Origin of the sequence: Benzoatithermus flavus (assembly GCF_037908215.1) — a bacterium.
Lineage (GTDB): Bacteria > Pseudomonadota > Alphaproteobacteria > Geminicoccales > Geminicoccaceae > Benzoatithermus > Benzoatithermus flavus.
Window position 1 is genome coordinate 1 of the sequence record NZ_JBBLZC010000035.1, and the last position, 46,668, is coordinate 46,668.

Sequence of the window (46,668 nt, forward strand, 5' to 3'; positions counted from 1 at the left end):
TGAACTTGCTCCGTCGCATCGTCCGTCTCCTCCGCAAAGGAAACAGACTAACCTCTTAGCGAGGTCTCCTCAGGGGGCAGGGTCAGCCAGGCTGCCCTCGGCGATCTTTTGAATAAGCCGCGGGCCTCCTCCGGTGCTATGACAGCGATCTCCGGGATCAGGCAGAAATCGGCGTCCTTCTTTGCGTAACAGACCGTCGCTTTCGGAAAGGCGGGGCAGCCGTCGGCGTCGGGGAGTTCCGCCACGTGATAGCCATGCAGGTGCGTCAGCAGAACCGCGTCCACCTGCTCGGGCGAGCAGCTTCTGCACGTCCTGCGGCGGCGTGTTCTTGGCGTCGAGCTCGATTTGGCCGTCGTCCAGCGCGGTGATCGCGGAGCCGACCACCATGTGGCGGTAGTAGCCGGGCACTTGCGTGTTCAGCTGCGGGGCTTCGGCGCTGGCCATCTGCACGAAGCCGGCGGGGCCAGCGCCAGCACACCGGCATCCACCAGTTCGACATGCGGACATCGCGTTTTCTTCTGTCAGCGCGCGACGCTGCGCCTTAGAAAGTCGCGCATCTCTGCCGCGATCTCCCGGCCGTGCGTTTCGATGGCGAAGTGCCCGGTGTCGAGGAAGCGCACCTCCGCGTTTGGATTGTCGCGCTCGAACGCTCGAGCGCCGGCTGGGGTAAAAAATGGATCGCGGCAGCCCCAGATCACCAGCGTGGGCGGCCGGTAGCGGCGGAAGTACTCATGGAGCTGCGCGTACTGCTCGATGTTGCTGCCATAGTCGCACAGCAAGTCCAACTGAGCTTCGACGCCGTGGCGATCGATGGCCGCCGACGTCAGCTGATAGGTCTCGGGCGCAATCAGTGACGTGTCTTCTACGCCCTCGGTGTATTGCCACTTGATCATTTCCGGCGTGCTGAAGCGGCGCAGAGCCTCGCGATTTACAGCAGTCGCTCGTTCCATGCTTTGCGTATGTCGGACCAACCCGGACTAAGAGTCCGTTTGAGAATGTCAGGGATGGCTGATTCGTCGGACGAGCAGGCTGCCCATGGCCAGGAAGATCATGGCCTCGGACATGTCGAGGCGGCGTTCATAATCGCGGACGAGGCGTCGGTATCGGGTCAACCAGCCGATGCTGCGCTCGACCACCCAGCGGCGCGGGATAACCTTGACGCCCGGATCGGCGTCGGAACGGCGCACAACCTCGACCACGAAAGCGAGAAAGACGGCCTTGTCGAGCAACTTGCGACGGTCGTAAGCCCCGTCGGCGAAGAAGTGCTTCACCCACGGCCAGCGTTTGCGGATGGCGTCGAGGATCGGCATAGCTCCGGCGCTGTCGGAAATGTCCGCCGTGGTCAGGTTCACGGCCAGCAGCCGCCCATCGGTATCCACCGCGATGTGGCGCTTGCGCCCAACGATCTTCGTCCCAGCGTCGTAACCGCGCTTGTCGGCCATCGGAGCCTTGATGGTTTGGCTGTCGATGGCACCCGCCGTGGGGCTGGCCTCCCGCCCGGCGCGTTCGCGGTCAATCATCAGCGCCACATCATGGATAGTGCGGAACAGCAGGGAGCGCACGAAGCGGCGGAACCACCAATAGACCGTCTGCCAGGGCGGGAAATGCACCGGCAGCATCCGCCATTCGCAGCCCGACCGCACCATGTAGCGCAAGGCGTTCACCACCTCGCGCAAGTCGGTCGTGCGTTTGCGCCCGCGCCCCGAAGGCTGCGGCAGCAAAGGCTCCAGCGCGGCCCATTCCTCGTCGGTCAGGTCGCTCGGATACCGTTTCGTCTTCTTTTCAATGGCCGCCATACGGCCGCGTGTCGATGCGTTCCACATCAACAGCTTGAATCACGCCAGCCTCAGCGGCTCGAGCCTTTTTCAAACAGCCTCTAAGCATACTCTTCTTGGTCTGTCGATCGCCGCCAGGCAGGCCGCCGTCCTGAGCCATTACTCGCCGACCTCGAATTCCGCGCTCGTTAACTTCAGCACGTTGCAGTTCTCCTTCCCGTCACTGTGGCCATTATTCCGGCGTCGACTTGCATCTTCTATCTCCTTCCACCCCGGTACATGCGCGCTCATCAGCGCCTTGAACATGCGGCCATGGCTGGCATAGCGCAGGTGCAGCAGCTCGTGGACGATGACGTAGTCTTGGAAGCGTTCATCCTGCCCGACCAGATCAGCGGCCAGGGTGACGGTCCCGGCCGAGGAACAGGAGCCCCACTTCCTGCGCATTTCCTGAACACGAACGACACGCGGGTTGACGCGCAGCTTCACAGCCCAGGCAAGCGCGCGTCGTCGCAGTTCCTGCGCAGGATAGAGGGACGACTTCACGCCTCGACCTCCGCGAGCAGTAGTCGGATGATCAGGTCGACCACGCGGGCGCGCTCGTCCTGTCCGAGCGCCAGCACGGGTTTGTACATGGCCGCGCGAAGGCGGCGATGCTCATCGGCGTTCACTGCCGCATTCGGGAAACGCGACAGCAGCGCTTCGGCATCCTTGGCGAGCGCCTTAGCGTCGACCGAGGCCGCCTTGACGGCGGCATCCTCGCGCAACACCCAATAGACGGCAAAGGCGCGGGGCGAAAGGCCGCTGTCGCGCGCCGCTTTCATCGCCGCCTCCTTCTCGGCCGCCAGGACTGCAAGCTGGTCCATGGCGGCCAGACCTGTCGTCTTACGGTCTTCGAGGTCTTTAAGGATGCGCTCAGCGCGGTCTTTCAGCGGTTGCAACACCGGAGCCGCGGCGGGATCTTCGTCGATCTCCCGCTGCAGCCCACGCACGAGGTTGAACACCTTGCCCTCGTCGGAGCCCCTCTCGCCCCGCAGCGCGTTGAGCGTGCCCACGTCGAAGGTCACGCTCTTGGTTAGCCGACCCAGGCCATGCTGCTCGGCGTGCTCCTCGATGAGCCGGCGCGTCTTGTAGGCGAGGTCGGCCACGAAGCCGACCTTCTCGGCGTAGGCGCTGCGCACGGCCGCGTACAGCTGGGAGAGCTGCTTGTAGGTCGCGATGTGATCACGAAGGCGAGCGTCCGGGGAGAGGATCTCCCACAGCGCCTCGATCTCCTTGTAGCTTTCGAAGAAGGTTTTCCGCGCCTCGGGCGTCAAGAAGCGGCCGAACACCAGGCGCTCCAGCCGCTCGTCGGCTGTGCCGCCGGGGTCTGATTCCAGGTAATCCTGCTTGGCCTGCTCGATGCGTTGCAGAAAGTCCTGGAGCAGCACGTCGAGGTCCTCGATCACGCCGCTGACGTCCGATGAATCGAACTGCAGCGCCTTCTTCAGCTCGCGCAGCACGCCCACGAAGTCCACCACCAGCCCGACGCGCTTCTGCACGCCGTTGGCATCCACGTACGGCCGGTTCACCCGTGCAATCGACTGCAGCAGCACGTGGTCGCGCATCGGCTTGTCGAGGTACAGGCAGTACAGCGGCGGGGCGTCAAAGCCAGTGAGCAACTTGTCGGTGACGATGAGGATCTTGGGGTTCTCGGCGGGCTTCTTGAACAGCAGGCGCACCTGCTCCTCTTGCTCCTCCGAGAGCTGCAACTGGGCGACCAGCGGCCGATCGATCGCGTCCCCCGCGTTCTGGGTGTAGACCGGTGCCGTCCACTCGGGTGGCAGCAGCTCATCCAGCGCCTTCTTGTACTTGGCGCAGGCCTCGCGGTTCACGGCTACCACGAAGGCCTTGTAGCCCAGAGGCAGCACGTTCTCTTTGAAGTGCTCGGCGATGAAGGCGGATACCTTTTCGATCCGGTCGTCGGCCGATAGGAACGTGCGCAGCCCCACCGCGCGGTCGAGCACCTTGTTCAGTTCCTCGACGTCGGTCACGCCTTCGCTCTCGGCCAGCGCGAAGAACTCCTTGTCCAACTGTTCGGCGGGCACCGTCATTTCGCTGGGTGCCATCACGTGTTTGATCGGCAGGGTCGTCTCGTCCTCGATGGACTCCCTGATCGAGTACTTGTCCAGATAGCCCTGTTCGTCCTCCTGGCCGAAGATCTTGAACGTGCCTTCGCCTTGCGACGTACGCGCAATGGGCGTTCCGGTGAAACCGATGATCGTGGCCTTGGGCACGGCCGCCATCAGATAGGTACCGAGGTCCTTGGCCACCGAACGGTGCGCCTCGTCGATGAACACGTAGACGTTGTCGCGCAAGACACTGTCTTTGCGGATCGCCTCGAACTTGTGGATCATCGAGATGATCAACCCGCGGAAATCAGCGTCCAGCAGCGATTGCAGCTCGGCCTTGTTGTTGGCGCGCTTGACGGCGATGTCCTGCTGTTGCATCTCGCCCAGTAGGCGCTCCACCCAGCCTTTCAGCTGACCTTCCAGTTCGGTGCGGTCCACCACCAGGATCACCGTCGCGTTGGCAAAGCGCGCCTTGTCCTCCAGGATCAAGCGCGCGGCGGTCAGCAGCGTGAAGGTCTTGCCCGAGCCCTGGGTGTGCCAGATCAGGCCGCGCGTCTTGGCCGGGTCGGCGCAGCGGTGCAAGATGGCGTCGATGGCACGCCGCTGGTGCTGACGCAGCACCGACTTGCGCGTCTCGCCGTCTTGCACGTAGAACAAAATCCAGTGCTGTAGGGTGCGCAGGAAGTCGGCCGGCTCGAAAAACGACTGCACCGCAAAGCGGTACGTCTCTTCCGGCGCTTGCTTCCAGCGCGCCATGTCGCGGCGGTTGGCGTTCCAGGTCACGCCGTACCAGTAATCGAGCAAGTGCGTCACGTTGAAAAGCTGTGGCGCGGCCAGCAGCTCCGACGTTTCCAGTTCGTAGCGGCGCAGTTGCTTGATCGCGCGCTCGATGGCGTCGCCGTCGTTCGGGTTCTTGTGCTCGACAATCACCACCGGCACGCCGTTGACGAGGAACACCACATCCGCCCGGTTGCCTTTCCGCGCGGGCGGTTTGATCTTCCACTCCCAGGTGACGTGAAAGGCGTTGTCCGTCACGCGCTCGAAGTCGATGAGCCGCACCGGCCGGTGGCGCTTCTCGGCCTCGTCGTACCACTGGCGTTCGCCGCGCAGCCAGGCCAGCAGCTCGCGGTTGCCCTCGATGGTGGCGGGCAGCGCGTCCAGGGTTTCGACCACCGAACGCACCGCATCGGCCGAAAGCCAAGGGTTGAACGCGGCGAGCTTGGCCTGCAGCACGTCGCGGAAGAACGTACCCGCGTCGCCGCCGCGCTGGGTGCGTGCATCCTCCGGCGTGATCGGCGTCCAGCCGATCTCGGCGGCGTGCTTCACCATCGGGAACTGCACCGTACCTGCCTCGGAGATCTTGAGGGTGCTCATGCAGCACCCTCCGCGGCACCGTCACCCTCGGGCTTCTTCACCGGCCGCGGGCAGACCGTGCGCAAGCCGTCGATGTGCTCGTACAGATCGGGGCGGATCGTGGCCCACATCGGGTCTAGGATGAAGTCGATGCCCTCGCGACGCGCGAGCTTGGCGGCCGGCACGAAGTCCGCATCGCCCGAGATCAGCACGATTTGGTTGACCTGCTGCTTGTAGGCCAGGGAAGCGATATCCAGGCCCAGGCGCATGTCCACACCCTTCTGGCGAAGGTCCAACCGGAAATCGTCGTCGGTGAGGTCCTCCCAACGCCGCTTGCCGTTGGTGAGCTCCTTTAGCACTTCGGCCTTGAGCTGCCAGCGCACTTGGCCGGTCGGGATTTCGCCCATACGCAGCGCTACCTTGCGCAGGCCGCGCAGCGCCTCGTGAAACTCGTGCCGCCACTGCGCCGTCGGCGACTGGGCCAGGTCTAGCGACTTCTTGCCCAGCGGCGTATGCCCCTTCCAGGCCGCTGGCGGCGCGTCGTAGACGAAGATTCGGTACAGGCGGGCCGTGCGCCGGCCTTTGGCATCGTTGAGATGGTCCAGCGCTAGCTTGTGAAGCTTCTCGGCTGCCTCACGAGGCGAAGTGCGGCTGCCGGAAAAAAAATTGCCCCGGGGTTCGGCGCTTCCCGGATGAGCGAGGGAAGGCGTACTGCCGGGGGCGGATGACGGCTTGATCATAGCCGAAGTCTCCTTTTCTATCAAGCCGCCTGGTGGGGCGCGTGATGGGACTCGACGGCCGAGAGGTCGAGGTCTGCCACGCGGATCTCGCCGGTCATCAGCTTGTGCAGCAGGGCCTTGAAGAGTTCTTCCAGTACCGCCCGCTTCTGGCGATGCAGTGCGATCTTGCGGTCGATGGCATCCAGGATGGTGACGATTTCGCGTTGGTCCTCGACGCTTGGAATCGGCACCTTCAGCTCATAGAGTTGACTGCTGTTGATGGACGGCAAAGGTCCCGCATTGGCTATAGAAGACAGATTAATAGTCTGAAACCAGCCAAACAGATACTTGGGGAGGCAATATTCGCGATCAAGAACAGTCACTCCCATGATGTTGTTGTCTACAAGAGACTCGACAGTTAGCAGACGTTTTTTGTTTGTATGAAGCGCTCCCCCAACCTTCGGAAAAATGATTGTCTCGGGCGGAAATGGCTTGGCTCGCAGGTCATCTAGTTCTGTTCGGTCAATCCAATTTGTGGCTGCGTGCATCTCTACTTCGTTATCTGCCAGGTTCATGTCGCTGACCTTGTAGAACGGCAGGTCACCGTGATTTTTTCCTTGCAGAGCAGGCGGAAAACTTGTTCCGGCACGTACCGATGCAACAGAATCCAGACGAGCAATTTCCCAACTCTCCGGCACCGGCCCGATCTCGGTGTCTTTCTGCGGCTCGCCGCGCAAGCCCCGGGTGAACAGCTCGCGCATGGCGGCGCGTTTGAGGTTCGCCAACTCTTTCAGCAACTCGCTTTGCTTATGGATGCTTCGATCCAACAATGAGAGGACGCCAGCGATACTTTCCTGCTCCGCCCGTGGCGGCAGCGGAACTGAAATGTCATAGAAGGCTTTGGGCTCAACACGTTCTCGGCTCGGAGTCGAACCAGATACCAGCCCCTTTGCGATGGGCATGACCCATTCAGATCGAAGTAGGTAATATCCGAAGTCTTGGTCAAGTTTCTCGACGGGAACGATGGGCATCCATTCGGTAGATGCAAGCCTCCTCAGAGGGGCTTTGCTCTTGACGTTCCAGACCTTTTCGACTCTGGGGTTCAACTTTCCGAAAAGCAGGCAGGAATGCGGGATCAGCAGTTTCTGACTTTGAATGTCACGGCCACTGACGACCAATGGCTTCGCTGCTTCTTGATATGCTGGAATGCTGTAGTACTCGAAGCGTTCTTCTGGAAAGTTTCTCGGGTCGAGCGAGCCGACGCCTCCTGCGTGGAGTTCACGCAGAGAGACTTGTTGCCATTCAACAGGGAAATTAGTGGCTGCGCTCATACGAACTTACGGAGTGCATTGATCAGCACGTCCACGCTTTGAGTAAGCGCAGCCTCTTCGGCGGAGATTCTTTCGAAGTCTTCGATAATGTGGGCGAGGCGTCGACGCTCGGCGTCATCTGATCCGTTCACCCACCGACTCGGGCTCAGGTTGTAATCCGCCTCCCGCGCCTGGTCGGTGGTGATGACCGCGAGTTCCCCTTCGACCGGCTCGCCCTTGAGGTACATCGCCGCGAGCGGCCGGATGTCCTCCTCCGGCAGGTAGTTCTTGGGCCGACCCTTCTTGAAGCGGCGGCTGGCGTTGAGCAGCACGATCTTGCCCTTGCGCGCCGCGGGCTTGCGCTTGGAGAGCACCACGATCACGCCGGCGGCGGTGGTGTTGTAGAAGAGGTTTTCGGGCAGCAGGATCACGCCGTCGATCAGGTCTTGATCGACGAACCACTTGCGGATGTTGCGTTCCTTGTCCTCGTTCTTGCTGCCGGAGCCGCGCGTCACCGCGCCGGTGTCGAGCACCACGGCGGCGCGGCCGTGGTCGTTCATGCAGGCCAGCGTGTGCTGCAGCCAGGCCCAATCGCCTTTACCGCTGGTGATGCCGCCGGCGGTGCGGAAGCGGTCGAAGGGGTCGTTGGCGAACAAGTCCGGCGCAAACGGCTGGTTCCACATCGGATTGGCGACGACGATGTCGTGCTGCCTGATGGAGCCGTCCGCATTGCGGAACTTGGGGTTGATCATGGTGTCGCCGCGCGCGAGCTCCACCTCCATGTCGTGGATGATCGCGTTCATCTGCGCGACGGCGTAGCTCTCGGCCTGCAGCTCCTGGCCGGAGAGCTTGAGCGGCACGCGGCTGGTGGGGTCCAGCTCGCGGGCAACGAGCTGCAGCTTGATCAAGAGCCCCGCCGAGCCGCAGGCGTAGTCGTGGCAGGTCTCGCCGGGCTTGGGGCGCAGGAGGTGCGCCATCAGAAAGCCCACTTCGGTCGGCGTGAAAAACTCGCCCGCGCTCTGGCCGGAGCCTTCGGCGAACTTGCGCAGCAGGTATTCGTAGGCGCGGCCGAGGAAATCGGGCTGCACGTCGGCAAGGCCCAGCCGATAGCGCGGGTCGGAGAAGGTCTCGACCACGCCGCGCAGCTTGGCCGGGTTGATGTCGCGCTCGCCGTTCCGTTCGGCGGCGAAATCCACCACGTCGATGACGCCCGAGAGTGAGGGGTTCTGCTTGACCACCGCGCGCACGGCCTTGGTCAGGTGCTCGCCGATGTCCCGGGGGGCAGTCGGGCGGCCACGGTCGTCGAGTGGCCAGTCGAACGACTCACGCCCGCTGATCACCGCCCAACGCGCTTCCGGCGGCAGATAAAAGCGCAGCAGGGAGTGGTCGGACTCTGCGATCTCCAGCGCGGTGGCGCGGTCGCCGTATTCCTCGGCCAGGCGTTCGATTTCGTCATCGAAGACGTCGGACAGGCGCTTGAGGAAGAGCAGCGGCAGCAGGTAGTCCTTGAACTTGGCTGCATCCTTCTCGCCCCGGATCGAGCAGGCGGCGTCCCATAGCATCTGCTCCATCGGCTTGGTGGTGGGCGTGGCGGCCGCCCGTCCCCGTCGGCGACGCGCCACTTGCGCGGCGGCCTCGGCAGGCGGGGGACTGTCTGCGCCCTCGATGCCCGCCTCGCGCGCCAGTGCCAGGATGGCCTCCTGCGCGGCGCGCTGTGGCTTGTTGCCGCCACCCTCCCAGCGGTTGACCGTGGCAAAGGAGACGCCCAGGCGCTCGGCGAGCTGCTCCTGGGTGAGGTTGAGCGCGGAGCGGATCGCGCGCAGCAGGGCGGTGAATTCGAGCGGCGGTGTCATATCTGCGATATTTGCTATATCGCAGATATTTGTCAATCCCCTTCAGGTTTACGATGATTCCCTTGCAAGACGCTTTCACGTCGCGCTCGCCCTCATGCTGCGACTTTGGGTCGGGGTCGCCAGACACGATTCTTCGTAGCTTTGGGCTCAATCCCCTCACTGCGCCAGCGTTCGAGGGTGGCCTCGCTGATACCCCAGCGGGCGGCGAGTTGCTTCTGGTTGAGATGCACGACTTCCACCTTGGTCTCCTTCCGAGCGAGTTGGCAGGCATCCATGAACGCGCTGTTCGGTCGGGGCGCCAAGGTTGCGGCTGGCTGCCTGCAAGCAAGTCGAACCGCCTGCGCCAGACTCGAATATTTCGAATGCTTCGCGCATTTCGGTTACGCTCCCTCCCGGAAGATGTCCCAGGATGAGGCTGCGATGTCCGCCCTGTCACCTGCCCGCCCCCTGCCGACGGCTGAGGAGGCCGCCCTCTCCCGTGAAAGCAGCCGAGTCCTGTCTACCTGCCTGCAAACCCGCGCCGAGACGCTGCAGATCGATATCGTCGACGACAAGGGGGCCGCCCGGCGGGTGCGCATCCCCGTATCGGCGCTGTGGCTGCTGGTGGAGGTCCCGACCGAGATCGGCGAGAGCAAGGCAGTCAGCATCATCCCGATCCACGCCGAGCTGACGACCCAAGAGGCGGCGGATGTGCTGAATGTCTCGCGCCCGTTCCTGGTGCAGTTGCTGGAGCGTGGCGAGATTCCGTTCCACAAGGTCGGCACGCATCGGTGCGTGCGCTACCAGGACGTGATCGCCTACAAGGAGCGCATCGACGCCGAGCGCCGCAAGGCCCTCGACGCCCTGGCGGAGCAGGCCCAGGCGCTCAAGATGGGGTACGCCTGAGCCGGGAATGAGCCGGGATTCTGGTCACGCTGATACTCGAACGCTCGAACGGACGCCGGTTCGGTTCCGGTGCTAGGAATCGAACGGGGACTGGGAAGCACGCCGGTTCAGCGTCCCACTTCGGCGACCACGCCCAAGGACACCCCTCAAAGGTCAACGGACTTCAGCCTGTCAAGCCCGAATTTTCACAGCGCTCAACAGCGCTTCGCGACTTGTCGCAGCGCCGGTCTCGCGCATTTCCAATGACGGTTTGACACAGGCTGCTTGCCCACCACCAATTTCACCTTCTTGCCGGCAGGTCTGCCCGATGCTGTCGGCTACCGACCAGGAGGATTCCCGGATACCATGTCCACCGACATCTATCAGAGCCTGACCCAGCTCGGTCGGGCCACGCCGGCACCGACATCGCCCGAGGAAGCCGTGCTCGAGGCCGTGCCCAACCCGCACCCCGGCACGACCTATCTCGTCCGCTTCACCTGCCCCGAGTTCACCTCCCTCTGCCCGGTGACCGGCCAGCCGGACTTCGCGCATCTGGTCATCGACTACGTTCCCGACCGGCTGCTGGTCGAGAGCAAGTCCCTGAAGCTCTATCTCGCCTCGTTCCGCAACCATGCCGGCTTCCACGAGGCCTGCACGGTCGGGATCGGCAAGCGCCTGGTCGAGCGGCTGGAGCCCCAATGGCTCAGGATCGGCGGCTACTGGTATCCGCGCGGCGGCATCCCGATCGACGTGTTCTGGCAGACCGGCCCGGCACCCGAAGGCTTGTGGCTTCCCGATCAGGGTGTCCCGCCCTATCGCGGCCGCGGCTGAGCGGGAAAATCCGCCCCCTTGACCTTCCAGTCGCTGGAAGCTCCATCTGAGGAGGGTGACGCCACCTTCCCGGAGGCCCAGCCCTTGCTGCAGACGATCGAGCGTGAGCCTGCGACGCGGTCCTTGGCCTTGCCGATCAGGGGCATGACCTGCGCCGGCTGCGCCCGCCGGGTCGAGAAGGCGCTGCAGGCGGTGCCCGGCGTGCGGTCGGCAGCCGTCAACCTCATGCTTGAGCGCGCCGAGGTGGTGCTCGACCCGGCAGAAGCTGACGAAGAACGCCTTGTCGAGACGGTCCGCGCCATCGGCTACGAGGTGCCGGTGGTATCCGCCGAGGCCGAAGCGGCCCCGGCCCTCCCCGAGGAGAGCGGGCGAGCCGAGCTCCTTCGCCTCGTCGCCGCCGCGGCGCTCACCCTGCCCCTGCTCCTGCCCATGCTGCTGGGCTGGCTCGGCTGGGGCGGGCATCTGCCGGTGTGGCTGGAGCTCGCCCTCGCGACACCCGTCCAGCTCGTGATCGGCGCCCGCTTCTACCGCGGCGCCTGGCAGGCGCTCCGTGCCCGCAGCGGCAACATGGACGTGCTCGTGGCGCTCGGTACCAGCGCCGCCTACTTCTACAGCCTGTGGCTCGTGCTGCGGCACGGACACGTCGCCACGGGCCATCTCTACTTCGAGGCCGCCGCCGTCGTGATCACGCTGGTGCTGCTCGGCAAGTGGCTGGAGGCGCGGGCGAAGCGCGGCGCCTCGGCGGCCCTGCGCGAGCTGATGGCGCTGCGGCCCGCCACCGCCACCGTGCTGCGCGCCGGCCGGGAAGTCAGCGTGCCCGTCGCCGAAATCCGGCGCGGCGACATCGTCGTCGTCCGTCCGGGCGAGCGCATCGCCGTCGACGGCACCGTAACCGACGGGGTGAGCGAGATCGACGAATCGCTCCTCACCGGCGAGAGCATGCCGATGACGCGGGGGCCCGGCGAGCCCGTCGTCGCCGGCTCGATCAACGGCCCGGGCCGGCTCAAGGTCAGGGCCGAGCGGCTCGGCGCCGACACCACGCTCGCCCGGATCACCGCCCTCGTCGAGCAGGCGCAGATGGGCAAGGCTCCGATCCAGCGCCTCGTCGATCGCGTCAGCGGCATCTTCGTGCCTGTGGTGATCGCGATCGCCACCCTCACCTTCCTGGGCTGGCTCATCGCTGGCGGCAGCTTCGAGCAGGCCATGGTCGCCGCGGTCTCGGTGCTCGTGATCGCCTGCCCCTGCGCACTCGGCCTCGCCACCCCGGCGGCGCTCGTCGCCGGCACTGGCGTCGCGGCCCGCGCCGGCATCCTGATCAAGAGCATCGAGACGCTCGAGCGCGCCCATGCCGTGCGGACGATCGTGTTCGACAAGACCGGCACCCTCACCCGCGGCAAGCCCGAGGTCGGCGCGGTCGTTCCCGTGCCGGGCGGTGCCGCGGCCGAGCTCCTGCGCCTCGCCGCTTCCGCCCAACGCGGCAGCGAGCATCCGCTCGGCCGGGCCGTGGTCCGCCACGCCGAAGCCGAAGGCCTGGTCGTGGGCGAGCCCACTTCGTTCACGGCCCTTCCCGGCCGCGGGCTCGAGGCGGAGGTGGCGGGCCATGCCGTCCTGATCGGCACGGCCGACCTCATGGCCGGGCACGGCATCGCCATCGGCACCCTCGCCGCCGAGGCCGAGGATCTGGCCCGCCGTGGCGACAGCATCGCCTGGGTCGCAGTGGACGGCAGGCTCGCCGGGCTGATCGGCTTGCGCGACGCCGTCCGGCCCGAAGCCGCGGCCGCCGTCCGCGCCCTGGCGCGGCAGGGCATCGCGAGCATCATGCTGAGCGGCGATCATCACGAGGCCGCGCTCCGGGTGGCGAAGGATCTCGGTATCGCGGCGGTGCGCGCGCCCGTCCGGCCGGAGGACAAGGCCGCGGAGGTGATGCGGCTACGGCGGCAGGGGCACGTCGTCGCCATGGTCGGCGACGGGGTCAACGACGCGCCGGCGCTGGCCGCGGCCGATGTCGGCATCGCCATGGGCACCGGTGCGGACGTAGCGCTCGAGACCGCCGGGATCACGCTCATGCGCCCGGACCCGCTGCTCGTGCCGGCGGCGATCGACATTGCCCGGCGCACCTGGGCGAAGATCCGGCAGAACCTGTTCTGGGCCTTCGTCTACAACGTCGTGGCCCTGCCGCTCGCGGCCATGGGCCTCCTGACGCCGGCCCTGGCCGGGGCGGCCATGGCGCTGAGCAGTGTCAGCGTGGTCACGAACGCGCTCACCCTCCGCCGCTGGCGCCCGCCGGCCACAACCATTCAGGGGACGGCACGGCCATGAACATCGGCGAGGCGGCGAAGCGGACCGGACTGCCGGCCAAGACCATCCGCTACTACGAGGACATCGGCCTCGTGGTGCCTTCCGGGCGGCGGGAGAACAACTATCGCGATTACGGCGAGCAGGACGTGCACCTGCTCCAGTTCGTGGCCCGTGCGCGCTCCTTGGGCTTCTCGGTCGAGAACTGCCGCGAGCTCTTGAGCCTCTACCGCGACCAGCACCGGGCGAGTGCCGACGTGAAGGCCCTGGCCGAGGCCAGGATTCGCGATATCGAGCAGAAGATCCGGGAGCTCGAGGCCATGAAGGCCACCTTGCAGGACCTCGTCGCTCGCTGCCACGGCGACGACCGGCCCGACTGCCCCATCCTCAGCGACCTCGCCCACGATACGCTGCAGGAGACCGCCTGCTGCGCCGGGGCCAGCGAAGGGAGACCGCGATGATCCGACCTCTCCTGTCACGCCGCCTCGTGCTCGGCGGTACGGTCCTTCTCGGCGTCGGGCTCGGCGTGCCGCTCGGACGGGCTCGGGCCGCCACCCTGGTCCAGGTCAGAAAGCAGCGCGGCTGCAGCTGCTGCGACGGCTGGGTCGAGCATCTGCGTGCGAACGGCTTCATCTGCGAGGTGAGCACGCTCGACGACCTCACCTCGGTCAAGGCGAACCTCGGCGTGCCGGAAGCGCTCCGGTCCTGCCATACCGCCACGGCCGAGGGCTATGTCGTCGAGGGCCACGTGCCGGCTTCGGCCCTGCGGCGCCTCCTGGCGGAACGCCCGGCGATCCAGGGACTCGCGGTCCCCGGCATGCCGCTCGGCTCGCCCGGAATGCCCGGCGAGCCGGTGGACGAGTATGCGGTGATCGCGTTCGCCAAGGACGGCACGCAGCGCACCTTCATGCGCTTTTCGGGCGAGCGCGAGACGATCTGACGCCACTCGGCCCGTGAGAGCCGGTGCCGCGGCATCGCCGGCGCCCGCAGCCCTCGCAGCCTCGGCCAGGACCCAGGCCCCGAACGGCCGGATCGGTCCGCTCGCCTTGGCCAGAGGGATGAAGCTCTGCGGCGAGATCGGACCCTGCTCGGAATGAGACCGGCACGGAAGCCTCCTGCGCCGACCACCTGCCCCGAGGTGAGACTCACCTGCGGCCGGTCGGGCAAAATCAGGGCGTCGCGCCGCAGCGCCTGGCGCAGCTCCCGCTCCATGGTCCGCTGCGCCCTCAGCGTGCGGCCGAGCTGGGGATCGAACAGGCGCCAGCGTCGGTGCTCGGCTTCGTCGCGCCGCCTCGAGCACCAGCTCCGCGGTGCGGAAGAGATGCTGGAACGAAGCGGCATGATCCGGAAACAGCCCCCGCTGGCGGCGAGCGGGATCTCGCAGACCTCGATGCCGGAGCTCCACCGGAGCGCCACGGCAACGGCGCCGAGCCGCCAGAAGGCGACGAGCATGATCTCGAGCCGCGGCCCATCGATGACGAGGCGCGATACCCCCGGACAGGAACACGGCTGCCGCTCTCAGAACGCCGGCAGCGAGCGGCGCCATCCAGAGACAGCACAAGAGCGAGAGCCTGCCGACGGTAGGAACAGGTCGAGGCGATCCTTTCGGCTCACGGACGCTCCTTCCGCGGTTTCGCCGGAATGGCTGTCGTCCCGATCACCAGGAGGATCATCGCTCGCTGCACATTGGTGCGTTGGAACGAAACGGCTTTCGAGCCGCTGAAAGCGCAAGCTCTCAACCGGGAACCAGCTCGCGGGTAAATACTCGCCGTATCATGGCGCCCTCGTGATGCCATGGTTGTCGCTCGCGGGTAGCGCCCTTTAGGATCGGGCCGTGCTCGGCCGTGGATCGGCCGGGAAAGGGAGGACGAGGGATGAACCGGATCGACCTTGCCGGGCGGCGTGCCGTCGTCACCGGTGCGGCGCAAGGCATCGGGCTCGCCATCGCGAAGCGACTGCTGCAGAGCGGCGCGGCCGTGGCGTTGTGGGACCGCGACCCGCGAGAGCTCGGCCAGGCGGTGAAGGAGCTCGGAGGGCTCGGCACCGTGGCCCCGGTCGAGGTCGACGTGACCCGGCTACCCATGGTCGAGGCGGCCACGGCGACGACACGGGACGCGCTCGGCGGGATCGACATCCTGGTCTGCAACGCCGGGATCGCCGGTCCCTCCATGTGCCTGTGGGAGTATCCGGTCGAGGAATGGCAGCGCGTCATCGACATCGACCTCACCGGCGTGTTCTACTGCCTGCGTACCGTGGTGCCCGTGATGATCGCCCAGAACTACGGCCGGATCTGCTCCACGGCCTCGATCGCCGGCAAGGAGGGCAACCCCAACGCCGGGCCCTACAGCGCCGCCAAGGCGGGCGTGATCGCGCTCACCAAGTCCCTGGGCAAGGAGCTGGCAGCTTACGACATCGCCGTGAACTGCATCACCCCGGCCGCGGCCAGGACGCGGATCCTCGAGCAGATCAGCCAGGAGCACATCGACTACATGCTCTCCAAGATACCGCGCGGGCGCTTCGTGACCGTGGAGGAGATCGCCGCCATGGTGGCCTGGCTGGTCTCGAGCGAGAACTCGTTCACGACCGGCGCCGTGTTCGATCTCAGCGGCGGCCGCGCCACTTACTGAGGCCGGAGCGGGACGTGCGGGAGCGGGTCGGATGAACGAGGCCTGGGTGGATGCCGCGACGGTGGCGTTCGTGACCTTCTTCGTCACGATCGACCCGGTGGGCCTCGTTCCCATCTTCATCGGCCTTGCCCGCCATCTGCCGCCGGCGCGGCGGCACGGCGCCGCCGCGAAGGGGGTCGCGGTAGGCGCTGCCGTGCTCGCCGTGTTCGCCGTGTTCGGCGACGCGGCGCTCACCCGCCTCGGCATCGGTCTTCCCGCCTTCCGTATCGCGGGCGGAATCCTGCTCCTGCTCCTTGCCCTCGAGATGGTGTTCGAGCGCCGTGGCCAGCGCCGCTCGGTCGCGGCCGAGCATCTGCAGGAAGAGCTCGCCGTCGAGGACATCTCGGTCTTCCCGGTCGGCATCCCACTGATCGCCGGCCCGGCCGCGATCACGGCCGTGGTGCTGCAGATGACACGCCACGCCCACGACCGGGGCGAGCAGATCGCCGTCCTGCTCGCCCTAGCCGCGGTCCTCCTCCTGGCCTACGTGCTCCTGCTGTTCTCGGGCTGGATCGGCCGACTGCTCGGCCCGACCCTGGTCGTGGTGCTCTCGCGCCTTCTGGGCCTGCTCCTCGCCGCCCTTGCCGTCCAATACGTGATCGACGGCCTGCGCGAGGCGTTCCTGTCGTAGGCGTCGCCCCTCGACACGGGCGCGCGCGGCACAACATTAGAAGCATGAGCAGCGAGATCACAAAGCGCGACACGAGCGACATCGCATCGTTCCTCGAGGAGATGCGGCGGCTCCCGGCGGCCTCGAAGGCGGGCACGAGGGGGCGTCTTATCTTCGCTCTGGATGCGACCGCCTCGCGCGAGCCGACCTGGGATCTAGCCTCGCACGTGCAGAACGAGATGTTCCTCGAGGCCGGGCACCTGGGCGGGCTCGAGGTGCAGCTCGTGTTCTACCGCGGCTTCGGCGAATGCAAGGCCAGCGCCTGGGTGCGCGACGGGCAGGAGCTGGTCCGTCTGATGCGCGGCGTGCGCTGTGTCGCCGGCAAGACCCAGATCGGGCGCGTCCTGCGCCACGCCGTGAACGAGACCCGCAAGAAGTCGGTGCAGGCTCTGGTGTTCGTGGGCGACTGCATGGAGGAGGACGTCGATGCGCTGGGCGAGCTCGCGGGCGAGCTCGGCCTTCTGGGTGTCCGCGCCTTCATGTTCCACGAGGGCGACGATCCCTCGGCCGCGCGCGCCTTCCGGCACATCGCCACCCTTACCCGCGGGGCCTACTGCCGGTTCGCGAGCGGCTCGGCGCAGGAGCTGAAGGCGCTCCTCGCCGGGGTCGCGGCCTACGCCGCCGGCGGTACGGCCGCGGTCGCGGTACTCGCCCGGCGTTCGGGCGGGGTCGTCAGGCTCCTGGAGCATCAGCTCCGCTGACGCCATGCTGGCCTATGCCGCCCTCGGCCTCGTGACGCTCGGCCTCGTCTACCTCCTGGGGCGCTGGTTCGCGACCATCCCGGCGCGCGATCTGGCGCTGGCGCTCAAGACATTCGTGGCCGTGTTCACGGCGCTCACCAGCACCGGGCTCGTGCTGACCGGCAGACTCGGCCTCGCCCTCGTCACGCTCGCCGCCACCGTGGTGGCCGTCCGCGCCGTGATGCAGAGCAGGCGCGGCGCCGATCCGCTCGGGCCGGCGCCGGGCAGCGGGAGGATATCGGAGGTCGAGACCGACCTCCTGCGCATGCGGCTCGCTCATGCGAGCGGCGAGGTCGAAGGGGAGGTCCGCGCCGGCCCCTTCGCCGGGCGCGAGCTGGGAAGCCTCGGCCTGCGCGACCTTCTGGCCCTGCTCGACGAGGCGCGCCGCGAGGATCCGCGCTCGGTGCCGCTGCTCGAGGCCTATCTGGATCGCCGTGAGCCGGGCTGGCGCGAGGCCGCCGAGGAAGCGGGCCGGGCCGGGGACGACGCCTCGCCCGCCCCCGCTGCGATGGATGAGCGCACCGCGCTCGAGATCCTGGGCCTCGAGCCGGGTGCGAGCGAGGCCGAGATCAGGGCGGCGCATCGGCGGCTCATGGCCCGGCTGCACCCCGATCACGGCGGCAGCTCCTATCTCGCGAGCCAGATCAACCGCGCGCGCGACTATCTGCTGCGACCGCATCGCTGAGCTAACCGAACGTTCATCGTTGCGTGCTAGGAACAGCCTCGTGGATGGATGGGGCCGAGAGGGTGCGCCAAGGGCGTGGTTGATATTGTACGGCAGCAGCCGCTAGAAGCATACCCGCGCGAAAGATGGTGCCCTGCACCCAAAACGCGGGCGCGACCGCTCCGCACCATCGAGCGCGGTGAGGTCGAGCGAGGTCGAATGTAGATGCGACAGGTTCGCAAGGTCGTCTTTCCGGTGGCAGGGCTCGGGACGCGAATGCTGCCCGCGACCAAGGTGCTGCCCAAGGAGATGCTCCCGGTCGTGGACCGGCCGATCATCCAGTACGCGCTGGAGGAGGCGGCTGCCGCCGGCGCCGAACAGTTCATCTTCGTGACCGGCCGCGGCAAGACCATCATGGAGGATCATTTCGACCGCGCCTACGAGCTGTTCGACACGCTCGCGCGCAAGGCCAAGACGAAGGAGCTCGAAGCCCTCGAGCGCAGCGTGCCCGGGGCCGGCGCGGTGGTCTACACGCGCCAGCAGGAGCCGAAGGGCCTTGGTCATGCGGTCTGGTGCGCGCGCCACATCGTGGGCGACGAGCCGTTCGCGGTCGTGCTCGTCGACGACTTGATCCATGCCGAGAAGCCTTGCCTCGTCCAGATGGTCGAGGCGCAGCGGGAGTCCGGCGGCAACGTGCTGGCCGTGATGGAGGTGCCGACGGAGCACACCTCGCGCTACGGCATCATCGCGCCGGGAGAGACGCGGGGCCGGCTCACCGAGGTCAAGGGCATGGTCGAGAAGCCGCAGCCCGAGGCCGCCCCCTCCAGGCTCGCCGTGATCGGTCGCTACGTGCTGATGCCCGAGATCTTCGAGATCCTCGACGGGCAGAAGCCCGGAGCCGGCGGCGAGATCCAGCTCACCGATGCCATGGCGCAGCTCATCGGCCGGCAGCCCTTCCACGGCTATCGGTTCGAGGGCCGGCGTTTCGACTGCGGAGACAAGCTCGGCTATCTCGAGGCGATCGTGGCCCTCGCCTCGGCCCGTGCCGACCTGCAGCCCGGCTTCGGCGAGATGCTGAAGCGCTACATCTGAACGGCGCCCACGAGAGCGAGGGAACGAATCATGCGTATCGCGATGATCGGCACGGGCTATGTGGGCCTGGTGTCCGGAGCCTGTTTTGCCGAGTTCGGGCTCGAGGTGGTGGGCGTCGACAAGGACGAGAGCAAGATCCGCATGCTCGAGGAGGGCCGGATCCCGATCTACGAGCCCGGCCTCGACGCGCTGGTCGACAAGCACAAGGCCGCAGGCCGGCTCTCCTTCACCACCGATCTCGCCGAGGCGATCGACGGGGCGGACGCCATCTTCATCGGCGTAGGCACGCCATCGCGCCGCGGCGACGGCCATGCCGACCTCACCTACGTCTTTGCCGCCGCCGAGGAGATCGCGGCCAAGCTCAAGCACGACACCCTGGTCGTCACCAAGTCCACGGTCCCGGTCGGTACGGGCAGGAGACTGCAGAAGATCTTCAAGACCCAGCGGCCGGACCTCGAGATCGACGTCGCCTCCAACCCCGAGTTCCTGCGCGAGGGCTCGGCGATCGAGGATTTCCTGCGGCCCGACCGTGTGGTGTGCGGTGTCGAGAGCGATCGGGCGCGCGAGATCCTCGCCCAGTGCTATAGACCCTTGAACCTGATCGAGACCCCGATCCTGTTCACCGCGCTCGAAACCGCCGAGCTGATCAAGTACGCCACCAACGCGTTCCTCGCGACCAAGATCACCTTCATCAACGAGCTCGCGGACTTGTGCGAGCGCGTCGGAGCCGACGTGCAGCAGGTGGCCAAGGGCATGGGGCTCGACGGGCGGATCGGCCGGAAATTCCTCCATGCCGGCCCGGGCTACGGCGGCTCGTGCTTCCCCAAGGACACGCTGGCGCTCCTACGTACCGGCGAGCAGTACAACACGCATCTGCGCATCGTCGAGACGGTCGTAAACGTCAACGAGGGCCGGAAGCGGCGGATGGTCCGGAAGATCACCGACGCCTGCGGCGGCTCGGTGGCGGGCAAGACCATCGCGATCCTGGGTGTCACCTTCAAGCCCAACACCGACGACATGCGCGAGAGTCCGTCTCTGGTGATCGTGCCGGCGCTGCAGGCCGAGGGGGCGGTGATCCGCGCCTACGATCCGGAGGGGATGCGCGAAGCGGCGAAGCTCCTGCCGGACGTGGGCTGGTGCCAGGACAGCTATCATGCGCTCGAGGGTGCGGATGCGGCGGTGATCCTGACCGAGTGGAACGAGTTCCGCGGCCTCGACCTCGATCGCGCCCGCTCCCTGATGCGCCAGCCGCTGATCGTCGACCTCAGGAACATTTTCGATCCCGCTCAGGTCGCCAAGGCCGGCTTCGCCTACACCTCCGTCGGCCGGCCCGTGGCCGCGGGACCGACCTGAGCCTTTCTCCTCGCAACCGACAACGTCCAGGTCCGGAACGAGCATGCCAGGTCAGGCGCACACCTTCCACCCCACGCTGCTGCGCGAATACGACATCCGCGGCATCGTCGGCAGCACGCTTTCCGAGGGCGATGCCCGTGCCATCGGTCACGGCTTCGGCACATTGGTGCGAGCGGCCGGCGGCCGGAAGGTGTGCCTCGGCTATGACGGCCGGCTGAGCTCGCCGGCGCTGGCAGCGGCAGCGAGCGCTGGGCTGCAGGCGGCGGGGCTCGAGGTGCTGCTCTTGGGCCTCGGGCCCACGCCCATGATGTACTTCGCCGTGCACCATCTCGGTGCCGACGGCGGGATGCAGATCACGGGCTCGCACAACCCGCCGGACTACAACGGCTTCAAGATGATGCTGGGCACCAGACCGTTCTATGGCGCCCAGATCCAGGAGATCGGCCGGATCGCGGCCGAGGGTGCTTATGCCGAGGGAGCCGGCACCGCGACCCGGGTCGACGTGTTCGCGACCTATGTCGACCGGCTCCTGGCCGACTACCACGGCACGCGGCCGCTCTCGGTGGTCTGGGACGCCGGCAACGGTGCGGCAGGGCCGGTGATGGAAGCCCTGGCCGCACGGCTGCCCGGCCGGCACAAGTGCCTGTTCGCGCAGGTGGACGGCCGCTTCCCCAACCATCATCCCGACCCGACCGAGCCGCACAATCTCGAGGACCTGATCCGCGAGGTGACCTCCGGCGGCTACGAGCTCGGCATCGGCTTCGACGGTGATGGCGACCGGATCGGCGTGGTCGACGGCAAGGGCCGGATCGTGTTCGGCGACCAGATCCTGCAGGTGCTGGCCGAGGACGTGCTGCAGCGCCATCCCGGTGCTACGATCATCGCCGACGTCAAGAGCAGCCAGGCCTTCTTCGACAGGATCGCGGCGCTCGGCGGCCGACCCTTGATGTGGAAGACCGGCCATTCGCTGATCAAGGCCAAGATGGCCGAGACCGGGGCGCCGCTTTCGGGCGAGATGTCGGGCCACATCTTCTACAAGGACGGATTCTATGGCCACGACGACGCACTCTATGTCGCGATCCGGTTGCTCGACATCCTGGCGCGCGGGCAGCGCACCATGACCGAGATCAAGGATGCGATGCCGGTGGCCTTCAACACGCCCGAAGTCCGCTTCGACTGCCCGGAGGAGCGCAAGTTCGCCGCCATCACCGAGGTGAAGGCGAATCTCGCGGCCGAGGGTGCCGAGGTCGACGACACGGACGGAGTGCGGGTGAGAACACCGGACGGCTGGTGGCTGGCACGCGCGTCGAACACGCAGGCGGTCCTGGTCGTACGCGCCGAGGCCCGCTCGCCCGAGGCGCTGGACCAGCTCAAGGCCGAAGTCCGGCGTCAACTGGGCCGGGTCGGCATCGAGGCACCTGCGAGCTTCTGAGCTCGACTTTGGCCATTCGAGGCTGGCTCGGCCGCAGACCGGCGGGCGGCGCGGGTGAGGCGGCGGAGCGGGTCGGCGGTAGACTGGCGCGTCCCCGCCGAGAGACGCCGCCATGCCCCTGCCAGCCCGCTTCGCCGCCGTCATCCCAACCGTCATCCCGGCGTGCCTGCAGCAGCGAACGTGGCGCCGTGCCGAGCTGCTGCTGATCGGCGCCGTTCTCGCCCCCGGCAAGCGCACCGTGGCCAGCCTGCTGCGGATCACCGGCCTCGGCCGGGAACGGCGGTTCACCAACTATCCGCGCGTCCTCGACCGGGCGGTCCGGGATCCCCGCGCGGCGGCCCGCCTGCTGCTCGGCCTGCTGATCGCCGCCTTTGCCCCGAGCGGCCCGATCGTCCTCGGGATCGAGGACACGATCGAGCGCCGGCGCGGCACGCGCATCGCCGCCAGGGGCATCTGCCGCGACCCGACCCGCTCCTCGACGAGCCACCGCGTCAAGGCCAGCGGCCTGCGCTGGCCGAGCCTGATGCTCCTGGCGCCGATCCCCTGGGCCGGGCGCTTGTGGGCGCTGCCGTTCCTGACCGTGCTCGCCCCCTCGGAACGCTACGGCCGCGAGCGCGGCCGGCGGCACAAAAAGCCGACCGACTGGGCACGGCAGATGGCACGGCAGGCACGCCGCTGGCTGCCCGGACGGGAGAGCGTGCTGCTGGGCGATAGCAGCTTCTCTGCCCTGGAATGCCTGGTGACGCTGGCACGGTATGGCCTGACCGGCATCGCCCGTCTGCGGCTGGACGCGGCACTGTATGAACCGGCGCCGCCGCGCCGGCCAGGAACGGTCGGGCGGCCGCGCACCAAGAGAGCGCGCCTGCCGACCTTGGCCGAGTGCCGCGCCCGTGAGGACACGCGCTGGATGCGGGTCACGGTGCCCGGCTGGTACGGCGACCGGGAGGTCGAGATCCGTTCTGCCACCGCCGTCTGGTGCCACGCCGGCCTGCCGGTCCTGCCCATCCGCTGGGTGCGGCTGCGCGATCCCCTGCACCGCTTCGACCCGCAGGCGCTGCCCTGCACCGATCCTGCCCGCGATCCGCTGCAGATCGTTCGCTGGTTCGTCCAGCGCTGGCAAGTCGAAGTCACGTTCCGCGCGGTGCGCGACCATCCCGGCGTCGAGACCCAGCGGCAATGGTCGGATCGGGCGATCGCCCGCACCACGCCCTGCCTGCTCGCGCTGTTCTCCGTCGTAACCCTACTCGCGGCACGCCTCGATCACCGCACCCGCTCGGCTGTGTGCACCGATGCCTGGTATCGCGGGCTGCGGCCGACTTTCACCGACGTCCTTGCCGCCGTGCGGCGGCAGTTCTGGCGCGAGCAGGGCTTGCTCCTGTCATCGCGACAGGCGGAGGTGAGGAAACTCCCTCCCGCGCTCCGCCACGGCGTCGCCTACCCGCTCTGCCATGCGGCCCGATGGCCAAAGTCGAGCTCAGGGTGCTCGGCTGCTGCCGCCGCCCCCTCGTCGATCACCAGGGCAGCGCCATCAGGTCACGGACCATGGCCTCGCTCGCCCCCGTCCTCATGACCGGCAACCGCTGCAAGCGTCGGATCGCCGGGCGAGTCCTCGGCACGGTACCAAGTCCGCCGCCCAACTGGAAGGTGGCTGCCACGGACGTGGCATCACCATGTCAGGCCGGAACGCGTAAGCCGGTTCGCAACAGGCGCTTACGGTCCGCGGCCGGGCCGACGAGCAGCTCGTAGTCTCCGGGCACCAGCCGCGGCGTGAAGTCCTGGCCGACGAAGGCGAGATCATCGGTCGTGAGCGTGAACCGGACGCTCTTCCGCTCTCCCGGCAACAGGACGGCTTTCGCCACCCCTTTGAGCTCGAGCACGGGCCGCGAGAGACCCGCGGCGGGAGCATGCACGAACAACAGGACCGTCTCCTCGCCCTGGGCCGGACCGTCGTTCGAGACCTCCACCTCGACGGCACATCGCTCGCCCTGGCGCAGCTCGCCGGGGCTGACGTGGAGATTCCGCAGCCCGAACCGCGTGTAGGCCAGGCCGTGCCCGAACGGAAACAGCGGTTCGGTCGGCATATCCAGGTACTTGCTCGAGTACCGGGATGCGGGGTCGGGCGGCCGGCCCGTCGGTAGCTGGGCGTAGAAGATCGGAACCTGGCCTACCTCGACCGGCCACGACACGGGAAGCCGGCCGGTCGGATTCCAGCGGCCGCTCAGGACGTCCGCGACGGCGTTGCCGGCCTCGCTGCCGAGGAACCACGTCGCGACCACGGCATGCGCGCGCTCGAGCAGCCAGGGAACGAGGAGGGGACGGCCCGAGGACAGGAGGACGACCACGGGCCGGTCCAGGTCCAGAACCGCGCGCGCGAGGTCCGCCTGGCAGCCGGGCAGATCCGGGCGGGCGCGGCTGGCTCCCTCTCCGCTCATCCACCATGCCTCGCCGAGGCACAGCACCACGACATCCGCTGCCCTCGCGACATCGAGAGCCGCAGGAATGCCGCTCCGGTCGCCGCTGTCGATCTCGACCCCGCAAGCCTGCGCGATGCCGCTCTCGGGGAAAGCATCGCGCAGGCCCTCGAACAGGGTGACCGCTCCCCCGATCAGTCCGGCGGCCGACCACGGCCCCAACATGTCGCGCCGCGCATTGGCGAGCGGGCCGATGACGGCGAGGCGGCGGGCCGTCCCGCGCAGCGGCAGCAGGCCGTCCCGATTGCTGAGGAGCACGATCGAACGGCGCGCGGCATCTCTCGCCAGGGCGCGGTGCGCCCGTCGCTGCGCCCGGCTCACCGCCGCGCCGCCTTCCCGGTAGGGATCGTCGAACAGGCCGAGCCGCTGCTTCAGCTCGAGCACCCGACGGACCGCGGCGTCGATCTGCGCCATGCTCACCCGCCCCCGCTCGAGCGCCACCGGCAGCCCCGAGGGATAGGCGTCGCTCATCATGTCGATGTCGACGCCCGCATCGAGGGCGAGTGCTGCCGCCTCGGCGAGATCCTGCGCCAGGCCCATGGTGACGAGCTCGGCGATGGCGCCGTAATCGCTGACGATGACGCCCTCGAACCCCCATCCCGCGCGCACCAGGCCGCGCAGCAGATCCGCATCGGCCGACATCGGTCTGCCGGCGAGGGCGACGAAGGCCGGCATGATCGCGGCCACGCCCGCCGCCACCGCCGCCCGGAACGGCGGCAGGTAGACCTCGCGAAAGGCGCGCTCGGACAGGTCGATCGGGGCGTACTCGCGCCCGGCGGTCACGGCGCCGTAGCCCGCGAGATGCTTGGCGGTCGCGGCCAGGCTGTCGGCGGCGGCCGGGTCGGGGCCCTGAAAGCCGCGCACCTTGGCCGCGGCGAAACGGGCGGCGAGCCAGGTGTCCTCGCCGGGACTTTCCACGATCCGCCCCCAGCGCGGGTCGCGCGCCACGTCCAGCATGGGGGCGAAGGTCAGCGTCAGCCCGTCCGCTGCTGCCTCCACGGCCGCGGCCCGCGCCGTCCTCTCCCAGAGCGCCGGGTCGAACGCCGCCGCCTCCGCCAACGGCACCGGGAAGATGGTCCGGTAGCCGTGGAGCACGTCGAGGCCGAAGATCAGCGGTACCCGAAGACGGGTCTCCTCGACGGCGATCCTTTGGATCTCGCGTATCCTCTCCCGTCCATGCAGGTTGAGCATGCTGCCGATCCGCCCCGCGCGGACGGCCGGGACGTAATCGGGAACGCCACCCGGACCGGTCACGGTCAGGCCGGCGGTGAGCATCGTGAGCTGACCGATCTTTTCCTCGAGCGTCATGGCCGCGAGGAGCGCGTCGATCCGGGGTGCCGGAAGGGTCCGCCCCGCAATCCCGGTCGCACCGGCACAGCGCCCGGAATCGGCCTCGCACCGATCCGGCAGCATGCGCCTGGGAAAGCCCGGCAGAGCCGTTCCGGGCATCGCTCCCAGCAGCAGGGCGGCGAGACCACCCGCCCCGAGCACATGCCGGCGGCACACGCCGTCCTGCATGATCCTGTCGACCTCCGTCGAGCTCGTCGGGGTCCATCCTCCCGGACGACCTCATCCTGTAGCATGATCCATCCCGATCGGTCGACCGGGGTCGGACGAGCCGCCATCAGCTTCGTCCGCGCCCACGAGATCATGCTGCAGGTGACGCCGTGCATGGCCCCCGAGACCGCCGCTACGGGTTGGGCCGGCCAGACCCGCCTTCGAGGCGCATTAGGCTGGGTCGCCTTCGAATAGCGGCGGAAGTCGGTGACCGGCCGGATCTGCCGATCGGCGGCGGGATCGTTCCGGACCGACGGGACGGGAGGCGCCGGCCGACCCCGTTCACGGCATCGTCGCGATCGCCAGCACGATCTCGGCGAACAGCACGATCGCGCCAAGGACGATGCCATAGCCGGGAAGCCCGAAGGCCGGGGCATCGCGGGCGAGGGTCGCCCCGCCCGGTGCCCGTCCTCGCGATGGAACGGTTCCAGGATCTCCGGGCAGATGGCCGAGCAGTGGGGCCGACACCCAGGGCTCGCCGGCAAGCTCGTCTTTCGCCATGGTGACAGCCTCGGACGGTTCGGGTTGCTGCTGGAGCGTGGCGGTCACGACCGGCTGCCCCTGACCCGCACGCCCGGCCGATCGTGAAACGATCATCATAGCCCGAAACGACCCTCCGATACCATGCCGTATCGCGAGGCGCCGCGCCCGTCGGTGCCATCCGGCGCCATCGCTCCGTGCAACTCCCGGGCGCGCCCTTCGCTGCACGACCGGCATGGCTCTGGTCACGAAGCATATCATGGTATATTATAGCGTAATTGTCGTGTTCATTATATCGTTTTGCATTGGATCAACGAAGAATACGCCCGCCAAGCTTGCCGACGCGCGACTCACGCCGGCGGCCGGCCATGGCGGCGCAGGTTCACCAGAATACAGAGGGAGGTCACCATGAGCACACCTCGAAACAACGATCTCGCACGCAAGGTGCTGCTGCTCGAGACCCGCTTCCCCTTGGCGCTCGCGCGGGCGCGCACGTTGCAGCGGCTCGGCTGCCGGGTGCTCGGTCCGGCCGGCTCGGCAAGCGAGGCCGTGGATCTGCTCGATCGTGCCAGGCCCGATCTGGCGCTGCTCGATCCCAAGCTGCCCAAGCGGCAGCTCGCCCGGGTGATCGCGGCCCTCGAGAGCTGCGACGTGCCCTCCGCCTTCATCGTCTCCGATGACGACGAGCCGTCGTTCGGCCATCCGGCGCTGCCCGATGCCGCCTTCAGCCCGAACGCCGCTCCGGAGCTGGAGCGGCTCTTGGGTCAGCTCCTGTCCTGACGCCGGCAGGCCGCGCGGCGAGGTATCAGTGCCCGATCCGAGCGGGGCCGGCCTCCCCGGGAACGGGCAGCAGGGGACCTCGTTCCGCCTCGCCCCCTGGTCGCCCGCCCGACGCGAGCGTCGGCTGCCACACGACCAGGGGGCATGGGCCAGCCTCCGTCGCCGCCTCGTCCCGCCGCTCAACCCGAAGCGTCAGGTAGGCGGCTCCCTTCGGGGCGAGAGGCATCCTCACCCGCGCCCGCGGCTCGGGCAGCCCGATCGTCACCTCCTCGCCGGCAACCCCGCCCCGCTCGTCGACTGGCTTCGCCCGCAGCACGATCGCGTGCGCCGACCGGCAGTCCCTCGCATCGATCAGAGCGCTCAGGATGACTCCGCCGCGAGCCGGCGGGCCGAAATGGACGAACGTGACCGGTCCCTGCGCCAGATCGGCCTCGAGCCGCAGACTCTCCGGACCGCCGCCCGCGACGCGCACCGTGCCGCCGGCGCCGAGTCCAAGCCAGTAGGGTTCGGCACCCGGAGGTCCGCCCACGTCGGCACGGATCTCCTCGAGCGCTCGCAGCGCACCGGCGAGCGACGGCGCGGCGCGGCGCTCGAACAGCAGCACCCGCACGCCGCCGGCGAGCTCGAAGCTGCCGGGCAGGCGGGCGAAGTCGCGTGCGACACCCCAGCCCTGGACGAACTGGTCGACCACCGTGCGCACGACATCCTGCTCGCCGGGCAGCAGATGGAGCTGCGCCGGCACGGCGACCACCACGATGTCGGCCGTCAGCAGAGCCTGCAGCGGATACCTGCCGGAAGAGTCGATCTCGGGGCTGCGGACCACCTCGAGCCGACGCGGGTCGCCGGCCGGGAGCTGCGCGACGGCGCCGCGGACCAGATCGGGGTTCAGGCGCTTCGAGGAAGCGGCCACGAGCACCTTCCGGCCATGGGCGACGCGCTCGAGCTCGGCGAGCAGCGCGTCCACGGCCGGCCGGTCGCTGCGGGTCTGGGGCGGGTAGGCCCGTGCCAACCAGAGCGCGTTCTCGTCCGCGAGCGGCAGCAGCCCGGACCCGTGCGCCGCGTTCAGGCCGATCAGGCCCGCGAGCAGGGTCGCGAGCGCCGTCCGCCAGCGGCGTGCCCGCAGCAGGATCGTCCAGAACAGCGCCACGAGGCCGAGGGCCACGACGATGGTGCTGCCGAAGGTATACTGCCACTGCCCCTGGCGGGGGCCGGCGAGCCAGATCGCGAGGAACACCCCGCCGAAGATCAGGAGCAGGCGCGCGGGACGACGCCGGGCCACATCCAACGCCGATGCGGCGAGAAGGCCCAGAAGCGCCAGCGCTGCCACGATAGCGCCGTAGCTGCCGGCGAAGAAGACGAGCACATCGGCGACGGGCTCGCGGTAGGAGGCGTAGAAATCCGAATAGTCGGTCGTGAGAGCGCGCCAGGCGAACGCGGGCGCCACGGCGAAGACCGTTGCCGTCGCCACGAGGCCGACGAGTCCGGCGCGCAGCAGCCGTGGCAGCGCCGTCCACGGCCGGAGCCGCATTCCTGTGCGCGTGGCGCCGGCGACGTCGGCGGCGATCGCGACCAGGAGCGCGGTGCCGGGATAGGCGAAGTGCCGGCGGAACAGCACCGCGCCGCCGATCAGAAGGCCGAGCCGGACGATGCTCCGCCAGCGCGCCAGCACGGGATCGCCGAGATGGACGAGAAGCGCTGCCGCCAGCAGCACCCCGCCGCCCGCATCGGGCATGCCGCGCAGCGCGGCCGTCCAGGTCGGCGGCAGCAGGAGGGTGGCGGTCACGGCGGTCCAGAATACCGGGCGCTTCGGCAAGGACGGCTCGAACAGCCTGGTCGCCACCCCGCCCACCACGAGCGCCAGCGGCACGGTGTAGACGGCGGTGATCGCCGCGACATAGACGAGGCGCGAGGTACCGAGCAGCCAGACGAAGGGCAGCAGCGGCACGCAGGGCAGCATGTTGTAGTCGCGCGAGAGCGAGAGCACGAGATCGGCGAGGCCGTGCAGAGGGCTGGCCTGAAAGGCCGTAGCGAGCTCGAAGGTGCGGTCCTGATAGCCGCGCTGATCCCAGAAATAGAGCTGCGTCTCGAGCGAGACGTAATGCCAGACGAACCCGAGCGAAAGAGCATAGGCCACGAGCAGGAGCACGCAGTCCTGCAAGGAGATCCTTCCGACGGCTCTCACCATGGCCTTCTTCGCTTGCCCGATCTTCCGAACCATGAGCCGGCCACGGTCGCATGGGGCGGCCATGGCCGTGCGCAGGTTCAGGTGCCGTCGCAGACACAGACGACAGCCACCGCCAGCGTCAAGGGCAGATCCTGCTCGGGCAGGACCATCGGGCGGACGAGCCGACGAAGCGGCGGTACACTCCTCGGCTGCCCGCCCGCGCTTCATGGCAGGGGATGGAGGACGAACTCGGGCAGGGAGCCGTGCGGATCGCGGAAGTAGACGCTCGTGCCGCATCCGTGCGCGCCGTTGCGCGGCATCGGGCCGAGCTCGACCGCGCCCCCGCAGGCGCCGATCCGGATCAGCGGCGCGCTGGAGCCGGCGAAGGCGAGGCGGCTACACGGATCGTGCTCATGGGCCGTCCTTCACGCGGTACCGCTTTCCGGCTCGCTCCGGCGCCGACGCTCCGCCTCGTCCCAGGCGGACAGAGCCTGGTAGTCCGGGACGAAGCCCAGACCCTTTCTCGCATCGGAAGAGACCGCCCGCTGCGAGGTCACCACGTCGACCAGCGCGGGCGCGTTCGCCAGCGCCCGGCTCAGCGCCGCGGGCAGGTCACGGGCGTCCTCCACCCGCTCGCCGTGAGCGCCGAGCGCTCGCGCCATCGCGGCGTAGTCGGAATGCCGGAGCGTGGTGCCGACGACCCGGCCGCCATAGTTCGCCTCCTGATCGTAGCGCTCGATGTTCCAGGCGGCGTTGTTCGCGACAATGAAGACCGCCTTCGCCCCGTGCCGGACCGCAGTGTCGATCTCCATGGCGTTCAGGCCGAAGGCGCCGTCGCCGTTGACCGAGATCACCTGTCGGCCGGGAAAGGCCAGCGCCGCCGCGATCGCGAACGGCACGCCCACACCGAGGCAGCCGAAGGCGCCGGCATCCATGTAGGTGCGGGACGTCAGCCCGACCCGGGCGAAGCTCAGGATGTCGCCACCGTCGGCGATAGCGATGTAGTCGGGCTCGGCCACTTGAGCGATGGCATCGAAGATCCGGGCGGGATGGATCTTGCCGTCGGCACCGGTGAGCTCGCCACCGGCGGGCGCCGATGCACGCTCGCGGTGCTTGCGGCGCAACCCGTCGGCCCACTCCCGGTCGACGTTCGGCGCGCGGTTGCCGGCAGCCTCGACGATCGCCCGCAGCGCCAGGCGCGGCGAGGCCAGGATCTCGGGCCGGCCGCGCCGGTTGTCGACGAGCTCGCCGGCATTGTCGGCGATGCGCACGAAGCGCGCGTGCGGGAACACGGCGGGCGAGCCGTAGCCGAGCTGGTAGTCGAGCTTGCGGCCGATCAGGAGCACGAGATCGGCCTGGCTCATCGCCGCGGCCCGCACGGCACCGACAACGGACGCGTGCTCGGCCGGCACGAGCCCGCGGCTCTCCTGGGTGTCGAGATAGAGGGCGCCGGTCGCATCGAGCAGCCGCACCAGCTCCTCGCCGGCCCCCCTCGCCCCCCGGCCGGTGACGACGAGCGGACGCCGCGCCGACCACAAGACCTCGACCGCCGCGGCCACGGCCGCAGGATCGGGCGGCAGCGTGCGCGCGGGCTTGGGCTCGAGCCACTCGTCCAGCACCAGCGCCGGCGGGACGCGCTCGCGCAGCACATCGGTCGGGATCTCGAGATAGATCGGGCCGGGCTCGCCGAGATCGCCCAGCGCCCGCGCCACCCCTTCGTCGAGCTCGCGCAGGACCTGCTCGGCGACGCGGAGCGTGCGCGCGAGGCGGGTCACCGGCCGCAGGATGTCGGCGTGGGGGATGTCCTGGAGCGGGCCCATGTTGGCCTGGGGACGCGGCGGGCAGCCGCCTAGGACCAGGACCGGCGCCCTGGCCAGCGAGGCGTTGGCGACCGCCGTCACGGTGTTCGTGACACCGGGGCCGGCCGTGACCATGGCGACGCCGAGGCTGCCGGTCAGCTCGGCGTGGGCGTGCGCCATGTGGACCGCGGCCCCCTCGTGGCGGACGTCGACGATGCGGATGCCGAGGCGCGCCACGTGGTCCCAGATTGGCTGGATGTGGCCGCCCTGCAGGCCGAACACCCGGTCCACCCCGCGCGCTTCGAGGAAGCGCGCTATCCAGGCCGCACAGGTGCCCGTGTCGGCATTGAGGTCGATGGTGCCGCTCGAAGCCTCGTGCACGTGTCAGCCTCCCTGTTCGCTCGTGAGCCGCGCCTTCAAGGCCCGATGCAGGATCTTGCCGGTGGCGGTGCGCGGCATCTCCTCCTCGCGCAGGAACGTGAGGGAGCGCGGGCGCTTGTAGCCGGCGATCCGGTCCTTGCACCAATCGAGGAGCTCGGCCTCGGTCGCGGTCGCATCGTCGCGCAGGACGACGACCGCATGGACGCGCTCGCCCCAGGTCGGATCGGGCAGCCCGATGACGGCGAGATCCCTGACCGCCGGATGGGTGCTCAGGACCGCTTCCACCTCCGACGGGTAGACGTTCTCGCCGCCGGAGATGATCATGTTGCTCTTGCGGTCGACGAGGTGAATGTAGCCGTCCGCATCGCGGCGGGCCATGTCGCCGACCGTGCAGTATTCGCCCCGGAACGCCTCGTTCGTCTTCTCGGGCAGCTTCCAGTAGCCGTCGAAGGTGTAGGGGGTCGAGGAATAGAGCTCGCCGGGCTCGCCGTCCGGCACCTCCTCACCGTTCTCGTCGAGAAGCCTGATCGGCACCGAGCCGATGCATTCGCGCCCGACCGAGCCCAGCTTCGTGAACTGCTCCTCGGGATGCAGCATGGTGACCCAGCCGGCCTCGCTCGAGCCGTAGAGCTCGTAGAGGCCGGAGTTGCGGAACATCTCCATCACGGCGCGCTTCGTGTCCTGGCGCGCCGGGGCCGAGGAGATCATGAGCCTCGTGACCCGGCCGAGGTCGTACCGCTCGCGGACGGCGGCCGGCAGGCCGAGCAGCATGATGTAATGGGTCGGGACGAGCGAGGTGAAGGTCGCCCCCTCCTCGGCGAGTGTCCGCACGCAGTGCTCGGGATCGAAGCTCTTGCGCGAATAGATGGTCGTCAGAGCGCCGCAGTAGCCGAACGCACCGAAGAAGTAGAGCGAGTTCGCGTGGCACATCGGCATGACGAGGAGTGCCGCGTCGTTCCGGTCGATCTTGAGCTCGATCGCGGTGACGAGCGAGAGGAGGGCGCTGCCCTTGTGGCTGCGGATGACACCCTTGGGCCTGCCCGTGGTGCCGGAGGTGTACATGAGCGTCCAGGGATCGGCCGGCGAGACCTGCTGATCGGGCTCGGCGTCGCCGGCGGCCGCGATCAGGTCCTCGTAAGCGCGCCAGCCGGCAGGGCACGGGCGCTCGCCGAAGTGGACGAGGTTTCCGGTCGGGATCGGAAGGGCCGTACCCATCGCCTCGACGAGATCCACGAGCTCGTCCTGGACGACGAGCGCCGAGACCTCGGCGTTCTCCAGGATGTAGCGGGCTTCCGGGGCGGTGAGGCGGAAGTTGATCGGGACCGCGACCAGGCCCGCCTTCGCGGTCGCCGCATAGATCTCCGCCCACTCGAGGCAGTTGTAGGCGAGAACCGCGACGCGATCGCCCTTCGTGAGGCCGAGACCCGAGAGCGCATTGGCGAGCCGGCAGGCGCGCTCGTTCCACTGCCGGAAGGTCATGGTGCGCTCGAGATCGCGGGTACCCGTCCGATCGGGGAAGAGGCGGGCGTGCGCCGCGAGCATCTGCCCCAGGGTCAGGAGATTCTTCATGGCCGGCCTGGCGCGGCCGCCGTCGTCTTCCTCATCGATGCCTCCCCCTTCTCGTATCTAGTGCTCCAGGCTGCTCGTGAGACGCGAGGCGGCCTCCTCGACGTGGCGCGACGCCAGGTTTGCAGCGGCCTCCTCGTCACCGCGCCGCACCGCCTCCAGGATCTCGCGGTGCTGTCGCCAGGTGGCCGGAGGCTGCCTGGCGATGCGCAGCACCTCGCCCATCACCCGTCGCAGGTAGCGCCAGTGGACCTGTGCGGTCGGCCCGAGCACGGGATTGCCGGATGCATCGTAGAGGAACCTGTGGAATTCGACGTCCCTTGCAACCATCTCGCGGACCGAGCCCGCCACCACGGCCGCCTCGCCGGCCGCGAGGATCTCTTCTCCTGCCCGGCCGATCCTGGCCGCCTCGGCGGGCGATGCCGCGCACCGGCCGGCCGCGAGGCGGGCTGCCAGCGCCTCGAGCGCCGCCCGGACCTGGTAGTGATGCCTTACCGTCCGGGGATCCAAGGGTGCCACCATCAGCCCGCGCCGGCCGGCATCCAGGAGCACGCCGTCGTTCTTCAGCAGCAGAAGAGCCTGCTGGACCGGCTGGCGCGAGACGCCGAGCCGTGCGGCGAGCGCTTCCTGCACGAGATGGGTGTTGGCCGGGATCGCGCCCTCGCAGATCTCGTCCAAGATCGCCTCGTAAGCCTGCCCCACGAGGCTCGGCCGGGGCGTGAGAGGGTTCATGCTGGCTCCATCATTTCAGCCTTGCATTCCGTATTCGGAATGCGGTACGGCGTCAAGACCGAGTGCTCGGCAGCAGGGAGGCAGGCAAGGGTGCGGCAACGATCGATATGGCCGATCGCGTCCTTCGCATGGGCAGTGTCGGTGCTCGCGACCGAGGCGGCGGCTGCCGGCTCGATCGAGGTCTCGCAGGCCTGGACGCCGGCCGTGGCCGAGACCGGAATCGACCATCCGCTCTACATGACGATCGCGAACACGGGAGCCGAGGCGGACGCGCTGCTCCGATTCCGCTGTCCGGTGGCGCAGTTCTCGGAGAAGCGCACGACCGATTACGGCGAGGGAAGCCCGCACGCCCGCGAGATCAAGGCGATCCCGATCCCGGCCAACGAAACCGTCGTGCTCGAGCCGGGCGCCTATCACCTGATGTTGCTGCAGACGACGCGGCCGCTGAAGGCGGGGGAGACGTTCTCCTGCACGCTTTCCTTCAGGAACGCTGGCCCGACGCAGGCGGAGATCAGAGTCGTGACCGGAAATCCGCTATCGGCACCATGACACGGGCGCGCCGAGTCTCGTATATGCTCCTCGCTCCAGACAAGAGCATCGCAACAGGGAGGCGATCATCGTGACAAGCTGGTCTCGTTCGACATGCTGCTCGGTGCTGGCTCTCGCCCTGACCTGCGGCCTCGCCGCGGCCTCGGCCCGAGCAGCCGACGCGCCGGTCACCCAGGACCGCCTGCTCAATCCCGACAAGGAAGAGGGCAACTGGCTGCTCCACCATCGCAACTATGCGGCGCATCGCTTCGCCCGGCTCGATCAGATCAACCGCGAGAACGTCAAGAACCTGAAGGTCGCCTGGACCATGGCGCTGGGCGGCGTGGAAGGCGGCGGCATCTGGACCCATGGCGGGCTCGAGGGCACGCCGCTCGCCGAGGACGGCTTCCTCTACGTCACCGATGGCTGGGGCTCGGTCTACAAGATCGACGCGCACGGCGGCCGCGGCAAACTCGTCTGGAAGATGGACCCCAAGACCGACAAGGACTGGGCCGGGGCAGTGGCGTGCTGCGGCGTGGACAATCGCGGCGTGGCGCTCTGGAACGACAAGGTCATCTCGCACACGCTCGACGGACGCCTGATCGCCACGGACAAGAAGACCGGCGACGTGGCCTGGCAGGCACAGCTCGCCGACCCGGACAAGGGCGAGGTGATCACCGGGGCGCCGCTGGTAGTCAAGGACATGGCGATCACCGGCGTCGCCGGCGCCGAGTACGGGATTCGCGGCTGGATCGCGGCCACCGATCTCAAGACCGGCAAAGAGATCTGGCGCACCTACACCATCCCGGCCAAGGGTGAGCCCGGCAGCGAGACCTGGCAGGACGAGCACAACGCGGCCGCGACCGGCGGCGGTTCGACCTGGGTCACCGGCAGCTACGACCCGGCCACGAACACGCTCTACTGGGGTGTGGGCAACCCCGGTCCCGACTGGGATCACGAGTACCGGCCGGGCGACAATCTCTTTACCGACAGCACGCTGGCGCTCGACGCCGACACCGGCAGGATCAAGTGGCACTTCCAGCACACGCCCAACGACCCGTTCGACTACGACAGCGTGTCGGAGAAGGTTCTGGTCGACCTGCCCGACGGGAAGAAACTCGCGATCGAGGCCGACCGCAACGGCTTCGCCTACGCGCTCGACCGCAGCAACGGACAATTCGTGTGGGGCATGCCGTTCGTGAAGCGGGTCTCCTGGACCAAGGGGCTCGATCCCAAGACCGGCAAGCCCATGGAGTACGATCCCAACAAGCCGATCCAGCCCTATCTCGGCAAGCCGGACCGCACCAACACGGTCGCCACGATCTGCCCCGGCAACATGGGCGGCAAGAACTGGCCGCCGACGGCCTACAACCCCGATCTCAAGCTCTGGTACATCCCGGTGATCGAGAGCTGCAACCAGATCACCGTCAAACCAGCGGTTCCGGGCGAGTCCTTCAAGCCCAGGGAGTTCTTCACCGGCGGCGGTCCGAAGCAGCCCGAGCGCATCACCGGCAGCATCACCGCCGTCGACGTCGCGACCGGCAAGATCGCCGGAAAGCTGGAAACACCCTACCCGCTCCTGGGCGGGATGCTGGCGACACCCGATCTCGTCTTCACCGGTCATCCCTCGGGCGAGATCACGGCGCACGACGCCAAGACGCTCGAGAAGCTCTGGGAGTTCAACACGGGCTCCGGCCTCAACGCCCCGCCGATGACCTTCGTGGTCGACGGCAAGCAGTACGTGGCGATTCTGGCCGGCGTGGGTGGTGCCTGGGACAAGTGGTTCATCGATTCCACGCCCGAGCTCAAGAGCATGCAGCCGGGCTCGATGCTGTTCGTCTTCGCTCTCTAGGGCAGGCGGCGAAGGGCGGGCGTCGGGAGGCCGGCGCCCGCCCGGTTGTGGCGAGGAGACGGGAATGGGACGAACGAATGCCTGCCTGGTTCTGGCGCTCGCCCTTGCAGGGCTGCTCGCCGGTGCCGCGGGATGCCCAGTGGGGGCGCAGCCAATGGCGCCGAAGGCCGACGAGGGCCAGAAGGTCTTCAAGGAGGCCTGCGCCGGCTGCCACAAATGGCACGGCGGCGGTGGCGGCGGGTACGGCGGTGCTGCCCTGTCTCTGCGTCAGACCCAGCTCGACCGTGCCCACCTCGTCGAGGTCGTCGGTTGCGGCCGGCCCGGCACCGGGATGCCGTCGCACAAGCGCGACGCTTATGCCGACGGCGCCTGCTACGGGCTCAAGAAGGCCGACCTCGGCCAGGATGCGCCACCGGAAGCCAACCGTTTCCTGCGGCCGAAGGAGATCGAGGCGGTCGTGGATTACGTGATCGCGCACGTGCAGGGCAAAGGTGATCCCACCCTCGCCGACTGCGAGGCCTTCTGGGGTGCCGGCGCCCGGACGTGCGGGGAATATCGGCCTGGTGGTGCAGCCCCAGAGGCCGCGAAGGTCGGAGAGTGAGGATGAGGAAGATGCCGCGTCGAAGCGGGCCGGGCACGCGGCAGGTTCTGATCGCAGCGGTCGCGATCACAGGCGCGCTCGCGGGTCCGGCACGCGCGGGAGACTATCCTGCCGGCAACGATCTGCGCGAGATTCGCGTCGGCATGAGGGTGGCGGATCTGCCGACCGAGGGCTATGCCGGCTTCGCCTGCGCCGCCGACCCGGAACGCAAGCTCCATGGCTGGGCCGAATACGCGACCTGCCCGCGGGACGAACACGGGCTCCATGCCATCGCCTTCGGCTACGACGAGCGCTCCAACGTTCTGGGCCCGCTCGACGACAAATACCAGGGGACGAAGGTGGCCGGGCATCCGGTCCTTCTGACCCTGCTCGTCGGCGACGATGGCCGGGTCGACGGCCTCGAGATGCGAACCGACCCCAAGGCCCGGCTCTACCTGCGCAAGAAGGCGTTCCTGTTCGCCAATCAGGTCAAGGCCCGCTACGGCGAGGAAGGCTGGGTCTGCAGCAGCGCCCCGCCCACGGGCGACGAGGCGCCGGTCGGGGGCACGTTCATCAAGGAGCATTGCGAGAAGCGGGCGGACGGACGCCGCCTCGTGCTCGAGCGCGAGCTGCTCCGGCACTCGGGCGAGGAGCTCAGACAGTTCGTCGGCGAGACCCGGTTCACCATCCTCCGCGAGGGCTGACGGGCGGGAACGTCGGGCAGTTCGGGCTGCCTCGTCGGCGGGCGCTGCCGTGATGTGACGATCCTCACTGCCCGTCGCGCACGGCGAGGGCAAGGTCGGAACAATCACGACCGCGCCGAGACCCCGGCATGTCGCTTCGCCTGATTCCCGATCGAGCCGTCCGCCGCTTGGCCGCCATGGTCCTGCTCGCCTTCTCGTGCGCGGCTCCCCTGCTTTCGGCCGCAGCCGCCGAGGCGCCGTGGCGGCCCGACCCCGGTCAGCGCGTCGATCTCCAGCTCCTCCCGCCTTTCGATCTCGCCCGCCGGAGCGACGTCCTCGTGCTCGATCTCTTCCAGACGCCTGCGGACCGGGTGCACCAGCTCGAGGCGCGTGGTGTCGCCGCCGTCTGCTGGATGTCCGCCGGCTCGTGGGAAGGCTGGCGTCCGGACGCCTACGCCTTCCCGCAGACGGCACTCGGGCGCAATCGCCCCGGTCGGCCGGGCGAACGCTGGCTCGACCCGAGCCATCCCGCCGTTCTGCCTCTGCTCGAGCACCGGCTCGACCTCTGCCGGGAGCGCGGGTTCAAAGGCGTGCTCCTGGCCGGGCTCGACGGCTACGCGCGACCGGGGGCCGGCTTCCCGCTCACCGCCGAGCAGCAGCTCACCTTCGCCAAAAGATTGGCGGATGCGGCGCGCACGCGCGGGCTCGCGGCCGGGATCACGAGCGATCCCGAGCAGGCCGCGACGTTCGCGCCGGCATTCGACTTCCTGGTCGCGGCGGATTGCATCGCCCTGGCAAGCTGCGTGGAAGCCGCCCGGCCTTACCGGGCGGCCGGAAAGCCCGTCTGGCTCGTGGCCTACACCAATATCGCCTCCCGCATGGCCGCGCTTTGCGCCGCGGCCACGCGAGCCGAAATACCCCTCCTCTTCAAGACCAGGACCCTCACCGGCCGGCTGCATCGCCGCTGCCCGGCCTGAAACTTCGACGCGATCTCCCGAAGCTACGGCCGCGTGCAGGAAATTCCCGCTTGCACGACGGTTCTCCACGACTTATCCACAAAACCATGCACATCCCTGTGGTTGAAGCATGAGCAGGCGGGTGCGCCGCCGCCGGATGGCGGCGAAGCCCGAGGACGGCGCTGGCGGCGCTGCGGGTCCGAAGCCGGCGCCGAAAGGACGAGCGCGGCAGGAGAAGCGCCCCTTGCCGATCCGCCCGAACCCGGCCGGAATGGCCGGTCGTTCGTGCGCAGCGAGAACGACCGCCGCGATGGCGATGCAGGACCCGAACGAGGAGGTGGTGGTCCGGCCCTACATGCGCGGCACGCTGGCGCTGCTTGCCGCCATGCCCGCGGATCGCCCGGTCGACGAGGCCAGCCTCGCCCGCGCCGTCGGCGGCCGCACGCCCGGCTGGGCGCGCTTCGTCGAGCAGCTTCTCGATCTCCGGCTCGCCGACGAGGTGAGCCTCGACGGCCGCCCTCTCCTCCTTCTGCCGACGCCCGCCGGCCTCGTGCTCCGCGAGCAGCTCTGCCGGCCGCGCAAGCCGGTCGCGGTCGAGCGGACGCTGCTGGAGCGGATTGGCCTCGAATGGCTGGCCATGCTCGAGGCCCTGGCCGAGTTCGGGCCGCTGCGGCTGAGCGAAGTCCTGGCGGCCTGCCGTCATCTTCCCGGCGACAACCGCGAGGTGCCGCTCGCGCGCAGCCGCTTCACGGGCCTGACCCGACGCCGGCGCCTGATCGAGATCGTGCCCGGCGACGAGCTGCTCGAGCCGGCCATGCGGCGCTACCGCGTCACCGACGCGGCCTGGCGCATCGTGGCGGCCCGCCGCCGGCTGCATGCCACGGCCTACGATCTGGAGCCGTTCGCACGCTGCCTCGCCGCTATGCGCGCGCCAGCCGATCGCCCTGCCCCGGCCGGCGCCGCTGCCGTCCTGCGTCGGCGTCAGCGGCGCCGGCCGCCCGTGCCGGGGCAGCTCAGCCTGTTCTGACCGGCGACCGACCGGAAATGGCCGTTGTCAGCGAACCGATGATGGAGTAGCGGATCGGCCCCGCTGCTCGACCACGAGAAGGGAGGCTCCGCCGTAGCCAAGCGCCGCCCACGCCGGCAATATGCCGCGCTTCCACTCGCCGTCGGTCCCGACGGGGAGCGTCTGGTCATGCTGGTCACCTCGCGCGAGACACGTCGCTGGGTCATCCCGAAAGGCTGGGCCGAGAAGGGCGTGGAGCCGCACGTGCTCGCGGCGAAGGAAGCCTTCGAGGAAGCGGGCCTCGTGGGCGAGATCGGCCGGAAGCCGATCGGCAGCTATCGTTATCTCAAGCAGTTTCGCGGCAAGAAGGCGACGAAGTCCGTGCCGTGCGAGGTCGTCGTGTTCCCGCTCGCGGTCTCGCGCCAGCTCGAGGACTGGCCGGAGCGTGGCCAGCGCGAGACGCGCTGGTTCACGCCTGCCGAGGCGGCGATGCTGGTCGAGGAGGGAGGTCTCGTGACGCTCCTGCTCGGTCTCGCGGCGCCCGAAACCTGAGGCCGTTCCGGTCTGCTGCCATCCGTCGCGCCCGACTCCGGGCCGATGTGACAAGAGGGCCGCGAGCCGCCGGGACGAGCGATGCTACAGGCGGGGTGCCGGCGCGGTCGCCGCCATCCGCTCGGAACGGCCAGACCGGCATCGCGGACAGGAGATGCCCCTTGCCGAACGACAGCACCATCGGGATCGATCACGACGACAAGCTCGATCTGCTGACCGCCATTCTGGCCAGCGGGATGCTCAACCCGGGCAGCGACGCCGAGGAGGCGGCCGAGACCTTCAAGCTGGTGCGCGAGCGGCTCGAGACGATGCTCGGCCGTCGATCCGAGCCGGAATCCTCCCCCGAGGCCTGACGGCAGCGGGCTCGCCAAAGCGCCCGATCGGGCTTAAGAGACGGGCTGGAGACGGCCGGGGCTCTCGGTCCTCGGCTCCGACGAACCGGTGGCGAGCCCGTGCCCATGCCAGACCTTCAGACCGTCGATCTCGCGTTCGACCGCTCGCACCTGACGCTTCGCCTGCCTCCGGGCGTCACGGCCACCGTGATCAGGAAGCGGCCGTTCCCGAAGCTGCCGGAACCGGTCGCGGCCATCCACGAGGCTCTGGCCTGCCCGGTGGCGGCCCTGCCCTTCGCCGAGCTGGCCAAGGGGCGCCGCAGCGCCTGCATCCTGATCTGCGACATCACGCGGCCCGTGCCGAACCGGCTGTTCCTGCGGCCGATGATCGAGCTGCTGCTCGCGGGCGGCGTGCCGCGCGAGCGGATCACCGTGCTGGTCGCCACCGGCCTGCACCGGCCGAACGAGGGCACCGAGCTCGAGGAACTCGTGGGCGATCCCTGGGTGCTCGCGAACGTCAGGGTCGAGAACCACTTCGCCCGCAACGCGGCCGACCACGTCGATCTCGGTCGCACCCACACGCGCGGCGTGCCGGTCAAGCTCGACCGGCGCTTCGTCGAGGCCGACCTCAAGATCGCGACCGGCCTGGTCGAGCCGCACTTCATGGCCGGTTGGTCGGGCGGACGCAAGGTGGTGGCACCCGGCATCGCCCACGAGGACACGATCCGTACCTTCCACAGCGCCCGTTTCATGGAGGACCCGCTGGCGGTCCAGTGCAATCTCGAGCGCAACCCGCTCCACGAGGAGCAGCTCGAGATCGTCCGGATGCTGGGCGAGGTCTATGCCCTCAACACCGTCCTCGACGAGGACCGGGATCTCGTCCACGTCACCTTCGGCGAGATCGTCGAGAGCCACCTCGCCGCCGTCGCCTTCGTGCGCGACGGCACGGCGATCCCGGTGCCGCGCCGCTTCAAGACCGTCGTGACCTCGGCCGCGGGCTATCCTCTGGACCGCACCTACTATCAGACGATCAAGGGGATGGTCACACCCATGGACGTCCTCGAGCCCGGCGGCACGCTCATCGTCGCCTCGGCCTGCTCGGAGGGCATGGGCTCGCCCGAGTTCCGCGACGCGCAGGCCCGGCTCGTGGCGCTGGGGCCGGATGCTTTCTTGCGCACGCTCACCGAGAAGACGCTGGCCGACGTCGACGAGTGGCAGACCGAGATGCAGCTCAAGCCGATGCGGCTCGGAAAGATCCAGCTCTACACTACCGGCCTTCTGCCCGAGGAGCGGCGGCTCACCGGGGTCGAGATCGTGGAATCGCTGGACGAGGCCGTGGCGCGCAGCATCGCCCGCTCGGGCGATCCGGCCGTGGCCGTGATCCCCGAGGGGCCCTACGTGGTGCCCTTTTATGCCGCGGGTGGTCATGGCTGAGCCGGTGCCGCGCCATATCCATCTCGACGCCGTGGGCGGCATCGCCGGCGACATGTTCGTGGCGGCGATGCTGGACGCGCTGCCCGAGCTGACAGCGCCGGTCATGGCGGAGCTCGACCGCATCCTGCCCGTGGCCCTGCCTCGCCCGCGGCTGGAGACGGGAACGAGCGGCGGCATCAGGGTCCGCCGCCTGCGCTGGGAGAAGGACCAGGGTGCCGCCGTGCCGACCGGCGCCTGGCCCGATCTCGCCCGGCTGATCGGTGCCGTCGGCCTGGCACCGGCGACCGTGCGCCACGCACTGGCGATCCTCGAGGTGATCGCCGCGGCAGAGGCCGAGGTCCACGGTGTCCCGCTCGAGGAGGTTCATTTCCACGAGCTCGCCGACTGGGACTCCGTGCTGGACGTGGTGGCGGCCGGCAGCATCGTCGGCCGGCTCGAGGGTGCCGTCTGGAGCGTCTCGGACCTGCCGCTCGGCTCGGGCACGGTGGCGACACGGCACGGCCGCCTGCCGGTACCCGCCCCGGCCACGCTCGCGATTCTCGAAGGCTTCGCCTGGCGCGACGACGGCATCGGCGGCGAGCGCGTGACGCCGACGGGTGCCGCGATCCTGCGCCATCTCGTGCCGGGCGGCAGCCCGATGCGGCGCCCGACGGGCCGGCTCGTCGCGACGGGTTTAGGGGCCGGCACGCGCGAGCTGCCGGGCCTGCCGAACCTGCTGCGCGCCCTGGTGCTGGCGCCGGCCGGCGCCGGCAGCGACGTGGTCGCCGTGCTCGAGTTCGAGGTCGACGACATGACCGGCGAGGAGATCGGGATGGCGCTCGATGGCTTACGCGCCGTCGGGGGCGTGCTCGACGCCTCGGTGGGGTCGCGGTTCGGCAAGAAGGGCAGACCGCTCCACGGCTTTCGCGTGCTGGTGCGGCCCGAGGCGGTGGATGCGGCGCTGGCCGCGTGCTTCGCCGAGACGACCACGCTGGGCGTGCGGCGCCGGCTCGAGGTGCGCGCCGTCCTTGCGCGCCGCACGGCGGACGTGGCGCTGGAGGATGCCACCTTGCGGGTGAAGCTGGCCGACCGGCCGGACGGCAGCACGACCGCCAAGGCCGAGAGCGACGATGCCGGCGGCCTGCCCGGTCTCGCCGCCCGCCGCCGGCGCCGGGCCGAAGCCGAACGGCGAGCGCTCGGGATGGAGGAATCATGAGCGCCTCTGCCCTGGATCGGCTCGTGGCGGTGCTGGACCGGCACGGATCCCTGGCCCTTGCGGTGAGCGGCGGTCAGGACAGCATGACGCTCGCGCACGTGGCGCACCGCTTCGCGGCCACGAAGCCCACCCTGTTCCACGCGGTCTCGCCGGCGGTGCCGGCAAGCGCCAGGGAGCGCCTCGAACGCCATGCGGCAGCGCACGCCTGGAACCTCGTCCTGCTCGATGCGGGCGAGCTCGGGGATCCGCGCTACGTCGCCAATCCCCTGAACCGCTGCTACTTCTGCAAGTCCAATCTCTACGAGCGCATCCGCGCCGCCACCGACGCCGTGATCGCATCCGGCACCAACACGGACGATCTCGGCGACTTCCGCCCCGGCCTTGAGGCCGCGGCCGAGCGCGGCGTCGTCCATCCTTACGTCGAGGCCGGGATCGGCAAGGCCGGGATCACCGGGCTCGCCCGTGCGCTGGGTCTGGACGACCTCGCCGCTCTTCCGGCCCAGCCTTGTCTTGCGAGCCGTATCGAGACCGGGCTCGCGGTGACGGAAGAGGATCTTCGCTTCATCGGCGCGATCGAGGCCGAGCTCGCCGGGCTGCTCGGCCCTTCTGCGGTTCTGCGCTGCCGGGTGACGCACGACGGGGCGGTGATCGAGCTCGGCTCCTCCCTTCTCGACCGCTCGCCCGAGGTCGCGGCCAGGGCGGCGGCGGCCTGTGCCGTGGCGGGCCGCAGATTCCTGGGGGTGCGCCCCTACCGGCGCGGATCGGCTTTCCTGCGGGGCTGAGACCGTGGCGGCAGGCTTCACGTTCGACTGGAAGCGCGAGGCACGCACCGGGGTCAGCGAAGCGGTCTTGTGCACGGGCAAGACCCCGGCCCAAATCGACGCCATCCTGGCCGAGGCCGCTGCCGCCCGGCGGCGGCTCCTGCTCACACGGCTCGATCGGGCTCTCTTCGAGAGCCTCGATCCGGCAGCGTGCGCAGCGCTCGACTACGATCCGCTCTCGCGCACGGCGATCCTGGGCGATGCTCCGCCCGAGCGCCTGAAGGCGGCGGTCGGCATCGTCTGCGCCGGCACCTCCGATCTGCCCGTGGCCGAGGAGGCGAGGCGCACGCTCGCGTTCCACGGAGTCGAGACGCCGGACGCCATCGCCGACGTCGGAGTCGCCGGCCTGTGGCGGCTCATGGAGCGCCTGCCCGAGCTGCGGGCGTGCCGGGTCGTGATCGCGGTGGCGGGACTCGAAGGTGCCCTGTTCAGCGTGCTGGCCGGGCTGATCGAAGGCCTCGTCATCGCGGTGCCGCGTTCGGTCGGCTACGGCGTCGCGGCCGGCGGGCACGCCGCACTGAACGCGGCCCTCGCCTCCTGCGCGCCCGGTGTGGTGGTCGTCAACATCGACAACGGCTTCGGCGCCGCCTGTGCCGCGCTCAAGATCGTGCGAGGCATGGACGGTCGCTGAGGCGACGATGCGAGCGGGAAGGGTTGCTCCGAGCCATGGGTCCACAGGTCGATCCGGTCACACCCGACAGCAAGATTCCGCCGCGCACCGACGTGGTGATCGTCGGCGGCGGCATCATCGGGACGAGCACGGCGCTCTGCCTCGCCGAGCGGGGCGTGGCCGTGGTCCTGTGTGAGAAGGGCCACATCGCCGGCGAGCAGTCGAGCCGCAACTGGGGCTGGTGCCGGAAGGCGCGACGCGATCCGCGCGAGATCCCGCTCATCATCGAGAGCATGCGGCTCTGGCAGGGAATGAACGAAAGGGTCGAGGCCGAGACCGGATTTCGCCAGGCCGGCATCCTGTTCGCCGCCGAGAGCGAAGCGGACCTGGCACGCTACGAGGCCTGGCTCGAGCAGGCCCGCCTCTACCAACTCGACACGAGGCTGATCTCGGGCGCCGAGCTCGAGCAGATCATGCCCGGCACGTCTAAGCGCTGGAAGGCCGCCCTCTGGTCGCCCACCGACGGCCGCGCCGAGCCACAGAAGGCGGCACCCGCCATCGCGCGCGCGGCCCGGCGCAAGGGTGCGGTGGTGCTCACCGACTGCGCGGTGCGCGGCCTCGAGACGCAAGCCGGGCGCGTGGCCGCCGCCGTGACCGAGCGCGGCCGGATCGCCTGCAGCACGGTGGTGCTCGCCGGCGGCGCCTGGTCGCGCCGCTTCTGCCGCGACCTGGGCCTGCGCCTGCCGCAGCTCAAGGTGCGGGCGAGCGTGGTGCGCACGGCCCCGCTCGGGGGTGCCCCCGAGACGGCGCTCTGGACCAGCGCTGCCGCCTTCCGAAAGCGGCTCGACGGCGGCTACACGATCGCGAACGGCCATGCCAACGTGGCGCCGATCGTGCCCGACAGCTTCCGCTTCTTCCGGGACTTCCTGCCGGCGATCCGGATGGACTGGTCGTCGTTTCATCTCCGCCTCGACGGGCGCTTCCTCCAGGAGTGGCGCGAGGCGAAGCCCGTGCCGCTCGACCGGCCCTCGCCCTACGAGCGGGTGCGCGTGCTCGACCCCCTGCCGGACAGTCGCTTCACCCGCGAGGCGCTGGGCGGGCTCGCCCGGCTGTTCCCGGCCTTCGCGGAGGCCAGGGTGGTGCAGGAATGGGCTGGGCTGATCGACGTCACGCCCGACATCGTGCCGGTGATCTCGCCGGTCGAGACGCTGCCGGGCTTTCTGATCGCAACCGGCTTCTCCGGCCACGGCTTCGGCATCGGTCCAGGCGCGGGGCGGCTCGTGGCCGATCTGGTCACGGGCGACACGCCCGTCGTCGACCCGACGCCGTTCCGGTTCAGCCGTTTCACCGACGGCTCCCGCCCGCAGCCGACGAGCGGGATCTAGAGCCGCCAGCAGGCGGATCGGGAGCGCTTCCGTCGGGCACGTGTCGATGGTGCCCGACACCATCGACACGCCGTTGCTTCCGATACGCCCGAAGCAAGCTCTAAAGGCGCTGATAGATGTTGGCGCGCAGCATCCTGAGCGGCAGCGTGCAGCCCAAGATGTGGTCGGCATGGCCGAGGCACAAGATCCCGCCGGGCCGCAGATGCTGGCAGAGACGGCGCAGGATCTGCTCGCGCGTGCCCTGGCCGAAGTAAATCAGCACGTTCCGGCACAAGATCAGGTCCTGTGGCCCACCGAGCTGCCAGATGCGATCGGTCAGGTTGAGCTGCGCCAGACGCACGCGGCGGCGCAGCTCGGGTCTCACGCGATAAAGGCCGCTGCCGTCGCGTTCCCGCAGGAGATGGCGCTCCTTCAGCCGCTCGGGCAGAGGCGCCACCTCCTTCTCGCGATAGATCGCGCGTGCCGCCTTCTGCAGCATGGCGGTCGAGATGTCGGTGGCGAGGATCGTGAAGCCGCGCTCGCTCACCGCCGGCAGAGCCTCGGCCAGCACCATGGCGAGCGTATAGGGCTCCTCGCCGGAGGAGCAGGCAGCGCTCCACGCCCGCAGCGGCCGGTCGGCGATCTCGGGCAGAAGCGCTGCGAGGCCGCCTGCTTGCAGGAACTCGAAGTGCGCCGGTTCGCGCCAGAACGCGGTGTGGTTGGTGGTGACCGCATCGATCAGAGCCTGGAGCTCGCCCGCACGGCGCTGCGGATCGGCGAGCAGCTCGACATAGGCGGCGAAGCTCTCGAGCCCGTTGGCCTGCAGCCGCCGCCGCAGCCGGCTCTCCAGCATGGTGCACTTGGCCGGCGTGAGCACGATGCCGCAGACCGTGGTGATCAGGCCGGCGATCCGCTCGAACTGCTCGAACGTGAGATTCGCCTGGCTCCAAGCTGGAACGGCGCTCGGCGTGGTGATCATGGCTCGACCGATGCGACGGTCCCAAAGCACGGGATCTGCGGCGCTCGGCGCGCCGGCCGGTCGTGTCCGCATCGTCAGGCACTGATCCGCTCGAAGCGGTAGTCCTCGCTCTCCGCGCCGC

General features: G+C 68.9%; 42 protein-coding genes. 27 read left to right on the forward strand and 15 right to left on the reverse strand.

From position 1 onward, the window contains the following. Positions 1-69: 69 nt before the first annotated feature. The 8 genes from U1T56_RS21910 to U1T56_RS21945 all read right to left on the reverse strand — a co-directional run bounded on the left by U1T56_RS21910 (position 70) and on the right by U1T56_RS21945 (position 9,118). Complete coding sequence (locus tag U1T56_RS21910; protein ID WP_418161641.1) at positions 70-444, reverse strand: hypothetical protein; 375 nt, start codon at positions 442-444, stop codon at positions 70-72. A gap of 77 nt (positions 445-521) precedes the next feature. Then, positions 522-950 (reverse strand): alpha/beta fold hydrolase, encoded by a 429-nt coding sequence (locus U1T56_RS21915; RefSeq protein WP_418161642.1) that lies wholly within the window; start codon positions 948-950, stop codon positions 522-524. 48 nt (positions 951-998) lie between these two features. After that, on the reverse strand, positions 999-1,823 hold the full coding sequence (locus U1T56_RS21920) for an IS5 family transposase (RefSeq protein WP_418161643.1): 825 nt from the start codon (positions 1,821-1,823) through the stop codon (positions 999-1,001). 111 nt (positions 1,824-1,934) lie between these two features. Further along, a complete protein-coding gene (locus U1T56_RS21925; RefSeq protein WP_418161644.1) occupies positions 1,935-2,318 on the reverse strand; it encodes a M48 metallopeptidase family protein in 384 nt (127 codons plus the stop codon). Continuing rightward, on the reverse strand, positions 2,315-5,257 hold the full coding sequence (locus U1T56_RS21930) for a type I restriction endonuclease subunit R (protein WP_418161645.1): 2,943 nt from the start codon (positions 5,255-5,257) through the stop codon (positions 2,315-2,317). The genes U1T56_RS21925 and U1T56_RS21930 overlap by 4 nt, the downstream gene beginning before the upstream one ends. Further along, positions 5,254-5,976: an NYN domain-containing protein gene (locus tag U1T56_RS21935; RefSeq protein ID WP_418161646.1), complete on the reverse strand. Its 723-nt coding sequence runs from the start codon at positions 5,974-5,976 to the stop codon at positions 5,254-5,256. The genes U1T56_RS21930 and U1T56_RS21935 overlap by 4 nt, the downstream gene beginning before the upstream one ends. Positions 5,977-5,996: 20 nt before the next feature. Further along, positions 5,997-7,286, reverse strand: a complete 1,290-nt coding sequence (locus tag U1T56_RS21940; RefSeq protein WP_418161647.1) for a restriction endonuclease subunit S — start codon at positions 7,284-7,286, stop codon at positions 5,997-5,999. After that, on the reverse strand, positions 7,283-9,118 hold the full coding sequence (locus U1T56_RS21945; protein WP_418161648.1) for an N-6 DNA methylase: 1,836 nt from the start codon (positions 9,116-9,118) through the stop codon (positions 7,283-7,285). Before U1T56_RS21945 ends, U1T56_RS21940 begins: the two co-directional genes overlap by 4 nt. A 420-nt stretch (positions 9,119-9,538) precedes the next feature. Between U1T56_RS21945 and U1T56_RS21950 the strand changes: the two genes are divergently transcribed. From U1T56_RS21950 to U1T56_RS22010, 13 genes are all read left to right on the forward strand, one after another. Further along, entirely contained in the window at positions 9,539-10,003 is a 465-nt protein-coding gene (locus tag U1T56_RS21950) for a helix-turn-helix domain-containing protein (RefSeq protein WP_418161680.1), read from the forward strand. Positions 10,004-10,348: 345 nt separating this feature from the next. Next, a complete protein-coding gene (queF, locus tag U1T56_RS21955; RefSeq protein WP_418161649.1) occupies positions 10,349-10,813 on the forward strand; it encodes a preQ(1) synthase in 465 nt (154 codons plus the stop codon). Positions 10,814-10,897: 84 nt separating this feature from the next. Further along, complete coding sequence (locus tag U1T56_RS21960) at positions 10,898-13,132, forward strand: heavy metal translocating P-type ATPase (protein ID WP_418161650.1); 2,235 nt, start codon at positions 10,898-10,900, stop codon at positions 13,130-13,132. Further along, a complete protein-coding gene (cueR, locus tag U1T56_RS21965) occupies positions 13,129-13,569 on the forward strand; it encodes a Cu(I)-responsive transcriptional regulator (protein WP_418161651.1) in 441 nt (146 codons plus the stop codon). The genes U1T56_RS21960 and cueR overlap by 4 nt, the downstream gene beginning before the upstream one ends. Beyond that, entirely contained in the window at positions 13,566-14,048 is a 483-nt protein-coding gene (locus U1T56_RS21970; RefSeq protein WP_418161652.1) for a DUF411 domain-containing protein, read from the forward strand. Before cueR ends, U1T56_RS21970 begins: the two co-directional genes overlap by 4 nt. Positions 14,049-14,982: 934 nt before the next feature. Then, positions 14,983-15,735 (forward strand): SDR family NAD(P)-dependent oxidoreductase, encoded by a 753-nt coding sequence (locus U1T56_RS21975; RefSeq protein ID WP_418161653.1) that lies wholly within the window; start codon positions 14,983-14,985, stop codon positions 15,733-15,735. A gap of 31 nt (positions 15,736-15,766) precedes the next feature. Then, positions 15,767-16,405, forward strand: coding sequence for a MarC family protein (locus U1T56_RS21980; protein WP_418161654.1), 639 nt, complete (start codon positions 15,767-15,769; stop codon positions 16,403-16,405). A 44-nt stretch (positions 16,406-16,449) separates the two neighbouring features. Continuing rightward, on the forward strand, positions 16,450-17,145 hold the full coding sequence (locus U1T56_RS21985) for a VWA domain-containing protein (RefSeq protein WP_418161655.1): 696 nt from the start codon (positions 16,450-16,452) through the stop codon (positions 17,143-17,145). Between the two features lie 4 nt (positions 17,146-17,149). Continuing rightward, on the forward strand, positions 17,150-17,869 hold the full coding sequence (locus U1T56_RS21990) for a DnaJ domain-containing protein (protein ID WP_418161656.1): 720 nt from the start codon (positions 17,150-17,152) through the stop codon (positions 17,867-17,869). 204 nt (positions 17,870-18,073) lie between these two features. Continuing rightward, positions 18,074-18,940, forward strand: a complete 867-nt coding sequence (gene galU, locus U1T56_RS21995) for a UTP--glucose-1-phosphate uridylyltransferase GalU (protein WP_418161657.1) — start codon at positions 18,074-18,076, stop codon at positions 18,938-18,940. A 30-nt stretch (positions 18,941-18,970) separates the two neighbouring features. Then, positions 18,971-20,293 (forward strand): UDP-glucose dehydrogenase family protein, encoded by a 1,323-nt coding sequence (locus U1T56_RS22000; RefSeq protein ID WP_418161658.1) that lies wholly within the window; start codon positions 18,971-18,973, stop codon positions 20,291-20,293. A gap of 43 nt (positions 20,294-20,336) precedes the next feature. Next, positions 20,337-21,725, forward strand: a complete 1,389-nt coding sequence (pgmG, locus tag U1T56_RS22005; protein ID WP_418161659.1) for a phosphoglucomutase/phosphomannomutase PgmG — start codon at positions 20,337-20,339, stop codon at positions 21,723-21,725. Positions 21,726-21,837: 112 nt separating this feature from the next. Continuing rightward, positions 21,838-23,295, forward strand: a complete 1,458-nt coding sequence (locus tag U1T56_RS22010) for an IS701 family transposase (RefSeq protein WP_418161660.1) — start codon at positions 21,838-21,840, stop codon at positions 23,293-23,295. A gap of 103 nt (positions 23,296-23,398) precedes the next feature. On the opposite strand, the gene U1T56_RS22015 is transcribed toward U1T56_RS22010, so the two are convergent. Next, positions 23,399-25,714, reverse strand: coding sequence for a glycoside hydrolase family 3 N-terminal domain-containing protein (locus U1T56_RS22015; protein WP_418161661.1), 2,316 nt, complete (start codon positions 25,712-25,714; stop codon positions 23,399-23,401). Between the two features lie 321 nt (positions 25,715-26,035). Beyond that, positions 26,036-26,302 carry a hypothetical protein gene (locus U1T56_RS22020; RefSeq protein WP_418161662.1) on the reverse strand — a complete coding sequence of 89 codons (267 nt, stop codon included), beginning with the start codon at positions 26,300-26,302 and terminating at the stop codon, positions 26,036-26,038. Between the two features lie 339 nt (positions 26,303-26,641). Between U1T56_RS22020 and U1T56_RS22025 the strand changes: the two genes are divergently transcribed. Then, positions 26,642-27,013, forward strand: coding sequence for a response regulator (locus U1T56_RS22025; RefSeq protein ID WP_418161663.1), 372 nt, complete (start codon positions 26,642-26,644; stop codon positions 27,011-27,013). Between the two features lie 25 nt (positions 27,014-27,038). On the opposite strand, the gene U1T56_RS22030 is transcribed toward U1T56_RS22025, so the two are convergent. The 4 genes from U1T56_RS22030 to U1T56_RS22045 all read right to left on the reverse strand — a co-directional run bounded on the left by U1T56_RS22030 (position 27,039) and on the right by U1T56_RS22045 (position 33,655). Beyond that, positions 27,039-29,198 carry a hypothetical protein gene (locus tag U1T56_RS22030; protein ID WP_418161664.1) on the reverse strand — a complete coding sequence of 720 codons (2,160 nt, stop codon included), beginning with the start codon at positions 29,196-29,198 and terminating at the stop codon, positions 27,039-27,041. Positions 29,199-29,602: 404 nt separating this feature from the next. Then, a complete protein-coding gene (locus tag U1T56_RS22035) occupies positions 29,603-31,357 on the reverse strand; it encodes a thiamine pyrophosphate-binding protein (protein WP_418161665.1) in 1,755 nt (584 codons plus the stop codon). A 3-nt stretch (positions 31,358-31,360) separates the two neighbouring features. After that, the gene (locus U1T56_RS22040; RefSeq protein WP_418161666.1) at positions 31,361-32,926 is read right to left on the reverse strand and encodes a class I adenylate-forming enzyme family protein; all 1,566 of its coding nucleotides are present in this window, start codon (positions 32,924-32,926) and stop codon (positions 31,361-31,363) included. A gap of 57 nt (positions 32,927-32,983) precedes the next feature. Continuing rightward, the gene (locus U1T56_RS22045) at positions 32,984-33,655 is read right to left on the reverse strand and encodes a GntR family transcriptional regulator (protein WP_418161667.1); all 672 of its coding nucleotides are present in this window, start codon (positions 33,653-33,655) and stop codon (positions 32,984-32,986) included. Positions 33,656-33,694: 39 nt separating this feature from the next. On the opposite strand from U1T56_RS22045, the gene U1T56_RS22050 reads away from it, so the two are divergent. From U1T56_RS22050 to U1T56_RS22110, 13 genes are all read left to right on the forward strand, one after another. Continuing rightward, on the forward strand, positions 33,695-34,204 hold the full coding sequence (locus U1T56_RS22050) for a copper chaperone PCu(A)C (RefSeq protein WP_418161668.1): 510 nt from the start codon (positions 33,695-33,697) through the stop codon (positions 34,202-34,204). Between the two features lie 106 nt (positions 34,205-34,310). After that, positions 34,311-36,035 carry a PQQ-dependent dehydrogenase, methanol/ethanol family gene (locus U1T56_RS22055; RefSeq protein ID WP_418161681.1) on the forward strand — a complete coding sequence of 575 codons (1,725 nt, stop codon included), beginning with the start codon at positions 34,311-34,313 and terminating at the stop codon, positions 36,033-36,035. Positions 36,036-36,099: 64 nt separating this feature from the next. After that, positions 36,100-36,636, forward strand: a complete 537-nt coding sequence (locus U1T56_RS22060; protein WP_418161669.1) for a c-type cytochrome — start codon at positions 36,100-36,102, stop codon at positions 36,634-36,636. An 11-nt stretch (positions 36,637-36,647) separates the two neighbouring features. Beyond that, the gene (locus tag U1T56_RS22065; protein ID WP_418161670.1) at positions 36,648-37,319 is read left to right on the forward strand and encodes a hypothetical protein; all 672 of its coding nucleotides are present in this window, start codon (positions 36,648-36,650) and stop codon (positions 37,317-37,319) included. 128 nt (positions 37,320-37,447) lie between these two features. Continuing rightward, complete coding sequence (locus U1T56_RS22070; RefSeq protein WP_418161671.1) at positions 37,448-38,275, forward strand: endo alpha-1,4 polygalactosaminidase; 828 nt, start codon at positions 37,448-37,450, stop codon at positions 38,273-38,275. Positions 38,276-38,564: 289 nt separating this feature from the next. Then, complete coding sequence (locus U1T56_RS22075; RefSeq protein ID WP_418161672.1) at positions 38,565-39,281, forward strand: hypothetical protein; 717 nt, start codon at positions 38,565-38,567, stop codon at positions 39,279-39,281. Positions 39,282-39,344: 63 nt separating this feature from the next. Next, on the forward strand, positions 39,345-39,812 hold the full coding sequence (locus U1T56_RS22080) for an NUDIX hydrolase (protein WP_418161682.1): 468 nt from the start codon (positions 39,345-39,347) through the stop codon (positions 39,810-39,812). A gap of 161 nt (positions 39,813-39,973) precedes the next feature. After that, on the forward strand, positions 39,974-40,165 hold the full coding sequence (locus tag U1T56_RS22085; RefSeq protein ID WP_418161673.1) for a hypothetical protein: 192 nt from the start codon (positions 39,974-39,976) through the stop codon (positions 40,163-40,165). Between the two features lie 105 nt (positions 40,166-40,270). Further along, positions 40,271-41,578 carry a nickel-dependent lactate racemase family protein gene (locus U1T56_RS22090; RefSeq protein WP_418161674.1) on the forward strand — a complete coding sequence of 436 codons (1,308 nt, stop codon included), beginning with the start codon at positions 40,271-40,273 and terminating at the stop codon, positions 41,576-41,578. Beyond that, positions 41,571-42,773 carry a nickel pincer cofactor biosynthesis protein LarC gene (larC, locus tag U1T56_RS22095; RefSeq protein ID WP_418161675.1) on the forward strand — a complete coding sequence of 401 codons (1,203 nt, stop codon included), beginning with the start codon at positions 41,571-41,573 and terminating at the stop codon, positions 42,771-42,773. The genes U1T56_RS22090 and larC overlap by 8 nt, the downstream gene beginning before the upstream one ends. Then, complete coding sequence (gene larE, locus U1T56_RS22100) at positions 42,770-43,555, forward strand: ATP-dependent sacrificial sulfur transferase LarE (RefSeq protein ID WP_418161676.1); 786 nt, start codon at positions 42,770-42,772, stop codon at positions 43,553-43,555. Before larC ends, larE begins: the two co-directional genes overlap by 4 nt. 4 nt (positions 43,556-43,559) lie before the next feature. Continuing rightward, positions 43,560-44,225 (forward strand): nickel pincer cofactor biosynthesis protein LarB, encoded by a 666-nt coding sequence (larB, locus tag U1T56_RS22105; protein ID WP_418161677.1) that lies wholly within the window; start codon positions 43,560-43,562, stop codon positions 44,223-44,225. A gap of 35 nt (positions 44,226-44,260) precedes the next feature. Continuing rightward, entirely contained in the window at positions 44,261-45,589 is a 1,329-nt protein-coding gene (locus U1T56_RS22110) for an NAD(P)/FAD-dependent oxidoreductase (protein ID WP_418161678.1), read from the forward strand. Positions 45,590-45,689: 100 nt separating this feature from the next. Here U1T56_RS22110 and U1T56_RS22115 read toward each other — a convergent pair whose 3' ends face one another. Then, positions 45,690-46,547 (reverse strand): CheR family methyltransferase, encoded by an 858-nt coding sequence (locus tag U1T56_RS22115; RefSeq protein WP_418161679.1) that lies wholly within the window; start codon positions 46,545-46,547, stop codon positions 45,690-45,692. Positions 46,548-46,668: the final 121 nt, after the last annotated feature.

Excerpts from the sequence above, each read along its gene's own strand:
- U1T56_RS21920 (WP_418161643.1), bottom strand. The coding sequence starts at position 1,823 with ATGTGGAACGCATCGACACGCGGCCGTATGGCGGCCATTGAAAAGAAG.
- U1T56_RS21940 (WP_418161647.1), bottom strand. The coding sequence starts at position 7,286 with ATGAGCGCAGCCACTAATTTCCCTGTTGAATGGCAACAAGTCTCTCTG.
- U1T56_RS22070 (WP_418161671.1), top strand. The coding sequence starts at position 37,448 with ATGTCGCTTCGCCTGATTCCCGATCGAGCCGTCCGCCGCTTGGCCGCC.
- U1T56_RS22000 (WP_418161658.1), top strand. The coding sequence starts at position 18,971 with ATGCGTATCGCGATGATCGGCACGGGCTATGTGGGCCTGGTGTCCGGA.
- U1T56_RS21970 (WP_418161652.1), top strand. The coding sequence starts at position 13,566 with ATGATCCGACCTCTCCTGTCACGCCGCCTCGTGCTCGGCGGTACGGTC.
- U1T56_RS22045 (WP_418161667.1), bottom strand. The coding sequence starts at position 33,655 with ATGAACCCTCTCACGCCCCGGCCGAGCCTCGTGGGGCAGGCTTACGAG.
- U1T56_RS22040 (WP_418161666.1), bottom strand. The coding sequence starts at position 32,926 with ATGAAGAATCTCCTGACCCTGGGGCAGATGCTCGCGGCGCACGCCCGC.
- U1T56_RS21950 (WP_418161680.1), top strand. The coding sequence starts at position 9,539 with ATGTCCGCCCTGTCACCTGCCCGCCCCCTGCCGACGGCTGAGGAGGCC.
- U1T56_RS22015 (WP_418161661.1), bottom strand. The coding sequence starts at position 25,714 with ATGCAGGACGGCGTGTGCCGCCGGCATGTGCTCGGGGCGGGTGGTCTC.
- U1T56_RS22065 (WP_418161670.1), top strand. The coding sequence starts at position 36,648 with ATGCCGCGTCGAAGCGGGCCGGGCACGCGGCAGGTTCTGATCGCAGCG.
- U1T56_RS22110 (WP_418161678.1), top strand. The coding sequence starts at position 44,261 with ATGGGTCCACAGGTCGATCCGGTCACACCCGACAGCAAGATTCCGCCG.
- U1T56_RS22050 (WP_418161668.1), top strand. The coding sequence starts at position 33,695 with ATGCGGTACGGCGTCAAGACCGAGTGCTCGGCAGCAGGGAGGCAGGCA.
- U1T56_RS22010 (WP_418161660.1), top strand. The coding sequence starts at position 21,838 with ATGCCCCTGCCAGCCCGCTTCGCCGCCGTCATCCCAACCGTCATCCCG.
- U1T56_RS21935 (WP_418161646.1), bottom strand. The coding sequence starts at position 5,976 with ATGATCAAGCCGTCATCCGCCCCCGGCAGTACGCCTTCCCTCGCTCAT.
- U1T56_RS22030 (WP_418161664.1), bottom strand. The coding sequence starts at position 29,198 with ATGGTGAGAGCCGTCGGAAGGATCTCCTTGCAGGACTGCGTGCTCCTG.
- U1T56_RS21980 (WP_418161654.1), top strand. The coding sequence starts at position 15,767 with ATGAACGAGGCCTGGGTGGATGCCGCGACGGTGGCGTTCGTGACCTTC.
- larC (WP_418161675.1), top strand. The coding sequence starts at position 41,571 with ATGGCTGAGCCGGTGCCGCGCCATATCCATCTCGACGCCGTGGGCGGC.
- U1T56_RS22025 (WP_418161663.1), top strand. The coding sequence starts at position 26,642 with ATGAGCACACCTCGAAACAACGATCTCGCACGCAAGGTGCTGCTGCTC.
- U1T56_RS21915 (WP_418161642.1), bottom strand. The coding sequence starts at position 950 with ATGGAACGAGCGACTGCTGTAAATCGCGAGGCTCTGCGCCGCTTCAGC.
- larE (WP_418161676.1), top strand. The coding sequence starts at position 42,770 with ATGAGCGCCTCTGCCCTGGATCGGCTCGTGGCGGTGCTGGACCGGCAC.
- U1T56_RS21910 (WP_418161641.1), bottom strand. The coding sequence starts at position 444 with ATGGCCAGCGCCGAAGCCCCGCAGCTGAACACGCAAGTGCCCGGCTAC.
- U1T56_RS22075 (WP_418161672.1), top strand. The coding sequence starts at position 38,565 with ATGGCGATGCAGGACCCGAACGAGGAGGTGGTGGTCCGGCCCTACATG.
- U1T56_RS21975 (WP_418161653.1), top strand. The coding sequence starts at position 14,983 with ATGAACCGGATCGACCTTGCCGGGCGGCGTGCCGTCGTCACCGGTGCG.
- U1T56_RS22060 (WP_418161669.1), top strand. The coding sequence starts at position 36,100 with ATGGGACGAACGAATGCCTGCCTGGTTCTGGCGCTCGCCCTTGCAGGG.
- U1T56_RS22090 (WP_418161674.1), top strand. The coding sequence starts at position 40,271 with ATGCCAGACCTTCAGACCGTCGATCTCGCGTTCGACCGCTCGCACCTG.
- galU (WP_418161657.1), top strand. The coding sequence starts at position 18,074 with ATGCGACAGGTTCGCAAGGTCGTCTTTCCGGTGGCAGGGCTCGGGACG.
- U1T56_RS22115 (WP_418161679.1), bottom strand. The coding sequence starts at position 46,547 with ATGATCACCACGCCGAGCGCCGTTCCAGCTTGGAGCCAGGCGAATCTC.
- queF (WP_418161649.1), top strand. The coding sequence starts at position 10,349 with ATGTCCACCGACATCTATCAGAGCCTGACCCAGCTCGGTCGGGCCACG.
- U1T56_RS21990 (WP_418161656.1), top strand. The coding sequence starts at position 17,150 with ATGCTGGCCTATGCCGCCCTCGGCCTCGTGACGCTCGGCCTCGTCTAC.
- U1T56_RS21985 (WP_418161655.1), top strand. The coding sequence starts at position 16,450 with ATGAGCAGCGAGATCACAAAGCGCGACACGAGCGACATCGCATCGTTC.
- cueR (WP_418161651.1), top strand. The coding sequence starts at position 13,129 with ATGAACATCGGCGAGGCGGCGAAGCGGACCGGACTGCCGGCCAAGACC.
- U1T56_RS21945 (WP_418161648.1), bottom strand. The coding sequence starts at position 9,118 with ATGACACCGCCGCTCGAATTCACCGCCCTGCTGCGCGCGATCCGCTCC.
- pgmG (WP_418161659.1), top strand. The coding sequence starts at position 20,337 with ATGCCAGGTCAGGCGCACACCTTCCACCCCACGCTGCTGCGCGAATAC.
- U1T56_RS21930 (WP_418161645.1), bottom strand. The coding sequence starts at position 5,257 with ATGAGCACCCTCAAGATCTCCGAGGCAGGTACGGTGCAGTTCCCGATG.